Source organism: Dyadobacter diqingensis, from assembly GCF_024220585.1.
GTDB lineage: Bacteria > Bacteroidota > Bacteroidia > Cytophagales > Spirosomataceae > Dyadobacter > Dyadobacter diqingensis.
Window position 1 is genome coordinate 230,685 of sequence record NZ_JAMXKF010000008.1, and the last position, 57,671, is coordinate 288,355.

Sequence of the window (57,671 nt, forward strand, 5' to 3'; positions counted from 1 at the left end):
TATCCGAATGCTTATCCATTCTTTCCATACAACGCCCGATAACATTGTCGGTAACAAGTGTGTCGGCGTTCAATATCAGAAAATAACGCCCCGAAGCTGCCTTCATCCCTTCGTTGTTGGCTCTTCCAAACCCCGAATTGTAGGACATGTCTATCCATTTTATTTCAGGGTAAACTTCGCGGACCAAATTTCCGCCTCCATTTTCAGGATCATTATCTACAATTATAATCTCAAACTTAACACCGGATGTAAATTCATAAATGGATTTTAAGCAATTGATAATGAGCTGCGGTGTTCGGTAATTAATTATAATAATGGATACATCCATGAATTAGCGGCGTATAGTTAATGAGCAAAAATAAAGAATCTCCACGGAAGACAAGCAAATCTTCTATGGAGACAATTGAAAATTACGATATTATTATCGAATGGTCATGAAAAAATCTCCACAGAAGATATACTCAATCTTCCATGGAGATTTGTAAAATATTTATAATCAATAAATTGTATTTTTAATTCAAGCGCTCGAAAATGCCGGCAACGCCTTGTCCGCCACCGACGCAGGCCGTTACCATGCCATACTTCTGATTTCTTCGTTCCATCTCATTGAAAAGCTGAACAGAAAGTCGGGCTCCGGTAGAACCCAGCGCGTGACCTAAGGCAATAGCCCCTCCGTTCGGATTGACAATCTCAGGATTGATACCCAGTTCCTGGATTACCGCCAGGGCCTGCGCAGCAAATGCTTCATTTAATTCAATTTGTTCGATATCGGCCAGATTCAGTCCTGCCTGTTTCAACGCTTTGGGAATTGCAGCCACCGGCCCTATGCCCATAATACGCGGATCAACCCCGGCTGTGGCGTAAGATACCAAGCGTGCTATTGGTTTTAAGCCCAGCTCATTCACCAGCTTTTCAGACATTACCAGAACAAAAGCGGCACCGTCTGATGTCTGGGAAGAGTTTCCGGCCGTTACCGAACCACCGGCAGCAAATACCGGGCGTAGTTTATTCAGGGCTTCAAGCGTTGTATCAGCGCGTGGGCCTTCGTCTTTATCCACAACCGTTTCTTTGATTTTTTTCTTTCCGGTAACCGGGTCGAAATAAGTTTCCTGCACTTTTATAGGCACAATGCCACTGTCAAACCAGCCTTCTTTCTGAGCACGTAATGCTTTTTGATGCGACTGGAATGAAAATTCATCCTGTCGTTCACGGCTGATGTTAAAATCTTTGGAAACCTGCTCGGCAGTAAGTCCCATACTCAGATAATAATCCGGATGGTTCTGCGCAATTTCATAATTCAATGCTGTTTTCCAGCCCATCGTTGGCACCAGTGACATAGATTCTGTACCCCCGGCAATGATGCATTCGGCCATTCCCGCGTTGATTTTAGCGGAAGCCATGGCAATCGCTTCCACGCCTGAGCCACAATAACGATTGATTGTAATACCTGAAACACTTTGCGGAAGCGACAATAAAGCAACATAACGCCCCATCTGCATGCCCTGTTCAGCTTCGGGAACGGCATTTCCAACAATGACATCATCCACACGGACAGGATCCAGCTGCGGTATTTTTTTCAGAATATGTTTGATCACGTCGGCGCCAAGATTATCCGGGCGGGTGAAACGAAAACCGCCACGAGATGCTTTTCCTACCGCAGTACGATAACCGGCAACAATGTATGCATTCATAGAATTATATGGTTTTTAAGTCAATGACTGAGTTTGGAATGTACTTTCAGGTGATCAGGATCAGGTCATAGAAATTAGTATGCCTGCATACTATCGTAAAATTAATAATTATAAGTAAAACAAAAAACCGCCGGAATAGTTTTATCCCGGCGGTCTGGAAATTCAGTTTGCTGATGAAGGTGTTAATGCATGGCTGAGCTTTCTATTTGGTTAGCGGTTTTGACTCCCTTAGGCATCGCAATCCACATAACGATGTAAAAAATGAAGACGGGAAAGTGTACCGGGACGAAAAATCCCATCACTAAAAGTACCCGGATAATCACTACATCAATTTGTAAATAATTGGCTAAACCGGCAGCTACACCACCTATTACTTTATTATTTACGTCGCGGAATAATCTATTGTTGTTCATGGCTATGTTCGTTTTCTTTGTTATTGTTGATTCAAAGGTACTAGGTGATACATAGTAGTTGCTATAAATCTATATGAATGGTTTAAGGCAGTGAAAAGTGGTTCTTTTTGATGAGGAACATACGAGCAGGAATAATGTTTTGTCGGGCTTTTTGATAATTCCTGAAAAAATGTTGAAATCGGGAGAAAATATGTAACCATTTCTCCTGTTATATATTTCAAAATCCTCAATCGGTTAGCGCTATGAAAATATCCCAAATCAAAACAGGTGCCCTGACGCTGTTTGCCGCTTTGTTGGCGACAACCGCATTCTCGCAGAAAACGCATGATATTGACAGCAAAATAAAACAGGTAACGCTTTACCGCAACGGCGCCGAAGTTACACGGGGCATGTCGATATCCCTGGAAGAGGGACTTCACGAACTGGTTTTTAAAAATTTGTCCAGCTCGATTGACAAGGAAAGTGTCAGACTGAGCGGTGTTGGGGATTTGACAGTCTTGTCCATTTTGCCAAGAAGCAACTATAATAAGGAAGGCGAGCGGCAAAAAGTGATCAAAGTTCTGGAAGATCAGCGTGATCTTATCCAGGATAAGCTGACTTATGAGCGCGGGATGCAAAATGTGTATAAGCAGGACGAAGAAATGCTGATCAAAAACCAGCAGATCGGCGGGGCCAACGTGACGCTTAAAACGCTGGACTTAAAAGAAGCGATTGACTTTCAAAGAAAAAGGCTGACAGAGATTTTGGCAGAGAAATTAAAAACGGCCAACAACATCAAAAAACTGGAAGAAGATTTAAAACGTGTGGGTGAGCAGTTGACACCCTTGCAAACGGAAGCTCAAAAAGGCACGACCGAAGTGGCGATACAGATTTCTGTTAAAAAGCTCACGCAAACAGATCTGGACCTGACCTATTATGTTGCCGACGCGGGCTGGTATCCTGTGTATGATGCAAAGGCTACGAATCTTTCTGCGCCGTTGGTGCTTCATTATAAAGCCAGTGTTTTTCAATATTCCGGTGAAGACTGGAAAAAGGTGAAACTTACTTTATCCACAGCGAATCCCCGGGACAGGTCGCTGATCCCGCCGCTTAAAACCTGGTATTGGGGGTTTCCTAATGATTATAGTATGTATCAGACAAAGTCAGGTGATAATCTTCCGGTCATTGGCGGGATTTCTGAGGTGAGCGGCTTTGTTAAGGATGAAGAAAACAACGCATTGGCGGGCGTTTCAGTGACGATTAACGGAACCAATATTGGTGTTGCTACCGATGCAAATGGTTTTTATCAGGTTTCAATACCTCCCAATCTGGCAGGCCATCAACGAATTCTGGATTATAAATTTATTGGATATCAACCCGCAACAAGAGGAATTTTTTCAAACAGAATGGATATCGCTTTACGTCCCGATGCGGCTGCGTTGCAGGAAGTTGCTGTGGCGGGATACGGAGGACAGGCCCCGCGTCAAAAAATGGTTGCTGTAAAAGGTAATAATTCGAGCCCCCAATCAATCAGATTAGAAAGCGGCGAACGCGAAGCCGCTACCAGTGTGACCTATGAAATTCCGGTTGCTTACACCCTGCTGTCGGACGGCAAAACGTATGCGGTTGATATTAAAACGGAAAATGTAACAGATAGTTATTATGAATACATCAGCATACCGAAAGTCAAGCCGGATGTATATCTGAACGCTTACCTGCCGACATGGAATAACCTCAGTTTGCTGAGCGGTGACGTAAATTTGTTTCTGGAAGACAGTTATGTCGGGAAAACCAGACTTGACGTGGAATCTGCGGCAGATACTTTAAGTTTTTCTTTCGGTCCGGACCGCTCGGTTATTGTACAAAGAGAGCAGCTTAAAACGTTTACTAAGAAACAGCTTTTTGGAAATAATGTTACCGAAAACCGTGCTTTCAAAATCACCGTTCGAAATACGAAAAAGGTCCCGGTGAGGATCGTCGTGAAGGATCAGTTCCCGCTGTCGAAGAATAAAGAAGTAGAAGTTTCAGATAAGTCTGCACCGGAAGCGAAGGTTGATGACACAACCGGAGAAGTGATTTGGTCGCTGGTTTTACCAGCCGGCCAGAGTAAGGAACTGAACCTCAAATACACGGTCAAATATCCGCGGACAGGTTATGTAACCAGGGAATAAAGATTAAAATACGCTTAGGATTATTGTATTTGTTGGTAATTACTATCCGCAATAAATTACATTTGTAATTGAAAAATGATCTGAATAGCTGACAATCTGGCATTTTGACGCATTCAGGCGTGATATTTTTTAGGTAAATTGAACGATTCACAATACATATACCATCATGTTTAAAATATTTTCGAAGCTATTCGGCACAAAATCCGAGCGCGATTTGAAGGAATTGACTCCTTACGTCGCTTTGGTCAACGCGGAATACGCGAAACTGGTTTCTTTGTCTAATGATGAACTTAGAGCGCAGTCAGAAGGTCTGAAAGCACATATAGCCGCAGGATTGAAATCTATTGATGATCAGATTGCAACGCTGCGTGAGCAAGCTAACGACGAGCCGAATGTCGACAGCAAAGAGGCGATCTTTAAAAAAATCGATACGCTTGAGCTTGACCGGAATAAAGAACTTGAAGTAATATTATTGGATATTCTTCCAAAAGCTTTTGCGATTGTGAAGGATACCGCGCGTCGTTTCAAAGAAAACGAAAGTCTGGAAGTTAGCGCTTCTTATTTTGACCGTGAAATAGCAACAAAGAAGAAAAATGTTACTATTAACGGCGATAAAGCTGTTTGGAACAGTACCTGGGAAGTAATTGGCCAGCCTATCAAATGGAATATGCAGCACTATGATGTGCAGCTTATCGGTGGATTGGTACTTCACCAGGGGAAAATTTCCGAGATGGCAACAGGGGAAGGAAAAACGCTTGTGGCAACTTTGCCTGCGTTTCTTAACGCCCTGGCAGGTTTAGGCGTTCACATCGTTACGGTGAACGATTATCTTGCAAAACGTGATGCGGAATGGAATGCTCCTCTTTTTGAATTCCACGGCATGAGCGTTGATTGTATCGACCGTCACCAGCCCAATACACAGGCTCGCCGCGACGCTTACAAGGCTAACCTTACTTACGGAACAAATAACGAATTCGGTTTTGACTACCTGCGTGACAATATGTCACGGACGCCGGACGAACTGGTACAACGCAAACACCATTTCGCGATGGTCGATGAGGTTGACTCCGTTTTAATCGATGATGCGCGTACACCATTGATCATCAGCGGTCCGGTACCACGTGGTGACGAGCAGGAATATCTTGAGCTAAAACCACGTGTTTCTAGAATCGTTGAAGCACAGAAAAAACTGGCGATGGATCTTCTTAACGAAGCCAAGAAGAAAATCGCAGCCGGTGATAAAAAAGAAGGTTCTCTGGCACTTTTCCGTGCACACCGCGGGATGCCTAAGTATAAGCCTTTGATCAAATATCTGAGTGAATCGGGTATCAAGCAGCTGATGCAGGAATCAGAGTCGATTTATCTGGCAGAAAACCAGAAACTGATGCCTCAGGCTGATGCGCCGCTTTATTTCACGATTGACGAAAGACATAACAGTATTGAATTAACCGAAAAGGGTATTGACTTCCTGACCGGTGAATCGGAACAGACAAACTTCTTTATCCTTCCGGATATCGCCGTTGATCTGGATGTTATCGAAAAAGATCAGTCGCTGAGCGAGCAGGAACGTGTGATGCAGAAGGAAGCGTTGATCCGTGATTATTCTGTAAAAACGGCGCGTATCCACACCGTTAACCAGCTTTTGAAAGCGTATACACTTTTTGAAAAAGATGTGGAATACGTGCTTATGGACGGAAAAGTTAAGATCGTTGATGAGCAGACTGGTCGTATCATGGATGGCCGTCGTTATTCGGATGGTCTTCACCAGGCGATTGAAGCAAAAGAAAATGTGCGCGTTGAAGATGCTACACAGACTTATGCGACGGTAACCCTTCAGAACTATTTCCGTATGTACCATAAGCTTGCCGGTATGACGGGTACAGCTGAAACGGAAGCAGGTGAATTCTGGGAAATCTACAAACTGGACGTAGTTTCGATTCCTACCAACGTACCAGCGGTGCGTAAGGATCAGGAAGACAAAGTGTACCGTTCGGTTCGTGAAAAATATAATGCGGTTACAGATGAAATCGTGGAGCTGGTGGAAGCAGGCCGCCCGGTACTAGTTGGTACCACTTCGGTGGAGAACTCGGAAATCATCAGCCGTATGCTTACGCTGCGTAAAATACCACATCAGGTTTTGAACGCGAAACAACACCAGAAGGAAGCAGAAGTTGTTGCAGAAGCTGGTAAGCCAGGTACGGTAACCATTGCAACCAACATGGCTGGTCGTGGTACGGATATTAAGCTTACCCCGGAAGCGAAAGCAGCAGGCGGTTTGGCAATTGTTGGTACAGAACGTCATGAAAGCCGTCGTGTTGACAGACAGCTTCGTGGTCGTGCCGGTCGTCAGGGGGACACGGGTTCTTCCCAGTTCTTTGTTTCATTGGAAGATAACCTGATGCGTCTTTTCGGTTCAGACCGTATGGCGAAGGTTATGGATAAAATGGGCTTGGAAGAGGGCGAAGTGATCCAGAGCAGCATGATTACGAAATCAATCGAACGCGCTCAGAAAAAAGTAGAGGAAAATAACTTTGGCATGCGTAAGCGTCTTCTGGAATATGATGACGTGATGAACTATCAGCGTGATGCCATTTATACACGTCGCCGCAACGCATTGTTCGGAGATCGTCTGGCTGTTGATATCGCCAATACGCTTTATGACGTTTGCGAAGAAGTGGTTGGCAACGCAGGAACATATTCAGAACTTGACCTTGCAACAATCACAACTTTGGGAATTGAGCTTCCTTTCAGTGAAAACGATTATGTTTCGCTGAAACCGCAGGAACGTTCTCAGCGTTTGTACGAAGCAGCTGAAAAACATTATCAGGATAAAAATCAGGCAATTTCTGAAAAGGCATTACCTATTTTGCAGTCTATCCATTCAGAACGTGGCGCTACGATCACTGAGATCATGATTCCGTTCAGCGATGGTATCCGCCAGACCGGTATTGTGGTGAACCTTAAAAAGGCATTGGCAAACAATGGTCATGAGATTACCCATGAGATGGAAAAAGCGATTGTTCTTTCGCTGATCGATCAGGAATGGAAAGAGCACCTTCGCGAGATGGACGATCTTAAACAATCCGTTCAGAATGCAGTATTTGAACAAAAAGATCCTTTGTTGATCTATAAATTCGAATCGGTTGAGTTGTTCAAACGATTCCTGAGCAAAGTGAATTTCGACATGATATCCTTCCTGATGAAGGCGGATATCCCTCAGGAAGAAGCGGCTCCGGCACCGGTTGTACAGCAGACGGTAAGACGTCCAACGCCTGCACCTGAGCTTCATACCAACCGTGAGGAGGATTTTAATGCAGATCTTGACGGAGCAGGTGATTATGCGGGTCACATGGAATCATCGACCAAAGCGCAGCCTGTAAAAGTGGATAAAATTGCAGACCGTAACCAGAAGGTATCGGTACAGTATCGCGACGGACGTGTTTTACGCGATGTGAAATACAAAAAAGTTGAACACGAAGTGAAAAACGGCGACTGTGTCGTTATCGAATAATAGGTTCATTCTGTTTTAAGAATGATAAAATTTTGAGTCGAAAATCAGAAGCCTTGCCTTTCTAAATTAGATTGGCAAGGCTTTTTGATAGGCGTAAAATCAAGATTTATACGATATTTGTATTTTCAAAGACTAAAAGCGAACGAAATTCCCCTTTCATGAAACTTCATAAAGAAGGTTACACCATCATGGCGGTTGCCGCCGTTATATTGATTTTAATTAACGCAGGTATCAATTATCTTCTTCCGGACGGATACTGGATCCCGAGGATTACCCTGATTGCCAGCGTTGTTATTTTCTTCCTGATCGTACAGTTTTTCCGTGTCCCTTCCCGGGTTGTGACCAAAAGCCAGAACCAGATTATCGCGCCATGTGATGGAAAAGTGGTGGTGATAGAGGAAGTGGTGGAAACGGAATATTTCAAGGGGCCAAGACGTCAGATCAGTATTTTTATGTCGCCGATCAATGTGCATGTCAACTGGAACCCGGTAAGCGGCGTGATCAAATATTTCAAATATCATCCGGGGTTATACCTTGTGGCCTGGCATCCTAAGTCAAGTACGGAAAATGAACGCACCACGGTTGTGACACGTACTGATTCGGGTGTGGATATTCTTTTCCGCCAGATTGCCGGTGCCGCTGCGCGCCGTATCCGCTGGTACGTAAAAGAGGGAGACAAAGTTGAACAAAGCACTGAAATGGGCTTCATCAAATTTGGCTCCCGCGTTGATATTTATGTTCCGCTGGATGCAGAAATTAAAGTTAATCTTCAGGACAAAACGGTTGGCAGTGTCACGGTACTGGCAGAATTAAAATAACCGCCACGACAAGATCTGTGCAAAGAAATCGGGTACTGCGGCAGGATAAACGATTGCCATAAATACCAGTCCGAAAATAGCACCATAAATGTGGGCGCTGTGGTTGACATAACTTCTGCCACGGCGTCCTTCATAAACTGAGTAGGCCAAAAACAGCGCACCGAAGATAAACGCCTTCAGTTTGATGAAGAAGTACAGATAAATATCCATCAAAGGCGCGTACAGAATAGCGGCAAATAAAACGGCCGAAACACCTCCCGAAGCTCCCAGTGAGTTATAATTTGAATTGGTTCTGTGTTTCAAAAATGTAGGGATATCCGAAACGATGATCCCGACGATGTACAGAAACAAATAATAAGCCGCTCCGTTAGAGCCAAAAAGCATGGCGAAAAGCCGCTCAATTCCTTCCCCGACAAACCACAATGTCAGCATATTGAATATCAAATGCCCGAAATCGGCATGGATGAAACCTGAGGTGATAAACCGGTAATACTCGTTCCGCTTTGTAACCTTATATGGATTCATGATCAGCTTATCCATCGTAAGCGGATTTTGCAGCGCGTAATAACTGATACCGGAGGTTATTAAAATAAGTATGAGCGTTATGGACATAATTTTTGCTTTAATAAATTAAAAGTGAAAGCCGGCCATCGCCGACTTTATTACTGTAACAGAAGTTACTGCTCGCGTTGCACAAGCTGGTGAACGAATTCAAGCAACGGTTTCTTGCGGCTCTCTTCGATCGGTAATCTTTCCAGGCAACTGATCCCTTTGGCAAAATAGTCGTTGATTTTGTGTTCGGTTAATGAACGGATATCCAGCGTATCGTATATTCCTCTCACTGCCGTTACCTTTTCTTCCTTATCAAAGTTTTCGGCCGCTATCCACCGGTTCAGTGCCGATGCAGTGTCCCCTTCCGCTTTTGCCAGGGCTTCTATCAGTAAAAACGTTTTTTTGTTGGCAATGATGTCTCCACCGACCTGTTTTCCAAATTTGGCGGGGTCACCGTATACATCCAGCAAGTCATCCTTCAACTGAAAGCCGATACCCATGCTTTCTCCTGCCTCATACAGGAGCTGTGTGGCCTCCGGCGATGCGCCGCCTATAATTCCGCCAAGTTCCAGTGCGAAACCCAGCAGGACGGAAGTTTTGAGGCGTATCATATCCAGATATTCCTCTTCGGTCACATTCCAGCGTGTTTCAAAATTCATATCCAGCTGCTGGCCTTCGCAAACCTCAGCGGCAGTCTGGTTGAAACGGCTTAAAACAACTTTAAGGTTTTCCTGTTTTGTATCGATCAGAAGATCGTAAGCGCGGATCAGCATCACATCACCTGATAAAATCGCTGTATTGGCGTTCCACTTTTCATGCACCGTAGGCTTGCCGCGACGAAGTGGCGCGCGGTCCATGATGTCGTCGTGCATTAAGGTGAAATTGTGGAAAACTTCTACCGCGATAGCCGGTTTCAGCGCTTTTTTCCAGTCATCTGTATACAACGATGCAGCCAGTAAAGTCAAAACCGGGCGGAAACGTTTGCCACCCAAAGTCATGATATAACGTATCGGTTCGTAAAGTTCAGCGGGAGATTCGCCGTAGGAAGTTTGATCTATTTCAGTTTGCAGGGTCTGCAGCAGATGCTCTGTTGTTGTCATTCGCGGGTATTTACTACGTTTCTCAAACGTATGGGAAATGAATTCTTTTGGTCGTGATTTTCTCTTTTTCAGAGAAGTACGCAAAGTAGCTAAATCCTGCCGAGAAACTCAAAGGTTAGTGGATGAATGGTCGTTTATGTTTTACAGAGGAAAAAGAGATCCTGTATTTAATCAATAAAAAATATCGTATTCCCTGCATCATCGTTTTTATTTAGACTGACGGATTAATTGAAAAAATATTATTGTCATATTTGGCAATAGCTAATATGTTTCGTGTTGCGGGTGCCCGGATTTGTACCGATTTGCATAAAGCGTGAGCGGTTCAAATCCGGCGATTCCGGATTAAAATAACTTTCCAATGCCTTTTCATCTTTATTTCAACGGAGAAATTGCTCCATTAGAATCTACGGTTTTCAAGTCAAACGACCTCGGCGTTTTGCGCGGTTACGGGATGTTTGATTATTTCCGGACTTACAACGGCATTCCTTTTTGCTGGGATGATTACTGGCAGCGTTTTGAGAACTCAGCCAGGTTATTGAAACTTCCGTTACCGGTAAATCAGGAAGAAGCAGCCAAAATCCTGGCTGATCTGCATGCTTTGTCCGGAGAGGCCGAAGTGGCTTTCCGTTTCGTTTTAACGGGTGGTTATGCGCCGGACAGTGTCCATGTTGTAGAACCGAATTTCCTGATCCGCACGGAGGCGCTGCCGCAGGATAACCCCGCAGGGTTGTTAAAGGGTATTAAAGTTTTGCCTTATTCATACGTCCGTGATTTGCCGGAAATTAAAACCACAAATTACGTGCACATGGTTTTGATGGCTGATGAGCTTAAAAAACAGGGTGCAGCTGATCTGCTTTTCCACAAAGACGGAGAGGTGAGTGAACTGACGAGAAGTAATTTTTTTATTTTCCGTGGAGATACACTTATTACTTCTGATAACAATATCCTGAACGGTATCACGCGCAAAGTTGTGCTGGAACTGGCAGCGGAACATTTCAATGTTGAAGTCCGGCCACTTGCTTATGCTGAACTGGAAACAGCGGATGAAGCTTTTACGACAAGTTCGACAAAATGGGTTATGCCGATTGTTCAAATTGGGGATAATCCTGTGGGAGACGGGAAAGCGGGAAAACGTACGCTGTTGTTACAGGATTTGTTTAAAAAGCTGGTGGCTGACTGGGGGAAATAATCCTGGCATACAACTTTTTATTACCGGTCCGACGGCGAAAAGCCGTCGGACCGGTTGCCCGAAATCAATTCCAGCCCTGTGCCGTAATCGGAACGCGGTTGTCTCCTTTCGTATGCAGTAAAACTTCGTCTTTTTTATCGGTCATGTATCCGATTACACTGATTTTCGGATTGTTTTTTACCTTGTCGTAAGCATCCTGAGGGATCGTGAACAGCAATTCATAATCTTCACCACCATTCAAAGCCGCCGTGATGGGTCCGATATTAAGCTCTACGGCTGCCATGTAAGTCTGTTCATCAATCGGCAGCTTATCTTCAAATACCAGTGCGCCAACGCCCGATTGCGAGCAAAGGTGCAAAAGATCAGAAGCGAGTCCGTCCGAAACATCGATCATCGCCGTAGGAATCACCCCAGCACCTGCAAGCTCATAAACCACGTCCATACGTGCTTCCGGCCGTAATTGCCTTTGGATAACATATTCCTTACCGTCAAGCTGCGGCTGCATGTTCGGGTCTGCCAGGAACACCTGTTTTTCTCTGACCAATAACTGCAAACCGATGTATGCTCCACCCAAATCCCCGCTCACGCATAACAGATCGTTGGCTTTTGCTGTATTTCGGTACGTAATCCTGTCCTTTGCCACGCGTCCGAAAACACTTACAGAAATAAATAATCCCGATAAGGATGAAGAAGTATCACCACCGACCAGATCCACATTAAAATCTTTACAGGCCGCTTTCATACCTTCATAAAGCTCTTCCACGGCTTCCACGGAAAAGCGGTTGCTCAGAGCCAAACCGACCGTAACCTGGCGGGGAATACCGTTCATCGCCGCAACGTCTGACACGTTGATGGCAATCGCTTTGTAACCTAAATGTTTTAAGGGGAAAAAGGAAAGGTCGAAATGTACACCTTCCAAAAGAATATCGGTGGATAACAATCCGAACTCAGTTCCCAGATCTATAACGGCGGAGTCGTCCCCTATGCCTTTAATACTTTCCGGTAAATTATTTTTCAGCCCTTCGTTAAGTCTTTTAATAAGACCGAATTCGCCTAAATTGCTGATTTCTGTTCTTGATTCTGCCATGTTGCAAAGTTAGCTAAAATAGACGAAGCCATCTCTCGCAGGAAATGGCTTCGTCTATTTGAATAAATTTTTGACCCTAAAAGTTCATAACGGTTTTTAACCGCAGATTTTTATGGATTGGAAAGGCTGTATTGATTGATTGTATTTCCTGTTTTTGCGCTGGCGTCTATCCGTGTCAATACCACTTTGCTGTCGTCCAGTGAAGTGATGGTGAACTTGATCGTACCGTTTGTTCCGCTTGGCGCGGGTGTCAGACCTGAAAGTACGAGTGTCGTTTCACCTTCCAGTGCCCATTTTCCGACAAAAGTATTTTTATCAAATTCCGTGTAAGTAGCCGAGCCATCGCTTGACAAAGCCAGTTTGAAATTGGAATATCCTGCTTGTACATTGCTGGCACCTCCTCTTGTATAAACTACCGCAACACCGTGTTTTACAGTTTCTGCCGTCCATGTTTTTGCTATGCGCTCTGAAACAGGTTTTGTCTTATCTTTTTTACAACCTGCTGCTACAAGGGTCAGCGCCAGCATCATGCTCCAAAGCAAAGTATACTTTATTTTCATTTTATTTTTCAGGAATGGTTTCTAATTAAACGCCAAGTTCAGATTTTTTAGTCTTATTATCAAAATATTCTGGAATGATCGTCTTAAATTCCGGTCACAATTATCAAACACGTCAGCGCAGGGAATAAAATTAAGTGCATGAAAGAGTATACAAAGTCCCAGCTAGCGTTACGAAACGGACAGGACCGCGAAGAGATATGGTGTGCCTACCAGGGACTTATTTATGATGTCACCGCGTCCAGATTATGGCGAAACGGGCATCATTACGAACACTGGGCCGGCCAGGACCTGACCAAAGAGCTTGGCGATGCGCCGCACACCGAGCGGGTCTTCGAGCGTTTTAAAGTAATTGGTAAATTATCAGAACCTTTTTAACTATCATCGTTTGAAACAAAGTACTTACTTAATTGCGGACAGCGGTTCTACGAAAACAGACTGGATTATTGCCAGACCTGGAAAATCTCCTTTCCGTTTTCATTCCGGCGGACTGAACCCTTTCTACCAAAAGAAAGAGGAGATTGCCGTTATTCTGGAAAAAGAGATTTTGCCTTATGTAACAACGCCTGTCGACGAGGTCTTTTTTTACGGAGCCGGTTGTGCGGATCGGGCTACCAGTCGTCCTATTTATGATGCTTTGGTAGACGCGCTGCCTTCGGCTGAGATTATTGAAGTGGCGTCGGATATGCTGGCTGCTGCCAGAGGATTGTGCGGGCGCCAGCCCGGTATAGCCTGTATTTTAGGAACAGGTGCCAATAATGCATTCTTCGATGGTAATAATATTGTCCATTCCATAGGTTCGCTGGGCTTTTGGCTGGGCGATGAGGGAAGTGGTTCGTATCTGGGAAAAACATTACTGGTCCATTTCTTACAAAATGAGCTGCCGGGAGATCTGCATAAGCAATTTGAAGAAACTTATCCGGGAACAAACAGGCTGGCTGTTCTGGAAAAAGTGTACCGGCAACCTTTTCCAAACCGTTATTTTGCGACGTTCTCACATTTTATTTCAAAAAATATAACCCACCCTTTTATCCATAAACTGGTGGCTGACGCTTTCACGATTTTTACTGAAAAATACATTCTGAAACACCAGGATGCGAATAAGTATCCGGTTCATTTTACGGGTTCGATCGCCTTTTATTATCAGGATATTCTGAAAGTCGTGCTGGCGGAAAAAGGGCTGATCGTGGGCAGGATTTTAAAATCACCGATGGAAACGCTTTTTGAATACCATTTGCAGCAGGAACTGTAAGCTGTGAAAACGCAGCCATAACTTTTATCAGAAACCTGCGTTATTATGGTTAACTTTATTTAGAAATATATTTGATCAATGCCGAGACGTTCCATTCGCTGGCTTACACTTTTTTCTGCGCTACTGATTATAGGCGTAGTAATTACCCAGATCTATTGGGTAAAACAAGCGCTCGATCTGCGTCACCGCCAATTTAATCAGAACGCCCACGTGGCTTTGCAGGACGTGGCGCAGGAGCTTGCTTCGATAAATGGGGTTATGCAGACTTCCAATCCGGTGGAACAATTGTCTCCGGAGTATTTTCTTGTCAATACCAACGCTACCACGCAGCCTGATTTGCTCGAACATTTTATCAAGGACAGTTTTCAGAAACATAACCTGATCACTGATTTTGAAATCGGGATTTATGACTGTACGACAAACAAAATGCGTTACGGGATGTCGCTCAGTACAAAAACCAATGACAAAGCCAAAGCAAAAACGAATAACTGGGTTAAAACGGACAAGTATCCTTACTATTTCGGGGTCAGATTTCCCCGGCAGTCGGCTTACATCGTAGGCAATTTAAATGGCTGGATATGGTCGTCGATGCTGGTACTTCTGGCAGTTGGTTTTTTTGCCTATGCTTTGTTTGTTATTTTAAAACAGAAACATTTGTCGGAAGTACAGCGGAATTTTGTCAATAACATGACGCACGAGCTCCAAACACCGATTTCAACCATCCGTATTGCGGCAGATGTGCTTAACTCGGATATCATTGTTACCCAGCCCGAGCGCCACAAGCGGTATGTACATATTGTGCAGGAAGAAATTCTCCGGTTGCAGAATCAGGTGGAGATGGTACTTTCCATGGCTAAAGCGGAGCAGAATGCTTTGAATTTAAAGAAGGAAAATATTGATGTCCATCAACTGATCGAATCTCTTTTGGTGCCGTTTGAAAGTAAAGTTAATCTGAGGTTTGAAGCGACACAGCCCTGCATTGATGCCGATCCTTTTCATTTGCGAAACATGATCACCAACCTGATTGACAACGCGATAAAATATTCTCCCGATAAACCGGAAGTGCTCGTCAGGACTTTTAACAAGCGGAATTGCCTTGTTATTTGTGTTGAAGACAAGGGTTTGGGGATTGCACCGGAGTACCAGAAGAAGATCTTTAACAAATTTTTTCGTATCCCCTATGGCGATGTGCACAACGTGAAAGGCTCCGGGATCGGGCTCAGTTATGTCAAGCAGATTGTCCGTTCACATCACTGGCACCTCGAACTTGATAGTGCATTGGGCAAAGGAAGTACTTTCAAGATTTCCATTCCACAGAAATAATTAACCAGGCCTTACCTGTAACCAAAACCCCGATAAAAGTTGAAAAAGAAAATTTTGTACGTCGAGGACGACCCAAACCTGGCCTTTGCTACCAAAGACAACCTGGAGGCTTATGACTATGACGTGATTCATGCCGAAGACGGAGCTGAGGCGCTGGATTTTATCAACAAGGAGCATTTCGATATTTGCGTGCTGGATGTAATGCTTCCGAAAATGGATGGATTTACACTGGCTGAAAATATCCGGAAGTCAGACAAACAAGTCCCGATTTTGTTTCTGACTGCGAGAGCATTGCAGGAAGACAAGATTAAAGGCCTTGAATTGGGCGCTGACGATTACGTCACAAAGCCATTCAGTATCCAGGAGCTTATGCTGAGAATTGAGGTGATTTTAAGAAGAAATAATTCAGGGAAACCGGTTCCGGCACAACTGAAATTAAATGAGATAGGAAATTACAATTTCGATTTCCAGAAGCTCACATTATCAATCAACGGCAGCCTGCAAAGCCTTACTTTCCGAGAGGCGGAAGTGTTAAAATATCTTGCCGAGCGTCCCGATCAGGTGATCCGGCGCGACGAATTACTGAAAGCGATCTGGGGTGACGACGATTATTTTATGGGAAGAAGTCTGGACGTTTTTATTTCCAGATTAAGGAAATATCTGTCCGCAGACCCTGTAATCCGCATCGACAATGTACACGGCGTTGGTTTCAGAATGACATACTAACACATTCTTTTTCAAATATCTTTCATTTTTATTTGCACTAAAAGAATAAGTTCCTATATTTGCACCCTCATTTGGAAAAATTGATCGTCATGGCTAAGGTTTGTCAAATTACTGGTAAAAGAACACGCGTTGGAAATAATGTTTCTCACGCTAACAATAAAACAAAACGTAAATTCTTCCCGAATTTACAAAAGAAACGTTTCTTCCTTCCTTCAACAGGAGAATGGGTTACGTTGAAAGTAGCTACTTCCGCTCTTCGTACAATCAACAAGAACGGTATTGAGTCTACTATCCAAAAGGCTTACGATAAAGGAACGCTTACGTTCTAAGAAATTTGCGAATTTATTGGAAAGGGACTTCTCTTATTCGGGGAGTCCTTTTTTTCGTCGATTCTTCAGAATTTCAGCGATGGTTACATTTCGTTTGATCAGGTAAAGAAATTACAAATCCGGTAACTGTTTGCCAGAGTCCGTATGGATAACCTTTCTGAAAAGCAAAACGTATTTCTTCTTTTGGGATCCAATCTCGGGGAGCGGTTGCAAATTCTGCAATCTGCCTGTGCTATGATTGAAGATCGTGTCGGTTTTATTCAGTCGGCTTCTTCAGTCTATGAAACGGCTCCGTGGGGTGTTTTGGATCAGCCTGTTTTCCTGAATCAGGCCTTATCGGTTTCAACAGCATTGATGCCCGAGGAAGTATTGCGGATTATCCTTGAAATTGAACATGAGCTCGGCCGTGTCCGCTACGAAAGATGGGGCGCGCGGGTAATTGATATTGATATGCTGTATTACGGCGATCTGGTGATGGATAGTGCCCGGTTAACAGTACCGCATCCACGCCTGCACGAGCGAAGATTTGTGCTTGCCCCCCTTCATGAAATTGCTCCTGATTTCATGCATCCTCTATTGTCAAAAACGACGAAACAACTTCTCTACGAATGTCCCGATCCGGGAGAGGTTGAAAAAATTTCATAAAAAAATACTACTTCCGTTTTTCCTGGACAAATAACATATTTGCCCATTCACTCTCTATTTTCGTTAGTTTATCATTTTTTTGTTTAAAACTAATCTCATTATCACTTGTTTTGCGGTGGAATTAAATCCCGCCTAAATTTTATCTTCAGTTGTACATGGGGGTAAACGCAGGGACGGTTGTCATGGGAATAGGAAAAGTTCAATTTATATACCGGGTGTAAATTTGCGCTTTCTGCCCTTTTAATTATTTACCAAATTTTAGCATGAAAAATAAAATACACAAAAAATGGTTCGGGCTTTTGCTGGTGTTATTTAGTTTGTCGGCATCGGCGCAAAGCAAACACACGGTGAGCGGTTATGTGAAGGATCATTCTAATGGTGAAGGTTTGATCGGTGTTTCGGTATATGTCCGGGAAGCGGAAACCGGTGTGGTGACGAATCCTTACGGGTTCTTTTCGCTGACACTTCCAGCCGGAAATTATACATTGGTTTATACCTATATGGGTTATCAGCGGGTTGAAAAACCATTGGCACTTAATTCAGATCAGCGGATTGATATCGAGATGTCTGACGAAAGCCAGAACCTTAAAGAGGTAACGATCTCGACCCGGAAGGAAGATGAAAACGTCCGGAGCATCGAAATGTCGGTCAATAAGGTGGAAATGAAAACCATCAAAAAAATGCCGGCACTTTTGGGAGAGGTTGATTTGATCAGGAGTATTCAATTGCTGCCCGGTGTGACCACGGTTGGTGAAGGTGCCTCCGGTTTCAACGTTCGTGGCGGAGATATTTCTCAAAACCTGGTTTTGCTCGATGAAGCACCGGTTTACAACTCCTCTCACTTATTTGGTTTCTTCTCGGTTTTCAACCCCGACGCCGTGAAAGACGTGAAGCTGATTAAAGGCGGTATTCCTGCGCAGTACGGTGGTCGGATTTCTTCAATCCTGGATGTGCGTATGAAAGAAGGAAACGCGAAAAAGCGTGAAATTAACGGTGGTATCGGTTCTATTTTCTCCCGTCTTACCTATGAGCAGCCTTTCGCGAAAGGAAAAGGATCATTTATTGTGGCAGGACGTCGTTCTTATATTGACATTCTTGCAAAACCTTTCCTGAATAAAGACTTAAAAGATTCGAAGTTTAATTTTTATGACCTTACCGCGAAAGTAAACTATCGTCTGGGAAATAAGGATACGTTCTACGCGTCGGGATACTTTGGTAAAGATGTTTTTGGTGGTGGTGATTTTGGTTTTGGATGGGGCAATGCTACGGCAACCGCGCGTTGGAACCACATTTTCTCAAACAAGCTTTTCATGAATTTGACAGGTTATTATAGTAATTACGATTATAACCTTGGTCAGAATGAAAATGATAAAAATGCGAAAGACCGGTTTGTGTGGAATTCGAAGATCATCAGCAAGAGTATCAAGCCTGATTTTACATATTATATCACACCAAATAACCAGCTGACTTTTGGCGGCCAGTATATCAATTATGATTCTCGCCCTGGAAAAGCCACTGCGGTATCGGAAGGTGAAGGACTAAACCTTGACTTACCTACACGTCACGCAGACGAATCGGCCTTGTACATTGCCAACGAACAAAAGTTAACGGATAAGATTTCTTTACAATACGGTATCCGTTACTCTTATTACCGCAGCCTTGGCCCTGGTATTGAGTATGCTTACGGAGACACGACGGCAGGTATCAGAAAGCTGCCGATTTTGCCAGGAAAAGAATACAAAAGTGGTGATGTGATAAAAAGTTACGGAAACTGGGAGCCTCGTTTTGCAGTCAACATCGGGTTGAATTCAACCACTTCTTTGAAGGTGAGTTACAACCGGATGTCGCAATACCTGCATTTGCTTTCTAACACCGCCGCGAGTTCGCCTTTGGACGTCTGGACGCTTAGTTCTTCCAACATAAAGCCGGAGCTTGCTGATCAGGTTGCCCTGGGCTGGTTCCAGAACTTCAAGGATAACATGTATGAGGCTTCTGTGGAGGTTTATTATAAAAAACTGCATAACCAGATTGACTACGTAACAGGTTCCGACCTTCTGCTGAATTCATTCGTTGAAGGGGATTTGTTAACAGGAAAAGGCAGAGCTTACGGAGCTGAGTTTTACCTGAAAAAAAATAAGGGCCGTTTAACAGGCTGGGTAAGTTACACGTTGTCCAGAACGGAAAGACAGGTGATGAGTATCAACAATGACGAGTGGTTCCCGGCTCGTTTCGACAAGCCTCATAACTTTACTTCGGTAGCTATTTTTGAATTGAATAAAAGACTGACATTGTCGTCAAACTTTACAATTGCCTCGGGTACACCGGCTACTTTTCCAACAAACGGATATGGATGGGGTGGATTTTCTCTGGGGAACAATTATAACAATGCCCGGAATAATAACCGTATCCCGGCCTACCACAGACTGGATCTTGCGGCAACACTTAAATCGCGGAAAAAGCTGTTTGGTATCGGTGAGGGAGAATGGGTATTCTCCATTTACAATGTTTATAACCGCCGGAATGCATTCTCGGTGTACACACGTCAGAATGAAGACAAGCCAAGTGTAAGTGATAAAGCTCAGAATTTGCTTAGAACAGAAGCCGTTCGCTACTCTGTCATTGGAAGTCTGATCCCGTCTGTTACCTATAATTTTAAGTTTTAATCAGCCATGAAAAAGCAAAATATAAATTCTCTAACGCGTTTTTTTCAATTATCAGTTGTACTGCTGGCAATCATCGGTTTGTCGGGTTGTGAAGATGTTATCGACCTGAAAACAGAAACCGGCCCATCACAGTTGGTGGTAGACGGATGGATAACAAACCAACCGGGAACGCAAACCATCACATTGACCTGGTCTTCACCTTATTTTGATACCAATCCGATCAAACCTGTTTTGGGCGCAAAAGTGACTGTGACTGATAATCTCGGAAAAGTGTACACCTTTACCGATAGCGAGGGGACCGGGAAATATACCTGGGGAAAACTGGCGACCGATACTTTGGGGCGCATTGGCGGAAAGTATACGCTGAAAGTAGAACACGAGCAGGAAGTTTACACGGCTAAAAACGAGATCAAACGTGTGCCGAAAGTTGATTCAATTGCCTACACAAACGAAACACTTCCGATCAAACCGGACAAAGACAAAGGGCAAAAAACAGGGTTTATTGTTGAGTTTTATGCAAGAGATTTTGTTGGCACCGGCGATACTTACTGGATAAAAGAAGTGATCAATGGAAAAACCAATGTTGATAAAGCTGAGAAAATTTCCATTGCTTATGACGCCGCCTTTGGTGCAGGCGCCCCTTCGGATGGTTTGATATTTATTCAGCCTTTGAGAAGGTCCATTACATACGATTCATTGTATCAGGCAGGCAACCGTGTAGGTGTGGAGTTACACAGTATCACCAATGAAGCCTTCTACTTTTTGCAGCAAGTGGTTGAACAAAGTACGAACGGCGGGATTTTTGCCACACCTATTGCAAATATCAAATCAAATGTAACCAATGCGGACCCTAATGGCAGAAAAGCACTGGGATATTTCGGAGCATCGGCAGTAAGTAAGATGGAAACTGTTATTGATCCTAAGAAAGCAAGACCGGAAGATTGATTCACCGGCGAGACTAGCGAGTTCTGATAATATAAACGGCATTCGTAAACCTTCTTTTTAAAACCGTCAGGCATATTGTCCTGGCGGTTTTTGTTTGTAATATGGCTTTTGGGCATTCGTAGAAGGGATTTTCTATTCTTTTTGTATCTTGGAGTTCCTAAAATTCAGCCCAATGAAAAATTCACTCCTACTTATTGTCTTGTTTATCGGCACACAGGTTTATGCACAAAAACGTCCCAGAGAAATCGGGATCAAAATTGGTGTGATGCCGACCGGTCCGTTTAATGCCATAACCGATGTGAACGGGGTGAAAGTGGGACAGGTAACGTTGGTAGAAGGAAAGGATGTTCGTACCGGTGTTACGGCTATTCTTCCCCGGGACGGGAATCTTTTTCAACAGAAAGTGCCGGCTGCGATTTATATCGGGAATGGTTTCGGAAAGCTGGCGGGTTATTCGCAGGTGGAGGAGTTGGGGACGCTGGAAACCCCTATTGTGCTGACCAATACATTAAGCGTTCCGACAGTTGCCGATGCACTGATTGACTGGACGATTAACCAAAAAGGAAACGAAAATGTACGTTCGGTGAATCCTGTCGTGGGCGAAACCAACGATGGTTATTTGAATGATATCCGTGGGAGACACATAAAAAAGGAACATGTATTGCAGGCATTGGCCAACGCGAAAGCGGGTGCGGTGGAGGAAGGAAATGTAGGCGCAGGAACCGGGACCGTTTGTTTCAATTTTAAAGGAGGGATCGGAACATCATCCAGAAAACTTCCTGAAAAACTGGGTGGTTATACCGTTGGGGTATTAACACAGACAAATTTTGGCGGTGTTTTAAAAGTGAACGGTGTGCCGGTTGGAGAAGATCTGGGAAAATATGCATTTAAAGAATCACTTGATAAATCATCGGATGGATCCTGTATGATGATTATTGCGACGGATGCGCCGTTGGATGCGAGAAACCTGAAACGTCTGGCGAAACGTGCCATTATGGGCATGGCAGAAACCGGCGGAATTGCTTCCAATGGCAGCGGAGATTATGTCATTGCTTTTTCAACAGCTTATCAGATACCTCACGAAACCTCAAATGGAACGTCCAACGTTACCCTGTTGCACAATGACTACGTTTCTCCCCTTTTCATGGCGACGATCGAGGCGACGAATGAAGCCATTATAAATTCATTGTTCATGGCTAAAACTTCGGAGGGGACACAAGGGCATGCTGTGGAAGAATTGCCTAAGGAAAAAGTGCTTGAAATCATGCGAAAATATGGCAGATTGAAGTAAAAGCTTACTTATCCTTCTCATTATTTACAGTTTACCAAAATGATAATTCAGATATTTACAGCGAACTGCTTGCGATTGTAATATTTTGGTTTAAAATTTGCGGTTTAAATGAAAACCCGAATCGTGAAGCCGAAAAAAGTTATTAACCAGACAATCAGCTTACTGCTAGCCGCCATGCTTTTGATGGTAGCGGGAGCGCGGTCATGGTCAAATAATGGTGATACGGTTCAGAAATACGTAAAAAGTGCCAAGACGATCAGCAAGGGTATATCCCGGGATGCTGCGTCAGACACACCTGACGACCATCAGGCAACGGTAAGTGCGCTTTCTTTGGATGCGGTTATCACACCGGCCATCTCTTTTGATTTCTCCCATTATTTTTATTTCGCTCCGCAGCCAGTCTGGCAATTTGTTGAAAGTCAGCATATTGTTGAAGTCGCTTTTCGGGAGTCTCATTTTCTTTTCTCCTGTTTTAGCAGAGTTTTTGCCAGATACATTGTCACCAACGCCCCGTGACAATCCCCAGCTGATCATGCAGATTGAAAGTTAAACGTGTCGCTTATCTGTGCGACCCACTTTTATATTCTCATGTCTGAAAATTTTATACATCCAACTACGCGTCTCAAACTACGTGTAGCGAATCTTATCTTTTTGAAAATTTCACATTTTTTACAAAACAATGACTAACAAGAACGGAATAATCGGGCTAACCATTGCGTTGATCCTTATTAGTGCCTACTACCTTTCTTTTACGTTCGTTTCACGCAGCATCAAAGGAAAAGCGGAGACGTATGCAACAGACGCATCGGGGAAGGTAGATGACAAGAAAAAACAGCACTATATCGACTCGCTGTGGCGCGAGGACGTATATCTGGGACAAACTTTGCAAGAAGTTATGGAGCGTGAACTTAGCCTTGGTCTTGACCTTCAGGGCGGTATGCACGTAGTGCTTGAAGTTTCTCCTGCTGAGATCCTGAAAGGTATGGCTGGCGGAAACGCACGCAGTGCCTCTTTCCAAAAAGCACTTAAAGCGGCTGAGTCTGATAAGAAAGCTGATAACAGCAAGTTTGTTAAGATTTTTGTTGCTGCATTTAAAGAAGCTGCACCGAATACAAGTTTGGCAAGTGTTTTCGCTACCAGTGCAAACCGTACCAAAATCAACAGTACTTCATCTGACGGCGATGTAGTAAAGATGCTTAACACGGAGATCGATGGCGCTATTGACCGTGCGTTCCAGATCACTCAGGCACGTATTGACAAATTTGGTGTAACAAACCCGAACATTCAGCGTTTGCCGGGTACCAACCGCGTTTTGGTTGAACTTCCAGGTGTTGATAACCCGGAACGTGTTCGTCGTTTGCTTTCAGGCGCTGCGAAACTTGAATTTGCTCAGGTTTATTTAACAAATGAATTGGCTCCTGCAATCGATCAGCTGGGTGCTTATCTGGTTAAAGAAGATGCAAGACTTAAGTCGGGCGCAAAAACGGTTAGCAAAGATACTGCTGCAACAGATACTACAAAAAGCTCAGGTTTGAGCGGTCTTGCTGCAAAGCTTGAACAAAAAGGAGATTCTGCTAAATCTGATACATCTGCACTGGCTGCTCAAAGCGCTGCTTTGACAAGCCTTTTCGTTCCAATGCCACAAGGTTTGGGTGTTTATCTTAAAGATACCGCTCGTGCCAACGAAATCATCCAGCGTCCGGAAGTTCGTTCGATGTTCCCTGCTGACCTTGTTTTCATGTGGGACCGTAAAGGAACTGCGGGTCAAAACAACCAGTTGATCCTTCCTTTGTATTTTATCAAAAAACAAAATGGACAGGCTGCTATGGAAGGTGATGTGATTGTAGATGCAACACATGACTACGATGACCGTGGCCGTCCTGAGGTAACCATGCGTATGAACGGTGAAGGTGCACGTAAATGGCGTACGCTGACTGCCAACAGCATCGGTCGTCCGGTAGCGATTATTATCGATAACCTGGTTTACACTGCGCCTACGGTTCAGGGTGAAATTCCAAATGGTAACTCAAGTATCACAGGTAACTTCACTGTTGAAGAAACAAAAGATATGTCAAACGTGCTGAAAGCGGGTAAACTGCCTGCTCCTACGCACATTGTTGAAGAAGCGATTGTTGGTTCTACATTGGGTTCAGAAGCAATTACTGCGGGTGTATTGTCTTCATTGATCGGTTTGGTTGTGATTTTGGTATTCATGGTGGCATATTACAGCGGCGCTGGTTTTGTTGCTGACGTAACACTTCTTTTGAACCTGTTCCTTCTTTTAGGTATTATGGCGTCTCTTGGCGCAGTACTTACACTTTCAGGTATCGCCGGTATTGTATTGACAATTGGTATGGCTGTGGATGCGAACGTACTGATTTATGAGGGTATAAAGATTGAGATTGCCGAAGGAAAACCTTTCAAGCAAGCGGTTACGGATGGTTTCAAACATTCGATGACAGCGATTATTGACTCAAACGTAACGACGCTTTTAACTGGTATTATCCTTTACACTTTTGGTTCAGGTCTGGTACTTGGTTTTGCAACAACGCTTGTTATTGGTTTGATCACTTCTCTGTTCACTGCCATTTTCATTACAAGACTATTCCTTGAATACCAGATCAGAAATGGTAAGGTTTACAAGTTTTATTCTGGTTTGACCAAAAACTGGTTCAAGGATAATTCTTTTGACTTTGTATCGCAGCGTCGTCGTTTCTATATTATTTCTTCTGTGATCATGGCTATTGGAGTTGGTTCATTCATCTTCAAAGGATTTGGTCTTGGTATCGATTTCAAAGGTGGACGTTCTTATGTTATTCGTTTTGAAAAGAGCGTAGAAACGGATGAAGTACGTGAAGTGATGGGCAAAGAGCTTGGAAACTCACCGGAAGTAAAAACTTTCGGAGGATTTGACCAGGTGAAAATTACAACGGATTATCTGATTGAAGATACTGCTCCTGATGCTGATCAGAAAGCAGAATTGAAGATCATGGAAGGGATTTCAAAAGTTAAAGACAACAAAGGTAAAATTGTAAGCTCGAACAAGGTAGGTCCAACGATTGCTTATGATACGATGATCAACGCGTTGTATGCGATCCTTCTTGCACTTGCTGCCAACTTTGTTTACATCTTCTTACGTTTCAAACGCCTCGCATTTAGTTATGGTGCAGTAATGTCACTTGCGCATGACGTGATCATTTTGTTGGCTGTTTATTCGTTGTTCAACGGTTGGTTACCATTCTCTCTTGATATCGACCAGGCGTTTATCGGTGCGATTCTGACAATGATCGGTTATTCGATGAATGACACGGTTGTAATTTATGACAGGATCCGTGATTATCTGAAAGATGATAAAGCAACAAACGAAACACTTCCGACGATTATTAACAATGCCTTGAACAGTACTTTGAGCCGTACAGCGGTAACAGGTATTTCTGTAATCCTGGTATTGATCGTACTGATGGTATTCGGTGGTGAAGTAATCCGCGGATTTACATTCTGTATGTTGCTTGGTGTAATTGTGGGTACTTATTCTTCACTGTTCGTAGCGGCACCGATTGTGGTTGACCTTTTACAGCGTGAAAAAATTAAGCAAGCCTCACTTGCAACGGTTGACACTGCCGCGGTGGTTGCCCCGGCTAAGACAAAAGGAGCAAAAGCATAAGCGTTTAGATAATAAAAGGGGGAAAGTATTTTACTTTCCCCCTTTTATTCTTTAGCTAGGATGGACTTAGCAAATTTTATTTTAGTTTTATAAGATATTGATACAAATAACTACGATAACAAATACTATATGGCAAATCAACTTTGGGTAAAGAAGCCGATTGAAAAATTAATGCTCGAGTCGAGTGGGGAAGGAAACCAGCTAAAAAGGTCCCTGAGCTCGACTAGTTTAATAGCGCTGGGTATCGGTGCGATCATCGGCGCTGGTCTTTTTTCCCTGACAGGAATTGCAGCCGCGGAACATGCCGGCCCTGCAGTAACCATCTCATTTATTTTGGCTGCGGTAGGTTGTGGGTTTGCTGGGTTGTGTTATGCTGAATTTGCCTCAATGATCCCGATCGCGGGTAGTGCCTACACCTATTCCTATGCTACAATGGGTGAATTTGTTGCCTGGATCATCGGATGGGACCTTGTTTTGGAATACGCCTTAGGCGCTGCAACGGTATCCGTAAGCTGGTCGCGTTATTTGCTTGAATTTTTAAGCTCATTCGGAATTCACCTGCCGGCACAACTGGTATGTTCTCCGTTCGAAGTGGTAAAATTAAGCGATGGAACAATTATCGATAATGGTATTATCAACTTGCCTGCAATTCTTATTGTATGCGTATTGTCATTGCTTTTAATAAGAGGAACCCAGGGATCAGCGTTTTTGAACAATATTCTGGTTTGTGTTAAAGTAGCAGTTGTACTTATTTTTATCGCGCTTGGATGGAGCCATATCGATCCACAGAACTACGTTCCTTATATTCCTGCAAACACAGGTAACTACGAAAACTTTGGCTGGTCTGGTATTGCTACCGGTGCGGCAGTTGTATTCTTTGCATTTATTGGTTTTGATGCGGTTTCTACCGCGGCGCAGGAAGCGAAAAACCCACAGAAAGGTATGCCAATCGGTATCCTTGGGTCGCTTGTGGTTTGTACAATTCTTTATGTGCTTTTTGCACACGTAATGACTGGTTTGGTAAAATATACTGAGTTTGCCAACGATGCAAAACCAGCAGCAACAGCATTCGCAAAAACTGGTTACGATACGCTTCAGACAGGTTTGATTATCGCGATTCTTGCGGGTTATACCTCTGTAATGCTTGTGATGCTTTTAGGGCAAAGCCGTGTGTTTTACTCAATGAGTAAAGATGGTCTGCTTCCTAAATTTTTCAGCGCTGTTCACCCGACTTTCCGTACACCATGGAAAACCAATCTTTTCTTCATGGTTTTCGTGAGTTTGTTTTCAGGGCTGGTACCTGTTAGTGATTTGGGACATATGGTAAGTATCGGTACATTGTTCGCATTCTGTCTGGTTTGCGTGGGTGTATGGATGCTTCGTATCAAACGTCCTGACCTTCAGCGTTCATTCCGTACTCCTTTGGTACCTTTTGTACCTATTATGGGAATCGTGGTTTGTTTGTACCTGATGTACTCTCTGCCAATAGAAAGCTGGTATCGTCTGGCGATCTGGCTTGGACTTGGTCTGGCTGTTTATTTCGGCTATGGCAAGAAAAACAGCAAGATATCGAATGAGTAATAGCATTTTTAGCTGTTGGCCGTGAGCATTTAGCTTTTAGGCTGGACAGTCCGAAATAATAAAAAAAGTCCTTACATCCGAATTGGAATTGTAAGGACTTTTTTATGAATAGGAATTAAGTGTCGATTGCGGATAACCGACCAGCTGACGGCCGACAACTTTCTATATTCTTGCTAGTACGCGCTCAGAGACTGTTTGGCCGATGGAAAGTGAAGAAGTTGCCGCAGGTGACGGCGCATTGCAAACATTGATTGCCCCTTTATTTTCAATGATGGAGAAGTCGTCCAGCAAACCACCTTCGTAATCACAGGCTTGTGCCCGAACGCCTGCACCACCCGGAATAAGGTCATCGCTCTGAACTTCCGGAATCAGTTCCTGTAATGCTTTTGTAAAAGCAGCTTTGGAAAAAGAACGGTAGTATTCTCCCAACCCTGTTTTCCAGTATTTCATAGCAACCTTTCTGAAACCTGGCCAAGCCAGGGATTCGAGCATTTCCGGTACGTTGATATCGGTTTTTTTGTAGCCTTCTCTCTTAAATGCAAAAACAGCATTTGGTCCGGCTTCTACTCCCCCTTCGATCATTCTGGTAAAGTGAACGCCTAAAAATGGGAAATTGGGATCAGGTACGGGATAAATAAGATTTTTGACCAAATGATGTTTCTCCGGTCGTATCTTATAATATTCTCCACGGAAAGGAATAATTCTTACTTTAACTTCTTCGGCCTGCGTTAACTGCGCCACTTTATCGGAGTACAAACCGGCACAGTTTACAACCAGACGTGTGTTGTAAGCATTTCCCGACGCTGTTATCACCTCGCTATGAGATGTCTGACTTTTTATATTAACCACCTTCTCACCGAAGCGGATCTCTCCACCCAGTTTTTGAAGATTTTGGGCATATTTTTCACTCACTGTTGTGTAATCGATGATACCCGTGTACGGTACCCAAATCCCCTCCAAGCCAATGACATGCGGTTCTTTTTCACGAATTTCTTCTTTCGTGATCATCCGGTTTTGTGTCAGACCGTTTTGTAAACCGCGGTCATACAGGTTTTTTAACAAAGGAATCTGCTCGGGTTTGGTGGCCACCACGATTTTTCCGCAAAGATCATACGGGACTTCTTCACGCTTACAAAAATCAAGAAGCATCTCATAACCGCGGATGCAATTCGTGGCTTTAAGGCTGCCGGGTTTGTAATAAAGTCCGGAATGGATCACGCCGCTGTTATGCCCGGTCTGATGTTTTGCTACGCCGTTTTCTTTTTCAAGAAGCAGCAGTTTTAAGGAAGGTTTTTGTTCTTTTATGCGAAGAGCGGTGGCTAAGCCAACAATGCCTCCGCCTACAACAATGATATCATACATGTGACACTGGGATTCTTTTTTACAAAGAAACGGGTTGAAACCCAATTATTCTTGAATAAAAGAAATTTCAACCCTTTTTATTTGAACACTTTTAGGCAGGAAAAGAAATTTTACCCATGGTAACGCTGGGCACACCTTCCCGCTCTCCAAAGTCAACAGCATCGCCGGAAACTGTTTCATTGGCCAGAACTGCAAACAACACCGCTTCCTTGGCATCTCCTGATACGCCCAGTTCGTCAATGAGGCCTACCTGACAATTCGGTAACTGCTCACGGATCGAGGCCATCAGAACAGGATTATGCGCACCGCCACCGCTTGCATAAATCCGGTACGTTTCTTCCGGCTTCATAACGCGTTGGATGGCGCTTGCAATGGTATCGGCACTGAATCTGGTTAAGGTAGCAAGAATGTCATTTGAGGAAATACCCTGCAGGTAATGGTCTGCAATTATTTTATTCACAAAATCAATATTGAAAACTTCCGGTCCTGTGGTTTTCGGGAAGGGTGCTGCGAAAAAAGGAAGGGATTTCAATGCGTTTAGCAATGTGCCGTTAACCAGTCCGCTTGCGGCGATGGCTCCGTTTTCGTCATAAGGTTTCCCAAAGAAATGACGGGTAAATGCGTCAATAAGTGTATTGCCCGGACCGGTATCGGTAGTGAAAATGGCAGAAGGATCCAGTGAACCGGGGAGAAATGTGAAGTTGGCAATTCCTCCCATGTTCAGTAAAATCCTGTTTTCGCCTTTTTTTGAAAATAAGAAGTAGTCTCCGTATACCGCCAGCGGAGCGCCTTCACCGCCAGCAGCAATGTGTTTTTGGCGAAAATCGCTGATGGTTATGATATTGGTCGTGACCGCAACATGGTCGCCGTCTCCGATTTGCAAGGTCGAATTAGGAAAATCCGGTAGATTATGCTGCTTTTTGGGCGCATGAAAAACGGTTTGTCCATGGCTGGCGATCAGGTCGATTTCTTCGGCTGGAATATTCCATTGCTTCAGACAATCCAGAATCATTTTGCCATGCTCAATCCCTATCAGCGGATTTAAGACACACAAATGCTGGAAGTCGATTTGTCTTTTCGCAAAAATTTCACGGATGTTATCGCGGAAATCTTCCGTGAAAGCAATGGTCGCGAACTGTTCCACCTTCAAAACAGTTTCCGGGCCGTTTCCCTGAACATTACAAAGGGCAACATCGAGTCCGTCCAGCGACGTGCCGGACATTAGTCCTATGATGCGCCTGGAAGGCTTGTTGGCGATCTCAGCCAGGCGGATTACGTGCTTTTTCAAGAGTTTGGAATATTGGGAATGGTATAAAAGAAAATAAGCTGCAAAATATCATTTTTGCAGCTTATTTTCTTTCTTTTATTGAGGCGTAGAAGAAGAAGGCGTTGTGGATTGCTGTGGCTTGGGACCACGGTTTTTGTTGTTCCTGTTTTTCTTCTTTTTCTTCTTTTTCTGTTCTTCACTGTATTTTTTGTCCAGATTGGCCAAATCACTATTTAGCGACTGAACGCCCTTCTCCACTTTCTTTTCAGGCTCAGGAGTCAGGATTTCAAGCGATTCAGGAATAACATCCTTTTTATTCAGCTCGATAATTTCAAGAACCTTATCGATCGCAACCGGATACCAGTTTGTATCTTTTTCGAAACCGAACCACATGATTTTTCGGAAGATATCTGTCTTCTGAAGTGTCGCAACTCCTTTTTTAGTTTTAAGAGGTGCATCAATCGTTGGAATGTCCCGAAGCGCATCAATATAAGTTTCCAGCTCGTAGTTCAGGCAGCATTTCAATCGTCCGCACTGGCCCGAAAGCTTGGCAGGATTCAGTGAAAGGTTCTGATAACGAGCCGCTGAGGTAGAAATATTTTTAAAGTCGGTAAGCCAGGTTGAACAGCATAGCTCACGCCCGCAGGAGCCCAATCCGCCTAAGCGACTGGCTTCCTGACGAAGACTTATCTGCCTCATTTCAATCCGTACCTTAAATTCAGACGCCAGGGATTTTATCAATTCCCGGAAATCAACACGTTCCTCAGAGGAATAGTAAAAGGTAGTTTTGGTATTATCCGACTGAAATTCAACGTCCGATAATTTCATATTCAGTTTCATCTCACGGATAATTTCCCGTGTACGATAAAGCGTTGGCATTTCGCGTGCCATAGCCTGTGTATGTTTATCCAAATCCTTTTCGTTGGCAATCCGGTAAACAACATGAATGTCATCACTGATTGCAACTCCTTTACGCTTCATCTGGAGGCGAACAAGCTCACCTTGCAGGGACACCGCCCCAATATGCTGGCCTGATGCCATTTCACAAACGACATAGTCGCCGGTGACGAAATCCAGTTGATTTATATTACGGAAATATTCCTTGCGTCCGCCTTTAAATTTTACTTCTACAACGTCGAACTTCTGGTTAACAGGCACATCCATGTGGCTGAGCCAGTCGTAAACGTTCATTTTATTACATCCACCTGTACCACAGGTTCCATTGCTTCCACATCCTGAGACGGCCGATCCTTCTTTAGTACCGCACCCGCCGGATGCACATGATCCACATCCCATAGTTAATCGTCTTCATCAAGAGTTATAACGAATTAAATCCATACCGATGTCGTGTCTGAAATATTTTCCCTCAAACTGAATTGCCTGTGCAGCGCGCTGCGACTTATGTACGGCATTTTCGAGTGAGTTGGCAACGCCTGTCAATACCATCACCCGGCCTCCATTCGTCACGACTTCGGTATTCGCATTAAATGTAGTTCCTGCATGAAACAGCAACACATCTTCAACCTTTTCTTTTCCGGAAATTACTTTCCCTTTTTCATAGTCTCCCGGATATCCGCCTGCCACCAAAACGGTAGTCACAGCGACCTGCGGAGAAATAGTCATTTCGATATCCTGCAAGGTACCTTTGGCGGTTGCAGCCAGCAGTATCAGGAAGTCGGACTGGATCCGTGGCAAAACCACTTCTGTTTCGGGGTCACCCATACGTACATTGTACTCAATGACATAAGGTTCGCCTTTGATATTCATCAAACCGATAAATATGAATCCAACATACTTAATTCCTTCACTTTTCAACCCGTGAAGTGTCGGTTTAACCACTTTTTCTTCAACTTTTCTTAAAAAATTGGCATCAGCGAATGCAACGGGCGAAACAGCACCCATTCCACCGGTATTAAGTCCGGTATCATTTTCGCCAATTCTCTTGTAATCCTTCGCTTCAGGCAAGATTTTATAGTTCTCTCCATCACAAAGCACAAACACCGACAATTCTATTCCTTTTAAGAATTGTTCAATAACAACTTTATTTCCTGCCGATCCAAATTTTCCGTCAATAAGCATCTCTGTGAATGCTTCCTGCGCTTCCTTATGTTTTTCGGCGATGATCACACCTTTACCTGCTGCAAGTCCGTCTGCTTTTAAAACAATTGGCAAAGGATGGTTTTCAAGATATTCAAGACCTGCTTCCAGTGTCTCTGCTGTAAAGGTTTTTGAAGCAGCTGTCGGAATGCCATATTTCTGCATAAACTGCTTCGAGAAATCTTTGCTTCCTTCAAGTTGCGCGCCGGCTTTATTAGGGCCGATCAGCTTTACTTTACTAAGGTCAGGGCGGCTTTCGAAATAATCGACTACTCCTTTTACCAAAGGTTCTTCCGGTCCAACGATAACAAGTTCAATGTTATGTTCAAGAACGGCTTCGGCAACAGCATCAAAATCATTATAAGAAATCGGAATGTTTGTTGCCACATCAGCTGTACCGGCATTTCCCGGTGCTACAAACAAACTGTCACAAAGAGGGCTTTGGGCAATTTTCCAGGCAAAAGCATGTTCTCGGCCTCCTGAGCCCAATATAAGTATATTCATAACTTGGATAATAATAATTTTGGTAAACCATACAGTTAACAGGCAAAATCCTTGCCTGAGCTGTTACTAGTTTGCCAATTCCGATAAAAACTTGATACGCATTAGTCTTAATTCCTCCTCACTTACATCGTCATTGGAAAATTCGTCTAATGCTGCTGCGATGTTATCTGTTTCAGCACTCATGAAATAGTCATAAATATCCTGCTGTCTCTCCCGGTCGATGACCTGGTTGATATAATAGTCAAGATTTAACTTGGTTCCCGAGTAACAGATATGCTCGACTTCTTCAATGATATCGCCAAGGGCCATATCTTTTACGTCGGCAATTTCATCAAGACTTACCTTTCTATCAACCTGCTGAATGATAAAAATTTTAATCTTCGATTTATTGACCGTCGACTTAATCACAACATCCTTCGCCGTTTCGATCTCATTTTCATCCACATAGCGGGTAATGAGATCAATAAACTGACGTCCGAATTTTTGTACTTTACCCATTCCAACACCGTTGATCTGGGCCATTTCCTGTTGTGTGGTAGGATAAGTTGTCGCCATTTCTTCCAGTGAAGGATCCTGGAAAATTACGTACGGCGGCAAATCCTTTTCTTTGGCAACTTTTTTACGAAGCGCCTTTAGCATTCCCAGCAGGGCTTCATCATAAGCGTGGGCACTGCCGCTGCCGTTTGCAGAGTCCTGGCCGTCATCTTCCACTTTTACCTCTTCTTCATCGAAGTTATGGTCTTTGTGAAGTGTGACAGGATATGGGTCGCTGATAAATTTAAGACCCTTCTCTCCGATCTTGATGATACCGTAGTTTTCGATATCTTTTTCAAGATAATTTAAAATCACCAATTGACGGATTGTCGAAAGCCAGTAATCACGGGATTCGTTCATTTCCAGACCTTTGCCAAAAACGTCCAGTTTGTCGTGCTCATAGCTACGTACATACTGGTTGTCTGTTGCCGTGATAAGGTCCGTGATATGCTCTCCGTCAAAACGTTGTTCAGTAAGTTGCACCGCGCGGAGCACGAGTACCACTTCATCCTGTACTTTGGTTTTTTCTGTTGGTTTAACGCAGTTGTCACAGAAGCCGCAGTCTTTTTCCAGGTATTCCCCGAAATAACTCAGCAGCTGTCTTCTACGGCAGACACCAAGCGTTGAGTACGCAACCATTTCATTCAGCAAATGGCGGGCGTTATCCCTTTCAGTCACTGTTTTGTCCTTATTGAATTTTTCCAGCTTCTGAATATCGTCATAGCTGTAAAACATCAGACAGTTACCTTCCAGTCCGTCACGTCCGGCACGGCCTGTTTCCTGGTAGTAGCCTTCCAGTGACTTTGGCACATCATAGTGAATTACAAAACGTACGTCCGGTTTATCGATACCCATTCCAAAGGCAATCGTGGCTACGATAACGTCCACTTCTTCATTCAAAAATGCATCCTGATTGGCCATACGCGTATTGCTGTCCAGTCCGGCGTGGTAAGGAAGTGCTTTTACATCGTTGACAGAAAGTAGTTCAGCGATTTCCTCGACTGTTTTGCGGCTAAGACAGTATACGATACCTGACTTACCCTTGTTGTTACGAACATAGCGGATAAGCTGTTTCTTGGTATCTTTTTTGGCACGTATTTCGTAGTAAAGGTTCTTGCGGTTGAAAGACGACTTGAATGTTTCGGCTTCCTCCATTTGCAGGTTTTTACGGATATCCTGCTGAACTTTGGGAGTAGCAGTTGCCGTAAGTGCAATGATCGGGAGGTTTCCGATATTTTCTATAATACCGTAAATGCGGCGGTATTCAGGGCGGAAATCGTGGCCCCATTCAGAAATACAGTGTGCTTCATCAATAGCGACAAAAGAAATTTTAACTCTTTTCAGAAATTCCAGATTCTCATCTTTTGTCAGCGATTCCGGTGCGATATAAAGTAACTTCAGGCTACCATCGAGAGCGTCGTTTTTAACACGTGTCATCTCTGCTTTGGTAAGCGTTGAATTAAGGAATTGTGCGTTAATCCCAAATGCGGTCAACTGATCGACCTGATTTTTCATGAGGGCAATAAGTGGCGATATAACGATCGTCATACCGTCGGTCACAAGTGCCGGTAACTGGTAGCAAAGTGATTTTCCTGCTCCCGTTGGCATAATTACGAACGTATTTTTGCCTAAAAGGATATTTTGAATTATTACCTCTTGCTCTCCCCGAAACTGACTGTAACCAAATATTTCTTTGAGTCTTTCTTTTAATGTGTCTAAAACGACATTATCAACCTGCTTTACCATACTTTGTCAACAAAATGGATATCCCAAAGTTCTCTATCTTTGCCTTTGATCTTAATAATTGGAATTAGTTCTCAATAAAACTGTAATTCAGATTTGAAATTAATAAAAAATATTCAGTCCATCGCAAAAGATGTGATACTGCAGGAAGCTATTGCTTTACAGAATCTTGTTGAAAGGATTGATGACGAATTTGAAAAGTGCGTATATGCAATTTTAAATTCAGGTGGCAGGGTTGTGGTTTCAGGGATCGGTAAGAGTGCAATAGTGGGTCAGAAGATTGTGGCAACGCTGAATTCTACGGGAACACCCGCGTTGTTTATGCATGCGGCAGATGCAATTCATGGTGATCTGGGCATGATTCAGGACAATGACGTGGTTTTGGTGCTTTCAAAAAGTGGTGATACCCCGGAAATAAAAGTACTTGTTCCGCTTTTAAAACGTACCGGTGTTCCTATCATCGCGATGGTGAGCAACCGGGACTCTTACCTGGCGCAGCATTCGCAATTTATTTTAAACGCATACGCGCCAAACGAAGCTGATTCTCATAATTTAGCTCCGACAACCAGCACTACCGTAGCCATGACCCTGGGTGATGCGCTGGCGATCTGTTTGTTGGAAGCTCGCGGTTTTACAAGGCAGGATTTTGCCCGTTACCACCCGGGCGGCGCCCTGGGCAAAAGACTTTATCTCAAGGTTTGTGACATCTACCCGAATAACACGTTGCCGATTGTGGATGTACATGCGTCTTTGAAGCAGGTTATTATGGAAATTACCTCAAAGAGACTGGGTGTAACGGCTGTGAACGATGCAGATGGGCAAATGGCCGGTATCATTACCGATGGCGATTTACGCCGCATGCTTAACCAGCATTCCGGAGAAGAGTTGCTCCATTTGCGGGCTTGCGATATCATGACACCGTCGCCTATTTGCGTCGACCCGGAAGATTTTGCCGTGACAGCACTTGAAATTATGCAGTCGAAAAGTATAACACACGTGGTGGTTGTAGAAGGAAAAATCGTAAGAGGTTTCGTTCACCTGCACGACCTATTGCGGGAAGGATTGGTATAAAAAAAAGGTTTGGAAACGAAATGACTTTCTGTTTCCAAACCTTTTCATTTTTCTTCGGCGGGATTCTTACACCAGCCAAAACTCAGGATTTCTTTGTCTAGCGTAATCTGTTTGATTGTTGTACCGTACGTTCATCCTTGCGGATAAAGCGGTTAGCAACCACGTTAGCCAACATGGCAGCGACAAGTCCGTAGAAACCAATGGTATAATTACCAGGCGTTTGCGGATCAAATAACTTGGCTGTTTTGTAAAATGTAAGGTAAATAACCAGACCAAGCGTTGTACTCATCAGGATCGAGTTTACTGCACACAAAGCGGATTGTAAAACACGATTACGGAATTTGATGATCGCAAATGCAGCTACTGCTGCGATCAAAATCGCCAGAACCAATAGATAAAGCACAGAGTCAACCTGCGATTGTACGGCGTTAATCTGGTGCGTTAGTTTTAATGCGGTAAGTGAGGCCTTCTGCTCTCCGGCAACAGATATTTTATCCCAAATAGGAAATGACACAAAAATGCCCATCCCGATTACTGTAATGGCCAGGAAAATAGATTGAATGCGTTGCAACATGTTTTTGTAATAATTATTGTTTTACGGAATCTGGTCTTACAAAATTAGTAAAGACAAAGATTATGAAAAATTTTACGAATAGAATCGTTACTCAACAACATCCCCATACAAATCAAATTCTTCTGCGGCGTTGATTTTGACGTTGGCAAAATCGCCCAGACGAACGTATTGACTTGCCGGGATCAGCACTTCGTTATCCACTTCCGGTGAATCAAATTCAGTACGGCCAATGAAATGTCCGCCTTCTTTGCGGTCAAAAAGTACTTTGTATGTACTGCCGATTTTTTGCTGGTTCAATTCATGTGAAATTCCCTGCTGAAGTTCCATGATCACATCGGCACGTTCCTGCTTGATCTCAGCCGGAATATCATCAGGCATCGAGAAGGAATGTGTATTATCCTCATGTGAATATTGGAAGGCACCCAGACGGTCGAAACGCATTTTTTCAACAAACTCGTACGTTTCATCAAAAAGTGCTTCTGTTTCTCCCGGATGGCCTACGATCAAGGTCGTGCGCAAAGCGATTCCGGGCACTTTATCACGGATGGTGTTAATCAGGTCTTCCGTTTTTTCACGGGTAATACCTCTGCGCATCGATTTCAGAATTTCCGTAGAACCTGATTGCAATGGCATGTCGAGATATTTACAGATGTTGCTGCGTTCACGCATCACATCCAGAACGTCCATCGGGAAGCCAGCCGGATATGCATATTGCAGCCTGATCCACTCAATACCCTCCACATCGGAAAGCTGAGCCATCAGATCGGATAAATTTCTTTTTTTGTAAATATCAAGACCGTAATAAGTAAGATCCTGAGCGATCAGAATAAGCTCTTTCGTGCCGCGTTTGGCGAGAGATTTTGCTTCTTTTACCAGTTCGTCGATCGGACGGGAGACATGTCCTCCACGCATAATGGGAATAGCACAAAAACTGCAAGGCCTGTCGCAGCCTTCTGCAATTTTCAAATAGGCATAGTGAGAAGGTGTTGTTAACAAACGTTCACCAACCAGCTCATGTTTGTAATCGGCCTTCAAAGTTTTGAGCAAACGTGGAAGTTCGTTGGTGCCAAACCATGCATCCACGGTTGGTATTTCCACAGAAAGCTCGTCTTTGTAACGGTGCGATAAACATCCGGTCACGTACACTTTATCCACAATACCGGCTGCTTTTGCATCCGCATAACGCAGGATTGTATTGATGGATTCTTCCTTGGCATTGTCAATAAAGCCACAGGTGTTGATCACCACAATCTGGGAATTATCCTTTTTTGATTCATGAGCAACATCGAATCCGTTACCCTTCAACTGGGTATATAAAACTTCTGAGTCTACCAGGTTTTTTGAGCAACCCAGTGTAACGATATTTACTTTATTGGTACGTATTCCTTTGGTTTTCATAGGATGTAGCTATCGGCAGTCCGCTTTTAGCTATTAGTTTTTATTGGATAGTTATTCAAAAATCAACCGGAGATTACAAATAAATCCTGTGAAGTAGTTGATAATGAACGGTCAAACGGGGTGCAAAGTTCGTGAAAATTTAAATGATAATGCTACTTTATTAGCGGAAATCCTTTGATTGTCATCTTAAACGGAATTTTTTTGAAATATTCCTGTATCGCCCAGATACCCGGCATGCGATCGGTTAAAATAAAAGATTCTCCATTTGCAAGGGAATAGATGTAATGGCCAAACTGCATTTTCGCGCCGTTTGTGATCATTTCTATATGCCTGATATCACCCTCGCCAAGGGTGTAAGTTTTCTCGGGAAAATCAATCTCAACAATTTTTTCCTCGGGGTGATAAGTGACTCTTATATCTTTGGTGTGATGCCAGTAAATTAAGTCCAGATAGAGGTACCATGCTGCGAAACCGAGCATAAGCAAGGAAATTAAAATCAATGAAGCCGGATTTTTCCAGTCGTACAAATAAACCGAAGGAGAGAAAGTATCCGGGACTTTACTAAGCATGTATAACCCTGACAGTCCGATAAAATATAAAAAGAGATTGTCAAACTTGGTAAAATATGGAAAAGCCTTTATCTGGTAAGACCGGGAAAGTTTTAAAGGCGAGTACTTTCCAACGGTATTCTCGGAATATCTTAGCAATCGCCAGATCACCAGGCCAAATATTCCGAAAAGAAAAGCGATAAGCAGTAATGAATCCGTCTTGTTCATAACAACAGTGTCATTTGATGAACGATCGTCCAAAATAACTTTTTGCTGTTTATGAAAAAAGCCGCAAATGAATGAAGCGGCTTTAAACGGTATGAGTGGTTAAAATCAAATCTTTTTGAAGAGAGAATCGACAAATTCACCGCGGTCAAAAACCTGTAAGTCTTCCATTTTCTCCCCTACGCCAATGTATTTGATCGGAATTTTAAATTCGTCGGAGATACCGATCACGACACCGCCTTTGGCTGTGCCATCCAGTTTGGTAATGGCAAGCGCAGTGATTTCTGCCACCTTTGTAAATTCACGGGCCTGAATAACCGCGTTTTGCCCGGTACTTCCGTCCAGCACGAGAAGGACCTCGTGTGGCGCATCCGGAATAATTTTTTGCATTACCCGTTTAATCTTCGAAAGTTCGTTCATCAGATTGACTTTCGTGTGCAGCCTGCCCGCCGTATCAATAATAATAACATCAGCATTGATTTCCATTCCGCGTTTCAGGGCATCGTAGGCAACCGCAGAAGGATCTGTGTTCATGCCGTGGTCAATCACAGGCACATCAACACGTTTTCCCCAAAGTTTCAACTGTTCAACCGCCGCCGCTCTGAACGTATCCGCCGCTCCTAAAACCACTTTGTGGCCTCTGGTGTGAAACTGATGCGCCAGTTTTCCAATCGTTGTTGTTTTCCCGACGCCGTTCACACCCACCACCATGATAACATAGGGCTTTGGCAAATGTTCGGTTTCAAAACTATCGGTAACATCAACAGATTTATTTTCAGTCAAAAGTGCCGCGATTTCTTCACGCAGAATAACGTCAAGCTCACTGGCATTTGCATATTTGTCACGCGCAACACGCGCTTCAATACGCTGAATAATTTTAACGGTTGTTTCAACACCTACATCCGAGCTTACAAGAATATCTTCCAGTTCGTCCAGTACGTCCTCGTCAATAGTAGTTTTCCCTACAATAGCACGGGATAGTTTGCCGAAGAAACTGTCTTTGGTTTTTTCAAGACCTTTGTCCAAAGTCTCCTTTTTTTCTTTTGAAAAAAACCCAAATAAACTCATAGTCAGATGTATAGGTTAAAATCGAAAATTGTTAGTATGCGCGAAGAGTTATATTTCAGCCGCATGAATATTTTTACAACCCAAAAATAAAACAAAAAAGTCCCTCGTGGGACTTTTCGGGCAATCTATATTAAAAGCTTCGGAAACATAAGGGGCTTATACCTTAGTTTTTCAAAGCATTTTGTACACCTTCTACGGGTACCATTTCTTCTTTGAAGGTCCAGGCTCCTGTTTTTGGAGACTTAACGGCTTTAATCACTTTGGCAAATGATTTACCGCCTTCTTTTTTCAGGGTAGCAACTACTTTCTTTGCCATGTCTGTATATAGTTAATATGTTATTGTATATGTTAACTGCTATTGTAATTACGACATATCATTAACCTAACGGTTAATTAACATTGAAAGTAATTACTTAATCTCTTTATGAAGAGTATAACGTCTCAGGAAAGAATTGAATTTTTTCAATTCCATACGGCTAGGCGTATTTTTCCGATTTTTTGTCGTTACGTAACGTGACATTCCTGGTACACCCGATTCTTTCTGTTCGGTGCATTCCAATATAACCTGTACTCTATTACCTTTCTTAGCCATTACTTTACATCGTTTTACAAATAGGACTGCAAAAGTAAGAAGATTTCATATTATTTAAAAAACATATTTCAAATAAAATTTAGATAAATAATAAATTTAAAGAATTTACGCTTAAATTATATGATGTAATGTACTGAAAATCAATAAAATAAATCCAATATTAAATTTTACTAATTTTACGATTTCCAATATACAGTAGGAAAATCTAACACAAACTTGCTTTCTTCGTGTAGTGATTAGACGTGAAAATCGATAATCGGGCGGAATTACTTAAAATTTGTTTAAAAAAATGGCACTTAAAAAATGTACTTCTCTGGCAATTATTGCCATAGCTGCATCAATTTGGATCGGCTGTTCCTCCAAAGAGGATAAAGCCAAGTATGACAACTTCTATGGTTCCGGAAGTAAGGCGCGTGAAGAAGCTGCGCTTACGGTACTTCAGGCTGAAAAAAGAAATACCCCTGCCCCTGTGCAAACTTCTACGGAAGCCAAACCTGCTGGCGACTCAACCAAAGCTGCTCCTGCGACAGATACTACGGCTGTTGCACCTGCTGCAAAACCTGCTCGTAAGGCAGTACCGGCAGAAGTATCGGCTTTGCTTAATAAACATGCATGTCTTGCCTGCCACAATCCTTATGAAAAGGTGATTGGGCCTGCTTATGCAGAAGTGTCAAAAAAGAAATATTCGGTAGATCAGATCGTGGAATTGGTGCACGCACCGAAGCCTGAGCACTGGCCTGGTTACCCTCCTATGGCTCCAATGGCGCACGTTCCTAAGGCAGACATCGCTGTCATTGCTACCTGGATTAACTCGCTGTAAGTTTTAAATCAAGGAGTTTATCATATAAAAAACGGGTCGTTCATATGGTGGACGACCCGTTTTTGTATCTTTGCTGAAGAATTTGTAACCAATATGACTGAAAGCATAATCAATCCATCGGACGTGACCGAAGAACTTATTGCCTCTTATGAAACTGTAATTGGCCTTGAAGTGCATTGCCAATTATTAACCGAGTCGAAATTATTTGCTCAGGATTTCAATCGTTTTGGTGCTGAACCAAATACCAATATAGGGCCGTTGACGCTGGCTTTGCCGGGTACGTTGCCCAAACTGAATAAAAAAGCTGTGGAATATGCGGTCCGTATGGGATTGGCCTGTGGCTGTTCTATCAGTAGACGCACTATTTTTGACAGGAAAAATTATTTCTATCCGGATCTTCCAAAGGGTTATCAGATTTCGCAGGATAAAAAACCGATTTGTGAAAACGGTGGTGTGACCATCTCTGTAAAATGCGCGGACGGTAAAACGTATGAAAAATTAATTCGTTTCCATCATATCCATTTGGAGGAGGATGCCGGGAAATCGGTTCATGACGGAAGTGATACGGATACACAGCTGGACTATAACCGCGCGGGCACGCCCCTGGTGGAAATGGTGTCGGAACCCGATCTGAGATCGGCGGAGGAAACAGGCGCATTCGTGACAGAAATCCGTCGATTGGTGCGTTATCTGCACATCAGCGATGGAAATATGGAAGAGGGTTCGCTTCGTTGTGATGTGAACGTTTCGCTAAGGAAAAAAGGTGAAACAAAACTCGGTACAAAGGTTGAAATCAAAAATATGAACTCCATCCGAAATATGATGCGGGCTATATCTTTTGAAACCCGCCGGCAAATTTCGATGCTGGAATCTGGTGAAGCCATTCAGCAGGAAACGAGAATGTTCGACGTTGAAAGCGGGCAAACCTATGGCATGCGTGTAAAGGAAACGATGAACGATTATCGTTATTTCCCGGATCCTGACCTGAGCCCGGTTGTTATTTCGGAAGAATGGTTGGAGCAGATCACGGCGGCTATGCCTGCCCTGCCGCAGGCACTGCGTGAAAAGTTTACCAAAGTATATGGCATTCCTGTTTATGACGCGTTGGTTCTGACAGACACGAGAGAAATGGCGCAGTATTTTGAAGATGTTTGCGCTAAAACTTCTGCCTACAAAGCGGCTTCAAACTGGCTGATGGGTTCTGTAAAGTCTTATGTCAATGACCACGACGGCAATATCGAAGCATTCCCGGTTTCCGCTCAGACATTGGCTGAACTGATCGAACTTACCGAAACAAATGTGATCAGCAACTCGGTTGCTACGCAAAAAATATTCCCGATATTATTAAACGAGCCGGAACGTTCTCCAAAAGAGATCGCTACCACAAATAACTGGATTCAGAATAGCAATACAAACGAACTGGAAACGTTGGTAGATCAGGTTATTGCCTCAATGCCGGATAAAGTGGCGGCTTACCGTAAAGGGAAAAAGGGCTTGCTGGGGCTTTTTGTAGGAGAAATTATGAAAAAATCCAACGGAGCTGCCGATCCTAAAATGGTAAATCAATTGTTGGCAGAAAAACTTTAAACCATTTTTTAGTTAGGAGATATTTGCGAAGCAAACTATGAAAAAATGCATTAAAACTGGCTTTTTTGTTTTAGGATTGGCTGTAACGGGTTTGTCTGTAATGGCGCAGGAGCAAATTTCTCCTAAATCATTTACGATCAATGGTAAAATAAAAAATGGTTCTGCGGGAGAAAAGGTTATCCTTTCTCAGTCGTTGATGACTGGCACTTCCTTGAAACTTGATTCTGCCAAACTGGCTGCCGACGGAACATTTTCTATCAAAGCAACCGAGAATGATGGTGGAAGTTTTTACATGCTGAATGTGGCGGATCGTCAGAAAATTGTCTTGCTTTCTGAAGGTGGAGAAACGTTTAACATCGTTGCCGACGGATTTGAGAAGGATAGCAAGGGCAATCCCGGAAAAACGCAAATCAGCGGTTCGAAAAATATGGAGTATTATGCGAAACTGCTTGAATTGAACCAGACCATGGGTGCAAAGGTAGCCGTTTGGAATGAGGCTTATGCAACTGCTGAGGCTAAAAAAGATACCAAGAAAATTCAGGAAATACAGGTTGCTTATAAAAAGGCTGAAACGGAGCATTTGGATAAAATAAAGGCAATGATCCCGGAAATGGGAACTTCGCTGGTCGCTATTTTTACAGCCAACAACTTTCTGAATCCGGAGGTTGATCTGGCATTATTGCAGGATGTTGCCCAGAAATTTGAAAATGTAAAACCGACGCCCAAGCTGGCAGAGGCATTTATTGGTCAGATTAAGCGTATTAAAGGTATCTCCATCGGAGACGTAGCGCCTGATTTTACGTTGAATGACCCGGAAGGCAAGCCTGTCACGCTTTCGTCTTTAAGAGGTAAATTCGTTCTTATCGATTTTTGGGCGTCCTGGTGTGGTCCTTGTCGTCAGGAAAACCCAAATGTGGTGCGCATGTATGACAAGTTTAAAGACAAAGGATTTTCTATTTATGGCGTTTCGCTGGATAAAGAAGCCAATGCCTGGAAAGCTGCTATCAAAAAGGATAATCTGACCTGGCTGCATGGCTCGGACCTGAAATTCTGGAACTCGGTTGTAGCGCAGACTTATGGAGTAAGTGCAATTCCGGCAACCTATCTTCTGGATAAAGACGGAAAAGTGATTGCTAAAAACCTGCGTGGCCCGGCACTTGAAGCCAAATTGACAGAACTTTTAGGAATGAAGTAAATAAGGTCTTTATAAAATTGGTAAAGTGCCCGGAGATTTCTTCCGGGCATTTTTGCTTTTATTCCTCGTAATAAAATCCCAGCGGATCGGGAAACCTGAATTGATAAGTATAAAACGATGAAAGTTTTGATGCCGAAATGGTTTTAAAAGCCGGTGCCGTTTGCGGGATAGTAAACGTTGGCGATTCCCAGCCAAACTGTCTGCACGATTTTTCATACACTTCACGCCTGGTCGGGTGTTGCGGCGCAACAATATTAAATGTCTCGTTCACAATCCCCTCCTCAATCATTTTGGCAATAATACCGGCCGCATCGTCACGATGAATGTAGTTGACAGGGATTGATCCCGTGGTCAGCTCTTTTTGCCCCTTTACATATTTTCCGGGAATACGGTTGTAGCCCAACAATCCACCATGACGCAGAATTGAAACCGTTTTTTCACCGTGCAACCCGATCAGTAAATTCTCTGCTTCAACCATCGCTGGCGAAGCCGATTGTTCAGGTATGCTGACATCCTCTTCGATCACAATTCTGTTCAAATCCGGATAAATGCTGGTTGAACTGACGTAGATAATCTCTTTGATGGGTGAAGTTTTTACAATGTCAACAACGGATTGAATTTGTCTGGGATGAAAATCGGCCTCGTTTTTAGAAAGTCTGGGTGGAATGGCAATAACCAGAACGTCTGTGTCAAAAAAAGAGGTTATCTGAGTACTTTCTCCAGATAGCTCAGGATCCAGATTGAAAAGAAATCCTTCAATTCCTGCCGCCTTAAACAATTCCAGTTTATCTGCTGAGGTTGTGCTTCCCTTAACCGCTGATGAAATATCATCGCTGATCAAACGTTGAGCTAGGGGGAATCCGAGCCAGCCACAGCCCAGAATGCTTATTCGTTTTTTTTCTATTTTTGTATCTTTATCAATCATGATTATTCGTTTCCGCCGAATGTTTTATATACGCACTTTAATTGTTGCCGGTCTTTTTGCTCTTGGATTATCTTCCTGTAAAACGGATTCAAAAAAAGAAGCCGAGTCTTCGGATACTGACTTGATTCAGGTAAATGTTTCCTCTGAAAATCTGGACGACACACTTTTTGCGTGTAAATCTGTTCAGGAAGTACAAAGTTTTTTGGATAAACATTCCTATCTGTCCGACTGGTATTTCACCGATGCGCCGGTCGAAAAACCGCAACTGGCCGGTCATCTTTTCCAGATTCTGCAAAATAAGGATTTTCGTTCGTTCAAGGTGCAGCTCGACTCTATCATCGGGGATAGGAACACTTCCATTATCAATCCTCTGAAAAAATCTTTTCAGCAAATCGCTAAATATTACCCGGATTTTAAAGCGCCGAAGGTGAAATTTATGGTGACGGGTTTTTCTGGAAATGATCTGTATATTTCTGATTCGCTGATCGTTATCGGTCTTGATTACTTCGGAGGTCCCAAAGCACGTTACCGCCCGGATGTCTATGATTATCAGCTGCGACGTTATCAAAAGGAATACATCGTGCCGTCCATTATCTTTTTCATGTCAAATAAATTTAACCATGTCAACGCATCGGACAGAACATTGCTGGCCGATATGGTGGGGTACGGAAAAGGGTATGAATTTGTGAAACAGGTTATGCCGGATACGCCCGACAGTCTTATCCTGGGTTATTCGGAAGAAAGTCTGGTACGGACGTATAATAGCCAGCAGGATATCTGGTCTTTTTTTGTATCCAACAAACTTCTTTATGAGAACATGGATCTGAAGAAGCAAAAGTTTATTGGTGAGCGTCCTTTTACTACGGAAATCGGGAATGAAGTACCCGGCGGAATCGGTCGCTGGCTGGGCTGGCGTATTGTGAGTCGTTACATGGCCGAAAATCCGAATGTAACCCTGCCCGAGCTGATGAAAAATGACAATGCGGGAAATCTGTTGCAAGCTTCCGGTTATAAAGGTGAAAAGGATGATGAGGAGTAAGTTTTTTGCTTACTTTTGTCAATACCGTATTAAATCCTGTTGAAAGTAATCGGCCTTGCTAATGCCGCAACTTTTGACTTTCAATTTTCAACTGAATTAATGCCTGTAACCCTAATAATCTTCCTCCTGTTAGTGCCCGGCTTTGTTGTGATCGGGGTATATCTTGAACGTAAGGTTTCCGCTTTTATTCAGGACCGCTTGGGACCTATGGAAGTGGGAAAATGGGGTTTATTACAGTTATTTGCCGATTTACTTAAATTACTTCAAAAGGAGGATATTGTACCCAAGGCAGCCGATAGAAAACTGTTTTTGATCGCTCCAATTGTTATTTTTGTCTCTGTATTTACCGGTTTTGCCGTTGTTCCGCTGGCACCCGATCTGGGCGGGTCGGGAGCGGCTGTTGGTGTTTTCTTTTTGCTGACGATCGTGTCTGTGGACGTAATCGGGTTATTGATGGCCGGTTGGGGATCGAATAATAAGTTCGCGTTGTATGGTGCGATGCGTGCCGTGGCGCAGATTATTTCCTACGAAGTTCCGTTGGGGTTATCGATACTTTGTGTTGTGATGCTGTCTCAAACGCTTGATTTGCAGGTCATAAGTTTTCAGCAGGGGATTTATTCTGCCGACACCGTTTACCTTTTTGGAATGAAACGATTCGGTATCGATGTTACAACCGTCGGTGGATTTTTATCGTGGAATATTATCCGAAACCCTTTTTTGCTGATTGCTTACGTTATTTTCTTTATCGCCTCACTAGCGGAATGTAACCGTGCTCCGTTTGACTTACCAGAGGGCGAATCAGAACTGGTAGCTGGGTTTCATACCGAATATTCAGGTATGCGATGGGCACTGTTTATGCTGTCGGAATACGGGATGATGCTGCTGGTTTCGCTGCTGGGAGCCATTCTTTTTCTGGGAAGCTGGAATACTCCTTTCCCGAATATTGGCCCGTTACGCCTGGCCGACTGGACAAGCGGTGAGCCGGGAACTTTCCTGGGATATCTTTCCGGAGCGTTCTGGCTGATCGGAAAAGCCGTTCTTGGTATTTTGGTACAAATGTGGGCACGTTGGACACTGCCACGTCTGCGTGTGGACCAGCTGATGTATTTGGGCTGGAAAGTGCTGACACCGGTTGGACTTGTTCTCTTTTTTATCTCCGGTGTCTGGCGATTATTAGGGATTTAATTCCGGTTAGTCTACAATTTCAGCGCCATCCAGAATATAATTCATTTTATAAATATCGTCGGCGTTAAGCTGTAAAGTCCCTTGAAAAGTCAGACGTTCGTCTGTTTTGAACTTACGGCCATTTTTTTTAAAATTTAAGGTCATAACGGTTTCAGGACCAGCTCCCCCGCAGAAAAAACAGGCACTGAAAGGAAAAGCGGACAGTACATACAAATTGGCGTCCAGATCAACCGGAAGAATATACCCCGTAATGGTTACAGGCTGGTTTTTTAGCTTCTGAACGCTCGGCCCAAAGGTTGGATGCAGCATGTAAATGGATTCTTCCGCATACCACTTCTTCTTGAAAGTAACATCACGCAAAGTTTCCCAGGTCAGTTTTACAGGTGCTGCCGCAGGTGTAAAAGCAAACAAAGAGGTAAGGAGCAAGAAAGCCGCTATGAAACGTACTGATTTCATAATGTTTTAATTATTAGTGCAAAAAAGGATTCAGGTTGGTTAACAAAAATACGATTAATATCATTCCTCCGCCAATGTCCGCGAGATATTCAGCCGGTAAATACCCAGTGACGGTAAAGCGGCCGCAAGTAATCCCAGGATCAACGCACCTGCAAGAAGATATATTTCCTCAGGCAACACATTAAACTCACGGATGGAATAATGAAAATCCTGTTCGGCAGCTCTTCCGAAAAGCCATAATCCCGCCCGGCTTAAAATAATGCCTGCCAGATAACCCGTAACGGCCAGCAGCAAACCTTCCATCAAAAGCATCAAAAACAATTTGGTTCGGGTGGCGCCCATGGATAGCATCAGTGCCATTTCGTACTTCCGTTCTTTAAGCGAACTGTAGAGCGAAATAAATACGCTGACGCCCGCAATGACAATGATGACGAGTGCGAGGACCCGTAAGGTGTCGATCCCTACACCCAGAAGAGAGAATAATCTGTTAATCTCGATGCTGGGCAAAGCAGCCTGCATCGAGGTATTTTCATTGATCTGGCGGGGAATCGTGATTAGTCCCATTGGATTCCTGAACTGTATCAACGCGCTGGTAACCTGTTTTTCATCTTCGTGATGAGGTTCGGCCATATCTTCTTCGTGTGCAGGATCATTTTCCTTTACGCCTGCTGCGGGTGCTTCCGCATGCTCGTGAATTTCCCAGACACTTTCCAGATTTGTTAAGACCAGCTGATCCACCACAGAACCCGTAGGTTCGAAGATCCCAACGACTTTGTATTTTTTATCGTTGTGGGCATCGCCATCGGAGTCTAGTCCGTGGGAACTGGCAAAGGTATCACCGATTTTTAGCGCCGAATTTTTGGCAGCTTTACTTCCAAGTACAACTTCCATGGGTTGACTGAACATGCTTCCCTCGGCTATTTTTGCCTGAAAATGGTCAACATATTTCGTAGTGGTGCCGACAATCCGGAATCCGTGATAGTTATCACCCATCGACAGCGGGATAACGTTTTTGATAAAGGGATTCCGTTTTAGCGAATTGACCTCAGACAGGGGAACATTGCCGGTTGGAGCATCAATCTGATAAATACTGGACAGAATCAGCTGCAAAGGGCTCCCTTTTGCGCCGACAACCATATCAATTCCCTTGATATTTCTTCGAAATTGCTCGTCCAGCTGTTTGTTCAAAAGCAAGAGTAAAGAGATCATTCCAATGCCGAGGGTAAGCAGCATTGCACTGAGAAAACTGTTTAATTTTTTTTCTTTCAGGTTGGCTAAGCTGATCTTAAGAAGGTTCATTATGTCGATGCTTATAAGTTGAAGTTTACACGCACGTAAACTTGTAGGTTGTACTAGGGTAGATTTTACAGAAATACCTGATTGGGAAACTCATCTTTCAGGCGCTGGTCGTGGGTGACCACCACAAGGCTGGCGCCAATTGAAAAAGACTGTTTTTTTAGTAAGTCAATAACTTTCTGGCAATTGTTATCATCCAGGTTGGAGGTTGGTTCATCGGCTAAAATGACGTTTGGGTTATTCATCAACGCTCTCGCGATACTGACCCGCTGCTGTTCTCCCTGGCTTAATTGTGTGGTTTTCTTGTGTAAATGCTCAGCAAAGCCAAGTTGTTCGGCCAGATAACCAGCTTTTTCTTTATCCTGTTTATTTCCGGCCAGATAACTGGATAGTAAAATGTTATCCAGAACCGACAAAGCGCTTACAAAATGAGCGCGCTGGTAAATGATACCCAAATTTTTTGCCCTGATATTCGTTCTTTCTGTTGAGGACAAGCCGGATAATTCTTTGCCGGCAATATGAATATTCCCGGAATCCGGTTGCAGTAAAAGTGCCAGCAAATGTAAAAAAGTCGTTTTCCCACGGCCAGATTGTCCCAGGATCAGAAGGGCTTCTTTGTCATTACAACTTATATCGGGGAAGCTGAACTGTTTTTGAGAAGAATAAGAGAAATGCAGGTTTTTACTGGTAATCATCTGAGAAAGATCTTAATTTCAATTATACAATAATACTGAATTTTGCCGGTTTCTCAGAAGTAAGACCCGTAATATCGTCCCCGACGAAGTTACTTTTAACACAGATTAAAGTACTAATTGTAAAACGGACGAAATATGATGATTTAAATTATGTGCACAACACAAATAAAATTATGAGAAATACGTTGAAAAGGAGATATATCCTGAAGAAAACCGACAACTATTCTATTTTTGCAAAAAATTGATCCAAAATGATTAAAAATTTTCTAATGAGACCGATAAGCAAAAAGCTGGTATTTTTTGTAGTGCTGGGTTTGTTGGTAATAAATCACACAACTGAGGCACAGGTAAAGAGAGGTATGTTTGTTCCTTATTCTTCTGTTGGATTTGGAGTTGGAACATCTAGCTATTACGGAGATATGGCTTCTTACACTACACCTTTAAGATCTACTTTTGGCATGATGCGATGGAGTGTAACGGGCAATTATACCAGGCATTTTACACCTCGTTTAGCGGCCCGTGCCTCATTTACATATGCAAGAATTGTTGGGGACGATTATAAAATGAATGAAAAGGATCCAACAAACATTAGATTTCCAAGAAATTTGAGTTTCCGGAATGATCTTAAAGAGTTCGCGGTTGTGGGAATTTTTAAATTAACTCCCGACAATCGAAGCTATGACCGTCGTACTCAGTTCGGGACCTATTTATTTGCAGGTATTGCCGCGGTTGCTCATAACCCAAAAGCATTAGATACTTTGGGGGGGAAGTGGGTAAAGTTACAGCCTTTGGGTACTGAGGGACAAGGCCGCCCTGGTTTTTCGAAACCTTATTCATTGATTCAAATGGCTATTCCAATTGGGATTGGTGTACGTTATAAAATAAATGACCGGTTTGATATAGGTGCAGAATTAGGTTTTCGGTTTTCGTTTACTGATTATCTGGATGATGTTGCTGGAAATTATGCCGATAAATCAGTTTTTGCAGACAATGAAACAGCCTTGAAATTAGCAAACAGATCAGGAGAGCGGATCTCTGTTAAGAAGGGGAAGGATCGGACACCTGGACTTACCAAGTTTGTTCAAAATGCTTATCCGGGTGTTACGGACCAGGATCCCTATGATATATTGATAGCGCAGAATTATGGTAATTATGGGCAGCGAGGCAACAATCCGAAAGCCAACGATAATTACATGACCGGAACAATTCACATCACATACATTCTTCCTACGCAGGTGAAATGTCCGCCGTTAAAATAATTAAATTTTCTTTTTTGAATTAAAAGTTAAAAATGGTTCCGGGTGAAGTTTTCTCTTAAATTATTAGTACTGGTAATCACTATTTTAACTGTTCAGCATGGAACTGTACAGGCACAAAAAATAGAAGTGGGGGGCGGACTAGGGGTATTTAATTACAAAGGAGATATCTCCCCTTCATTCAAATTCCGGTTTTTCAAACCGGGAGGAAGCCTGTTCTTTAGATATAATCCCAATCAGGCGTTATCTCTTCGGGCAGAACTTGCGGCGGGTTTGATTGGTGCTGCTGATCAATATAGCAAAGACCCTTTTCAAAAGGCTCGTAATATGTCTTTCCGTACTCGGATCACGGAGGCAAGTGCTGTGGCGGAATACAATTTCCTCGATTACCAAGAAAAAAGATTTGCCGTAAACTGGACCCCCTATGTTTTCGGTGGACTGGGTATTTCGAAATTCAAGCCGGATGTCGTAACCGATAGCTATAAGACAAATTCACTCGTGATCCCCTACGGCGTCGGAATTAAATATCAGATACGCAGGCCCTGGAATATCGGTCTGGAATATGGTACGCGTAAAACGTTTAGCGATTATTACGACAATTTGGGAGGAGATCCGAAATCTACCGTTAAGCTTGAACAAGGGGATCCTTCTAAAAAAGATACCTACTATTATATTCGTTTGTCGATAAGTTATACCTTTTATCGCATCGTCTGCCCTTAAACTCCTATGAAGAAAACTCTCCTGACCCTTTCAATCGTTATAGCCGTTGTTCTCGCAGGTTTTATTATTCTGCGCAAGTATACTAAATCATTTAGCCCGTCATCTGTCGCATCGTATCATGAAAAAGGAATTGATATTGATGTAAATTACAGCCAGCCAGGAAAAAAAGGAAGATACATTTTCGGGAGGGAGCAAGACAAAGCGTTGGTTCCCTATGGCAAGGTATGGCGTACGGGGGCGAATGAGGCGACGGTCATTAAAATTGGAGAGGGAATAAGTTTTGCAGGAAGACCGGTTAAACCTGGCTCCTATTCTTTGTGGACAATACCTGGACAATCTGCCTGGACCGTTATCTTAAATAGTGAGACAGGGCAATGGGGTACTAGCTACAACGACGGGCAGGACTTGCTGAAAAGCGATGTCGCCATCCGTATTAATCCCAGGGTTGAAGAGTTGTTTAAGATATACTTTCAGGATCAGCCAAACGGCACCAATATGATATTAAGCTGGGATCAGACAGAAGCGATTATTCCAATCCAACATCAGTAAAATCCCTCTTTTTATTCTTCTTGTATGTTTGTTGAAGCTATTGAAAGGGTAGATCAGTTTACCCGTCCTATTCATTTTATTGCACGTTATTACGGAGGTACCGACATCATTCCTGGTACGGGTACCCTTTTTTTTGTCAACGAAAACGGTTTTGCTGTGACGTGTCGCCATGTGGCTCAGCAAATTCTCCACGCCAATCAGATTTACGAAAATTATCTCAAATTTAAAGGAGAATTACGTCGTTTTGAACGGGATCCCGGGTATGAAACACAGCGGCAATTTCTGGAAGCAAAATATAAGATCACGGCGGAAACGCCAATCCGTATCCTTTCCAATTTTATCAACTGCGTCGATGGCTATAAAAGCTTAACCATTCATTTGCATCCGACCCAGGATTTGGCCATCGTTCGTTTTCGGGATTATGGAGCAAAATTATACCAAGGTTTTGCGCATTTCCTGAAAGACAGCAGGCAGGTTAAACAGGGAAGATATCTTTGCCGGCTCGGATATCCATTCCCGGAGTTCACAAATTACAAGCTGAACAAAGCCACCAACGATATCGAGTGGATCAAGGAAGGTCGCATTCATACACCCAGCTTCCCTATTGACGGCATTATAACCCGTCACATCGGTGAGAATGATGGAACTGTTAGTATTGAAATGAGTACACCCGGACTACGCGGTCAGAGCGGGGGGCCGCTTTTTGATCGCAACGGCCTCATATATGGTATGCAAAGTGCCACGCGGCATCTTCATCTGGGTTTTGATCAGGTTAACCGGGAGGTTATCACCGAAGGTCGTCGTAAACGGGTTTCCAACTATCCTTTTCTTAACGTGGGTCAGTGTGTTCATGTAGACGTGATCAAAAACTTTCTTCGTGAAAAGAAAATCGATTTCTACGAAGCCGATCAAATCGGGTAGTTTTTAGCAGGGATCTTCTTTTTTGATAAAAGACATCGAACCGGCTCATGACTGTTTTAAATAAAAAGTATTTCGAGGAAGAACTAGCTGAATCCTATGATTTAACTCAGGATGCTATCGCCTTTTACAATGAATTTGGCTATGTCAAGTTAAAGGATGTTTTAAGCGCGGAGATTTTGAGCTATTATGGATCGCTTATCACAGATCTTGTTTTCAAGTTGAATAAACTCACCAAGCCGATGGAAGAGCGTACGACTTATGAGCGCGCGTTTTTGCAAATCATGAATTTATGGCGTGAAAACGATGAGGTAAAAGAATTTGTTTTTTCAAAGCGTCTGGCCAAAATCGCGGCGGATTTAATGCAGGTTCAGGGCGTGCGGTTGTATCACGACCAGGCACTTTATAAGGAATCTTCAGGAGGAATAACACCATGGCATGCGGATCAGTTTTACTGGCCATTATCGTCGCCGAAGACTGTTACGGTTTGGATCCCGCTTCAAAAGACATCCATGGAAATGGGGCCGCTGGCTTTTGCAGAAAAAAGTCACACAGTTGAAATCGGGCGTGATTTAGAGATCAGTGACGAAAGTGAGGCATTGATGACGGCTCAGCTGAAACAGTTTGCTGTGAATGAAACTCCTTTTGATTTGGGTGAAGTGAGTTTTCACGCGGGCTGGTTATTTCATCGGGCGGGTGCAAATGTGTCGGGTAGCGCCAGAAAGGTCATGACAATGATTTACATGGATAAAGACCAGCAGATTACGGAACCGCGTAATAGCTACCAGCAGGCAGACTGGGAAACCTGGCTTTCGTCAAAAACGGTTGGGTCCAATCCGGATGGTGCATTGAACCCGTTGCTTTTTAGCTATTGAAAGCTCAGGAAAATGCTAGAAAACAAGTTTTAACTCTTCGAGTCGTCTGATGTCATAGGTTGGCGTTTCGTCAAATTTCAACCCGGCCGGATTTACATAAACGGTATCCAGGCCAAACTGTTTTGCTCCAAGGATATCCGCAATCCAGTTATCTCCAATCATGATGCTTTCTTCCGGCGCTGCGTTGGAAATTTCTAATGCATAGGCGAAAATCTTGGGATCCGGTTTTTTGGCATTGGCATTTTCAAACGTGACAACATTGCCAAAGTAACTACTGATCCCGGAACTGGCAATTTTCCTCGCCTGGATATCATTGAAGCCGTTTGTGACAATGTGAAGGTTGTAACCTTTTGAAGAAACATAATCCAATAAGTCCAAAGCACCTTCGAGAAGATGTCTTTTTCCAGGAAGTGTTTGTAAATAAATTTCACCGATTTCTTCATGATTGTCCGGACACGCAACACCCAATTCTTCAAAAACCATCTTAAACCGGTTGGCACGTATATAGGAATGGTGAAGCTTTCCACGGTCAAAGGCATCCCAGAGTTCTGTGTTTATCCGCAAGAACGATTGGATAAAAAGCTCCAAAGAAGGCACGCCATGGCTTGTTAAATCGGATTTGTAGAAAATATCTTCCAGAGATTCCGAGCTGTTTCGCTCAAAATCCCAGAGTGTGTGATCAAGGTCAAAAAAAAGATGCTTATATTTCATGATATACAATGCTTACTGGTTCCGGCTTAAACGGAAAAACACCAATTTATATTTTTTATTTTGATTGCGTTGAAAATGATCTGAAATGTGAGGTGAATTCGTATATTATTCGATAAGTTCAATTATTTGCATCAATAAGTATAGTGTTCGGCCTGTTGTAGAAAAAATCCACACTCTTGTTAATTTAGTTGTTAACATCTGTTAATTAGAAATAAATTAAAAAAAAAGCGGAGCAAACATTTGCAAATCATTTACCAAATCTATTTCTTTGATTAATATAATTCAAAATACAGATAAAACACATTATTTTCACACTTATCCAGAAAGGAGAAACAATATAGACGAACTGCTCTACGTTAACTAAATCGAATAGTAAAATGGAGAAAGTCCAAGTTAGCGACAGTGAGTTGGTAACATTGTATATTCGTGGTAATGAGAAGGCTTTTGAAAAGCTTGTTCAGCGCCATAAGTCACGAATTTATACGACCATTTATCTGATTGTCAAGGACCAATATGTAGCCGAAGATTTATTGCAGGATACATTCATTAAGGCAGTCGATACAATTAAGTCGGGCAGATATAATGACGAAGGTAAGTTTTTACCATGGATTATACGGATCGCACACAACCTAGCCATTGATTATTTCAGACGCGATAAACGCTACCCCAATGTAGTGTTCGAAGATGGAAGCAGTGTATTTAATACATTGGATTTCTCGGAGGATTCCGTTGAATCAATTCAAATTCGTCAAGAAACGCACGAGCAGCTGAGGGAAATGATCCAACGGCTACCGGATGTGCAGAAGCAGGTTTTGATCATGCGCCACTATGAGGACATGAGCTTTCAGGAGATTGCGGACGCCACAGGTGTGAGTATTAATACGGCATTGGGTCGGATGCGTTACGCGTTGATTAATTTGCGCAAGCAATTCAGCCAACGTACCCCGCAATATGACAAAAACTTTTACCTACGATGATGTTATTAGGTATTTATATGCCGAAACAACACAAAATGAAAATGAATCAATCGCAGAAGCGCTAGCGCTTGATGACGATCTAATGAATTTTTATCTGGATTCCCTCGAAATGAAGGAACAGATGAACAAGATTGTGCGAACTCCGTCCGATCGTTCTATCCAGAAAATCATTCATTTTTCACGGCAATATTCATTGAAACAATCTACAAATGCGGTTTCCTGCTAGGAAAGCAATGTAGGTTGTTTCTTTGTTTAAAGGCATGTCAGAATTTTTTTCTGACATGCCTTAGGTGCGTCTTCTGTAAATAGAAGATGGTTGCATGTTATTGCCATATCTCCCCGACAATTTTTTGAATCATTTTTGCAAAATATTGCCACACACTCCTTTACAGTGATATAATTCCAAGTGTACAATAAGTTTATGAACAGGAAAGAGCGTTTTAGGTTATTTTTAGAATACTTCACTACCAATTTTCCCGAACCTGAAACGGAGCTTCATTACAGCAATCCCTACGAACTGCTGGTTGCTGTTATTCTCTCGGCACAGTGCACCGACAAGCGGATCAATATGGTTACGCCAGCCTTGTTTGAGCGCTATCCTGATCCGGAAGCACTGGCTGCCTCGAACGCGGAGGAGGTATTTACGTACATAAGATCTATTTCTTATCCCAATAACAAGAGCAAACATCTGGTTGGTATGGCCAGGTTGCTGATTGACAAATTCGGGTCCGAAATTCCGGCCTCCATTGCCGAGCTTCAGGAGCTACCGGGTGTCGGGCGTAAGACTGCTAATGTTATTGCGTCGGTTATTTTTAATCAGCCTGCTATGGCCGTAGATACCCACGTATTCCGCGTCTCGCGTCGTTTGGGGCTCGTGCCTTCTACGGCAACGACACCGCTGGCTGTGGAAAAAGGGCTAATGCGTCATATCCCGACTGCGCTGGTGCCGAAAGCGCATCACTGGCTTATTTTGCATGGGCGATATATCTGCCTTGCCCGTACTCCCAAATGCAATGTTTGCCCGCTTACTTCTTTCTGTTTGTATTTTGAAAAAATGAAAAAGTAAATTTTTTTAAGAAGTATTCCAACCTTTTTGACCTGACGAAAGTCAGTGTAATAGTGGAGTGAAAAAATCTATGAATAACCGTCTATAAAACAATTAAAAGGTAAACGAACAATGAAGAGTAACTTTTTGAAACTGGGCATGCTGATTGCCGTGGTCGTGGGTATGGCAGCGTGTAATAAGTCGATCGAGAATAATGATGAAGAGAAGTTGGTCGAGAACGAGCGACAAATTGAAAAATACATAGCTGACAGCGCTTTGACTGCAACACGTGATTCATCGGGGTTATACTATGTTGTGAGAAAGGCTAATCCAACTGCAAAAACGCCAAAAATTGGCGATAAGGTTAATATTAAGTTTAATGGATACCTTTTGAATGGCACCAAGGTTGTGAGCTCAGAAAATGATAAAAGTCTGCCATTTTTGTATCCATTTGGGACGGGTCTGGGTTATGTATTAGCAGGTATGGAGCTTTCTATTAACAGAATGCGTGTAGGAGAGGTTAACACAATTTTTATGACTTTTCCGTTTGCTTTCGGTAGTTATGCTCAGGGAAATATTCCTGCACATTCAGCTCTAAAGATGAATATTGAATTGGTAAGCTCTCGTACAGAAGTAGAGCAAATAGATGATTTTCTTACCAAGAAACAATTTACAGTGTCAGAGAGGACATCTGATAATTTAGTAATTGTCAGAACCAATACGGTTACTGGTGATACATTGGGAGTTGGGAAATCGGTAAATGTAAAATATACACTAAAACTTCTGGATGATACAAAGGTTCAGGAAAGCACGTATTCGATAACTACGGGTACGAATGGAGCCATTGCTGGTTTTGACCGTGCTGTACGTAAAATGAGAAAAGGAGAGAAAATCATTACTGTTTTTCCTTCAAGTCTGGGCTACGGTAAACAACTGATTAACGGTACTGTGA

Annotated in this window: 54 protein-coding genes (2 of these 54 cut by a window edge); 31 read left to right on the forward strand and 23 right to left on the reverse strand. The window is 43.2% G+C overall.

Annotated features, from left to right (window positions below; genetic code table 11):
- From M1L62_RS20910 to M1L62_RS20920, 3 genes are all read right to left on the reverse strand, one after another.
- On the reverse strand, positions 1 to 328 hold the 5' portion of the coding sequence (locus tag M1L62_RS20910) for a glycosyltransferase family 2 protein (RefSeq protein ID WP_254561574.1). Its footprint begins 677 nt before the window's first position; 328 of the gene's 1,005 nt are visible here — the first part of the coding sequence; its start codon is at positions 326 to 328; the stop codon falls past the left edge of the window.
- Between the two features lie 184 nt (positions 329 to 512).
- A complete protein-coding gene (locus M1L62_RS20915) occupies positions 513 to 1,691 on the reverse strand; it encodes an acetyl-CoA C-acyltransferase (protein ID WP_254561575.1) in 1,179 nt (392 codons plus the stop codon).
- 182 nt (positions 1,692 to 1,873) lie between these two features.
- Positions 1,874 to 2,104, reverse strand: coding sequence for a PspC domain-containing protein (locus M1L62_RS20920; protein WP_254561576.1), 231 nt, complete (start codon positions 2,102 to 2,104; stop codon positions 1,874 to 1,876).
- Between the two features lie 242 nt (positions 2,105 to 2,346).
- Here M1L62_RS20920 and M1L62_RS20925 point away from each other — a divergent pair, with 242 nt between their 5' ends.
- From M1L62_RS20925 to M1L62_RS20935, 3 genes are all read left to right on the forward strand, one after another.
- A complete protein-coding gene (locus tag M1L62_RS20925) occupies positions 2,347 to 4,254 on the forward strand; it encodes a mucoidy inhibitor MuiA family protein (RefSeq protein WP_254561577.1) in 1,908 nt (635 codons plus the stop codon).
- Between the two features lie 166 nt (positions 4,255 to 4,420).
- Positions 4,421 to 7,765: a preprotein translocase subunit SecA gene (secA, locus tag M1L62_RS20930; protein ID WP_254561578.1), complete on the forward strand. Its 3,345-nt coding sequence runs from the start codon at positions 4,421 to 4,423 to the stop codon at positions 7,763 to 7,765.
- 158 nt (positions 7,766 to 7,923) lie between these two features.
- Positions 7,924 to 8,583 carry a phosphatidylserine decarboxylase family protein gene (locus M1L62_RS20935; protein WP_254561579.1) on the forward strand — a complete coding sequence of 220 codons (660 nt, stop codon included), beginning with the start codon at positions 7,924 to 7,926 and terminating at the stop codon, positions 8,581 to 8,583.
- Here the strand turns inward: M1L62_RS20935 and M1L62_RS20940 are convergent.
- Together M1L62_RS20940 and M1L62_RS20945 are read right to left on the reverse strand one after the other, a co-directional pair.
- Complete coding sequence (locus tag M1L62_RS20940; RefSeq protein ID WP_254561580.1) at positions 8,575 to 9,195, reverse strand: rhomboid family intramembrane serine protease; 621 nt, start codon at positions 9,193 to 9,195, stop codon at positions 8,575 to 8,577. The two genes, M1L62_RS20935 and M1L62_RS20940, sit on opposite strands and share 9 nt — an antisense overlap.
- A gap of 65 nt (positions 9,196 to 9,260) precedes the next feature.
- Positions 9,261 to 10,235 (reverse strand): polyprenyl synthetase family protein, encoded by a 975-nt coding sequence (locus M1L62_RS20945; protein ID WP_254561581.1) that lies wholly within the window; start codon positions 10,233 to 10,235, stop codon positions 9,261 to 9,263.
- Between the two features lie 358 nt (positions 10,236 to 10,593).
- On the opposite strand from M1L62_RS20945, the gene M1L62_RS20950 reads away from it, so the two are divergent.
- Positions 10,594 to 11,424 carry an aminotransferase class IV gene (locus M1L62_RS20950; RefSeq protein ID WP_254561582.1) on the forward strand — a complete coding sequence of 277 codons (831 nt, stop codon included), beginning with the start codon at positions 10,594 to 10,596 and terminating at the stop codon, positions 11,422 to 11,424.
- A 64-nt stretch (positions 11,425 to 11,488) separates the two neighbouring features.
- On the opposite strand, the gene thiL is transcribed toward M1L62_RS20950, so the two are convergent.
- Together thiL and M1L62_RS20960 are read right to left on the reverse strand one after the other, a co-directional pair.
- Entirely contained in the window at positions 11,489 to 12,511 is a 1,023-nt protein-coding gene (gene thiL / locus M1L62_RS20955; protein WP_254561583.1) for a thiamine-phosphate kinase, read from the reverse strand.
- A 110-nt stretch (positions 12,512 to 12,621) separates the two neighbouring features.
- Positions 12,622 to 13,071 (reverse strand): hypothetical protein, encoded by a 450-nt coding sequence (locus tag M1L62_RS20960; protein ID WP_254561584.1) that lies wholly within the window; start codon positions 13,069 to 13,071, stop codon positions 12,622 to 12,624.
- A gap of 138 nt (positions 13,072 to 13,209) precedes the next feature.
- Between M1L62_RS20960 and M1L62_RS20965 the strand changes: the two genes are divergently transcribed.
- The 12 genes from M1L62_RS20965 (at position 13,210) to M1L62_RS21020 (ending at position 27,487) form a co-directional block, all read left to right on the forward strand.
- Positions 13,210 to 13,446 carry a cytochrome b5 domain-containing protein gene (locus M1L62_RS20965; protein WP_254561585.1) on the forward strand — a complete coding sequence of 79 codons (237 nt, stop codon included), beginning with the start codon at positions 13,210 to 13,212 and terminating at the stop codon, positions 13,444 to 13,446.
- Between the two features lie 10 nt (positions 13,447 to 13,456).
- Positions 13,457 to 14,320 (forward strand): N-acetylglucosamine kinase, encoded by an 864-nt coding sequence (locus tag M1L62_RS20970; RefSeq protein WP_254561586.1) that lies wholly within the window; start codon positions 13,457 to 13,459, stop codon positions 14,318 to 14,320.
- A gap of 78 nt (positions 14,321 to 14,398) precedes the next feature.
- Positions 14,399 to 15,643: a sensor histidine kinase gene (locus M1L62_RS20975; RefSeq protein WP_254561587.1), complete on the forward strand. Its 1,245-nt coding sequence runs from the start codon at positions 14,399 to 14,401 to the stop codon at positions 15,641 to 15,643.
- A gap of 39 nt (positions 15,644 to 15,682) precedes the next feature.
- Entirely contained in the window at positions 15,683 to 16,369 is a 687-nt protein-coding gene (locus M1L62_RS20980; RefSeq protein ID WP_254561588.1) for a response regulator transcription factor, read from the forward strand.
- 89 nt (positions 16,370 to 16,458) lie between these two features.
- The gene (rpmB, locus tag M1L62_RS20985; protein WP_254561589.1) at positions 16,459 to 16,698 is read left to right on the forward strand and encodes a 50S ribosomal protein L28; all 240 of its coding nucleotides are present in this window, start codon (positions 16,459 to 16,461) and stop codon (positions 16,696 to 16,698) included.
- 144 nt (positions 16,699 to 16,842) lie between these two features.
- On the forward strand, positions 16,843 to 17,343 hold the full coding sequence (gene folK, locus M1L62_RS20990; protein WP_254561590.1) for a 2-amino-4-hydroxy-6-hydroxymethyldihydropteridine diphosphokinase: 501 nt from the start codon (positions 16,843 to 16,845) through the stop codon (positions 17,341 to 17,343).
- 263 nt (positions 17,344 to 17,606) lie between these two features.
- Positions 17,607 to 20,006 carry a TonB-dependent receptor gene (locus tag M1L62_RS20995; protein WP_254561591.1) on the forward strand — a complete coding sequence of 800 codons (2,400 nt, stop codon included), beginning with the start codon at positions 17,607 to 17,609 and terminating at the stop codon, positions 20,004 to 20,006.
- 6 nt (positions 20,007 to 20,012) lie between these two features.
- Positions 20,013 to 20,951, forward strand: coding sequence for a DUF4249 domain-containing protein (locus M1L62_RS21000; RefSeq protein ID WP_254561592.1), 939 nt, complete (start codon positions 20,013 to 20,015; stop codon positions 20,949 to 20,951).
- A 172-nt stretch (positions 20,952 to 21,123) separates the two neighbouring features.
- A complete protein-coding gene (locus tag M1L62_RS21005) occupies positions 21,124 to 22,242 on the forward strand; it encodes a DmpA family aminopeptidase (protein ID WP_254561593.1) in 1,119 nt (372 codons plus the stop codon).
- 108 nt (positions 22,243 to 22,350) lie between these two features.
- A complete protein-coding gene (locus M1L62_RS21010) occupies positions 22,351 to 22,758 on the forward strand; it encodes a hypothetical protein (protein WP_254561594.1) in 408 nt (135 codons plus the stop codon).
- Between the two features lie 163 nt (positions 22,759 to 22,921).
- On the forward strand, positions 22,922 to 25,906 hold the full coding sequence (secDF, locus tag M1L62_RS21015; RefSeq protein WP_254561595.1) for a protein translocase subunit SecDF: 2,985 nt from the start codon (positions 22,922 to 22,924) through the stop codon (positions 25,904 to 25,906).
- A gap of 129 nt (positions 25,907 to 26,035) precedes the next feature.
- Positions 26,036 to 27,487, forward strand: coding sequence for an amino acid permease (locus M1L62_RS21020; RefSeq protein ID WP_254561596.1), 1,452 nt, complete (start codon positions 26,036 to 26,038; stop codon positions 27,485 to 27,487).
- 162 nt (positions 27,488 to 27,649) lie between these two features.
- On the opposite strand, the gene lhgD is transcribed toward M1L62_RS21020, so the two are convergent.
- From lhgD to recQ, 5 genes are all read right to left on the reverse strand, one after another.
- Positions 27,650 to 28,849: an L-2-hydroxyglutarate dehydrogenase gene (gene lhgD / locus M1L62_RS21025; protein ID WP_254561597.1), complete on the reverse strand. Its 1,200-nt coding sequence runs from the start codon at positions 28,847 to 28,849 to the stop codon at positions 27,650 to 27,652.
- A 91-nt stretch (positions 28,850 to 28,940) separates the two neighbouring features.
- Positions 28,941 to 30,137: an anhydro-N-acetylmuramic acid kinase gene (locus M1L62_RS21030; RefSeq protein WP_254561598.1), complete on the reverse strand. Its 1,197-nt coding sequence runs from the start codon at positions 30,135 to 30,137 to the stop codon at positions 28,941 to 28,943.
- 75 nt (positions 30,138 to 30,212) lie between these two features.
- Positions 30,213 to 31,412: a PSP1 domain-containing protein gene (locus M1L62_RS21035; RefSeq protein WP_254561599.1), complete on the reverse strand. Its 1,200-nt coding sequence runs from the start codon at positions 31,410 to 31,412 to the stop codon at positions 30,213 to 30,215.
- Positions 31,413 to 31,427: 15 nt separating this feature from the next.
- Positions 31,428 to 32,717: a phosphoribosylamine--glycine ligase gene (gene purD, locus M1L62_RS21040; RefSeq protein WP_254561600.1), complete on the reverse strand. Its 1,290-nt coding sequence runs from the start codon at positions 32,715 to 32,717 to the stop codon at positions 31,428 to 31,430.
- A 66-nt stretch (positions 32,718 to 32,783) separates the two neighbouring features.
- Complete coding sequence (recQ, locus tag M1L62_RS21045; protein ID WP_254561601.1) at positions 32,784 to 34,997, reverse strand: DNA helicase RecQ; 2,214 nt, start codon at positions 34,995 to 34,997, stop codon at positions 32,784 to 32,786.
- A gap of 93 nt (positions 34,998 to 35,090) precedes the next feature.
- On the opposite strand from recQ, the gene M1L62_RS21050 reads away from it, so the two are divergent.
- Complete coding sequence (locus M1L62_RS21050; RefSeq protein ID WP_254561602.1) at positions 35,091 to 36,065, forward strand: KpsF/GutQ family sugar-phosphate isomerase; 975 nt, start codon at positions 35,091 to 35,093, stop codon at positions 36,063 to 36,065.
- 97 nt (positions 36,066 to 36,162) lie between these two features.
- Here M1L62_RS21050 and M1L62_RS21055 read toward each other — a convergent pair whose 3' ends face one another.
- The 6 genes from M1L62_RS21055 to rpmG all read right to left on the reverse strand — a co-directional run bounded on the left by M1L62_RS21055 (position 36,163) and on the right by rpmG (position 40,470).
- On the reverse strand, positions 36,163 to 36,639 hold the full coding sequence (locus M1L62_RS21055) for a DUF4293 domain-containing protein (RefSeq protein ID WP_254561603.1): 477 nt from the start codon (positions 36,637 to 36,639) through the stop codon (positions 36,163 to 36,165).
- Between the two features lie 87 nt (positions 36,640 to 36,726).
- The gene (rimO, locus tag M1L62_RS21060) at positions 36,727 to 38,037 is read right to left on the reverse strand and encodes a 30S ribosomal protein S12 methylthiotransferase RimO (RefSeq protein ID WP_254561604.1); all 1,311 of its coding nucleotides are present in this window, start codon (positions 38,035 to 38,037) and stop codon (positions 36,727 to 36,729) included.
- A 152-nt stretch (positions 38,038 to 38,189) separates the two neighbouring features.
- Positions 38,190 to 38,813, reverse strand: coding sequence for a PH domain-containing protein (locus M1L62_RS21065; protein WP_254561605.1), 624 nt, complete (start codon positions 38,811 to 38,813; stop codon positions 38,190 to 38,192).
- Between the two features lie 105 nt (positions 38,814 to 38,918).
- On the reverse strand, positions 38,919 to 39,878 hold the full coding sequence (gene ftsY, locus M1L62_RS21070) for a signal recognition particle-docking protein FtsY (RefSeq protein WP_254561606.1): 960 nt from the start codon (positions 39,876 to 39,878) through the stop codon (positions 38,919 to 38,921).
- 163 nt (positions 39,879 to 40,041) lie between these two features.
- Positions 40,042 to 40,194, reverse strand: a complete 153-nt coding sequence (locus M1L62_RS21075; protein ID WP_254561607.1) for a DUF4295 domain-containing protein — start codon at positions 40,192 to 40,194, stop codon at positions 40,042 to 40,044.
- Positions 40,195 to 40,287: 93 nt separating this feature from the next.
- On the reverse strand, positions 40,288 to 40,470 hold the full coding sequence (rpmG, locus tag M1L62_RS21080; RefSeq protein ID WP_131960515.1) for a 50S ribosomal protein L33: 183 nt from the start codon (positions 40,468 to 40,470) through the stop codon (positions 40,288 to 40,290).
- Between the two features lie 289 nt (positions 40,471 to 40,759).
- Between rpmG and M1L62_RS21085 the strand changes: the two genes are divergently transcribed.
- The 3 genes from M1L62_RS21085 (at position 40,760) to M1L62_RS21095 (ending at position 44,072) form a co-directional block, all read left to right on the forward strand.
- On the forward strand, positions 40,760 to 41,290 hold the full coding sequence (locus M1L62_RS21085; RefSeq protein WP_254561608.1) for a c-type cytochrome: 531 nt from the start codon (positions 40,760 to 40,762) through the stop codon (positions 41,288 to 41,290).
- Between the two features lie 93 nt (positions 41,291 to 41,383).
- A complete protein-coding gene (gene gatB, locus M1L62_RS21090) occupies positions 41,384 to 42,877 on the forward strand; it encodes an Asp-tRNA(Asn)/Glu-tRNA(Gln) amidotransferase subunit GatB (protein WP_254561609.1) in 1,494 nt (497 codons plus the stop codon).
- A 37-nt stretch (positions 42,878 to 42,914) separates the two neighbouring features.
- On the forward strand, positions 42,915 to 44,072 hold the full coding sequence (locus M1L62_RS21095; protein ID WP_254561610.1) for a TlpA disulfide reductase family protein: 1,158 nt from the start codon (positions 42,915 to 42,917) through the stop codon (positions 44,070 to 44,072).
- Between the two features lie 58 nt (positions 44,073 to 44,130).
- On the opposite strand, the gene M1L62_RS21100 is transcribed toward M1L62_RS21095, so the two are convergent.
- Entirely contained in the window at positions 44,131 to 44,997 is an 867-nt protein-coding gene (locus M1L62_RS21100) for a Rossmann-fold NAD(P)-binding domain-containing protein (RefSeq protein WP_254561611.1), read from the reverse strand.
- A 19-nt stretch (positions 44,998 to 45,016) separates the two neighbouring features.
- On the opposite strand from M1L62_RS21100, the gene M1L62_RS21105 reads away from it, so the two are divergent.
- Positions 45,017 to 46,036, forward strand: coding sequence for a gliding motility protein GldB-related protein (locus M1L62_RS21105; protein ID WP_254561612.1), 1,020 nt, complete (start codon positions 45,017 to 45,019; stop codon positions 46,034 to 46,036).
- Between the two features lie 99 nt (positions 46,037 to 46,135).
- Complete coding sequence (locus M1L62_RS21110; RefSeq protein WP_254561613.1) at positions 46,136 to 47,221, forward strand: complex I subunit 1/NuoH family protein; 1,086 nt, start codon at positions 46,136 to 46,138, stop codon at positions 47,219 to 47,221.
- Between the two features lie 6 nt (positions 47,222 to 47,227).
- On the opposite strand, the gene M1L62_RS21115 is transcribed toward M1L62_RS21110, so the two are convergent.
- From M1L62_RS21115 to M1L62_RS21125, 3 genes are all read right to left on the reverse strand, one after another.
- Positions 47,228 to 47,677, reverse strand: a complete 450-nt coding sequence (locus tag M1L62_RS21115; protein WP_254561614.1) for a YEATS domain-containing protein — start codon at positions 47,675 to 47,677, stop codon at positions 47,228 to 47,230.
- Positions 47,678 to 47,737: 60 nt separating this feature from the next.
- Positions 47,738 to 48,976, reverse strand: a complete 1,239-nt coding sequence (locus M1L62_RS21120) for an ABC transporter permease (protein ID WP_254561615.1) — start codon at positions 48,974 to 48,976, stop codon at positions 47,738 to 47,740.
- A 65-nt stretch (positions 48,977 to 49,041) separates the two neighbouring features.
- Positions 49,042 to 49,668, reverse strand: coding sequence for an ABC transporter ATP-binding protein (locus M1L62_RS21125; RefSeq protein ID WP_254561616.1), 627 nt, complete (start codon positions 49,666 to 49,668; stop codon positions 49,042 to 49,044).
- A gap of 269 nt (positions 49,669 to 49,937) precedes the next feature.
- Between M1L62_RS21125 and M1L62_RS21130 the strand changes: the two genes are divergently transcribed.
- The 5 genes from M1L62_RS21130 to M1L62_RS21150 are packed head-to-tail and all read left to right on the forward strand — an operon-like array spanning position 49,938 to position 53,986.
- Positions 49,938 to 50,927, forward strand: a complete 990-nt coding sequence (locus M1L62_RS21130; RefSeq protein WP_254561617.1) for a DUF6089 family protein — start codon at positions 49,938 to 49,940, stop codon at positions 50,925 to 50,927.
- Between the two features lie 42 nt (positions 50,928 to 50,969).
- On the forward strand, positions 50,970 to 51,644 hold the full coding sequence (porG, locus tag M1L62_RS21135; RefSeq protein ID WP_254561618.1) for a type IX secretion system protein PorG: 675 nt from the start codon (positions 50,970 to 50,972) through the stop codon (positions 51,642 to 51,644).
- A 6-nt stretch (positions 51,645 to 51,650) separates the two neighbouring features.
- Positions 51,651 to 52,193 (forward strand): DUF2911 domain-containing protein, encoded by a 543-nt coding sequence (locus M1L62_RS21140; RefSeq protein WP_254561619.1) that lies wholly within the window; start codon positions 51,651 to 51,653, stop codon positions 52,191 to 52,193.
- Positions 52,194 to 52,217: 24 nt separating this feature from the next.
- The gene (locus M1L62_RS21145) at positions 52,218 to 53,114 is read left to right on the forward strand and encodes a S1 family peptidase (protein WP_254561620.1); all 897 of its coding nucleotides are present in this window, start codon (positions 52,218 to 52,220) and stop codon (positions 53,112 to 53,114) included.
- A 47-nt stretch (positions 53,115 to 53,161) separates the two neighbouring features.
- Positions 53,162 to 53,986 (forward strand): phytanoyl-CoA dioxygenase family protein, encoded by an 825-nt coding sequence (locus M1L62_RS21150; protein WP_254561621.1) that lies wholly within the window; start codon positions 53,162 to 53,164, stop codon positions 53,984 to 53,986.
- Positions 53,987 to 54,001: 15 nt separating this feature from the next.
- Here M1L62_RS21150 and M1L62_RS21155 read toward each other — a convergent pair whose 3' ends face one another.
- Positions 54,002 to 54,697 (reverse strand): YjjG family noncanonical pyrimidine nucleotidase, encoded by a 696-nt coding sequence (locus M1L62_RS21155; protein WP_254561622.1) that lies wholly within the window; start codon positions 54,695 to 54,697, stop codon positions 54,002 to 54,004.
- A 377-nt stretch (positions 54,698 to 55,074) separates the two neighbouring features.
- Between M1L62_RS21155 and M1L62_RS21160 the strand changes: the two genes are divergently transcribed.
- From M1L62_RS21160 to M1L62_RS21175, 4 genes are all read left to right on the forward strand, one after another.
- Positions 55,075 to 55,674, forward strand: coding sequence for an RNA polymerase sigma factor (locus tag M1L62_RS21160; protein ID WP_090340234.1), 600 nt, complete (start codon positions 55,075 to 55,077; stop codon positions 55,672 to 55,674).
- Positions 55,649 to 55,900 (forward strand): hypothetical protein, encoded by a 252-nt coding sequence (locus tag M1L62_RS21165; RefSeq protein WP_254561623.1) that lies wholly within the window; start codon positions 55,649 to 55,651, stop codon positions 55,898 to 55,900. The genes M1L62_RS21160 and M1L62_RS21165 overlap by 26 nt, the downstream gene beginning before the upstream one ends.
- A 195-nt stretch (positions 55,901 to 56,095) precedes the next feature.
- On the forward strand, positions 56,096 to 56,740 hold the full coding sequence (nth, locus tag M1L62_RS21170; RefSeq protein ID WP_254561624.1) for an endonuclease III: 645 nt from the start codon (positions 56,096 to 56,098) through the stop codon (positions 56,738 to 56,740).
- Positions 56,741 to 56,851: 111 nt separating this feature from the next.
- Positions 56,852 to 57,671, forward strand: partial view of an FKBP-type peptidyl-prolyl cis-trans isomerase gene (locus M1L62_RS21175; RefSeq protein ID WP_254561625.1) — the 5' portion only. 47 nt of this gene lie beyond the right edge of the window; the window shows 820 of its 867 coding nt (coding positions 1–820); it begins with the start codon at positions 56,852 to 56,854; its stop codon lies off the right edge, out of view.

Excerpts from the sequence above, each read along its gene's own strand:
- M1L62_RS20915 (WP_254561575.1), bottom strand. The coding sequence starts at position 1,691 with ATGAATGCATACATTGTTGCCGGTTATCGTACTGCGGTAGGAAAAGCA.
- M1L62_RS20920 (WP_254561576.1), bottom strand. The coding sequence starts at position 2,104 with ATGAACAACAATAGATTATTCCGCGACGTAAATAATAAAGTAATAGGT.
- M1L62_RS20925 (WP_254561577.1), top strand. The coding sequence starts at position 2,347 with ATGAAAATATCCCAAATCAAAACAGGTGCCCTGACGCTGTTTGCCGCT.
- secA (WP_254561578.1), top strand. The coding sequence starts at position 4,421 with ATGTTTAAAATATTTTCGAAGCTATTCGGCACAAAATCCGAGCGCGAT.
- M1L62_RS20935 (WP_254561579.1), top strand. The coding sequence starts at position 7,924 with ATGAAACTTCATAAAGAAGGTTACACCATCATGGCGGTTGCCGCCGTT.
- M1L62_RS20940 (WP_254561580.1), bottom strand. The coding sequence starts at position 9,195 with ATGTCCATAACGCTCATACTTATTTTAATAACCTCCGGTATCAGTTAT.
- M1L62_RS20945 (WP_254561581.1), bottom strand. The coding sequence starts at position 10,235 with ATGACAACAACAGAGCATCTGCTGCAGACCCTGCAAACTGAAATAGAT.
- M1L62_RS20950 (WP_254561582.1), top strand. The coding sequence starts at position 10,594 with ATGCCTTTTCATCTTTATTTCAACGGAGAAATTGCTCCATTAGAATCT.
- thiL (WP_254561583.1), bottom strand. The coding sequence starts at position 12,511 with ATGGCAGAATCAAGAACAGAAATCAGCAATTTAGGCGAATTCGGTCTT.
- M1L62_RS20960 (WP_254561584.1), bottom strand. The coding sequence starts at position 13,071 with ATGAAAATAAAGTATACTTTGCTTTGGAGCATGATGCTGGCGCTGACC.
- M1L62_RS20965 (WP_254561585.1), top strand. The coding sequence starts at position 13,210 with ATGAAAGAGTATACAAAGTCCCAGCTAGCGTTACGAAACGGACAGGAC.
- M1L62_RS20975 (WP_254561587.1), top strand. The coding sequence starts at position 14,399 with ATGCCGAGACGTTCCATTCGCTGGCTTACACTTTTTTCTGCGCTACTG.
- rpmB (WP_254561589.1), top strand. The coding sequence starts at position 16,459 with ATGGCTAAGGTTTGTCAAATTACTGGTAAAAGAACACGCGTTGGAAAT.
- folK (WP_254561590.1), top strand. The coding sequence starts at position 16,843 with ATGGATAACCTTTCTGAAAAGCAAAACGTATTTCTTCTTTTGGGATCC.
- M1L62_RS20995 (WP_254561591.1), top strand. The coding sequence starts at position 17,607 with ATGAAAAATAAAATACACAAAAAATGGTTCGGGCTTTTGCTGGTGTTA.
- M1L62_RS21000 (WP_254561592.1), top strand. The coding sequence starts at position 20,013 with ATGAAAAAGCAAAATATAAATTCTCTAACGCGTTTTTTTCAATTATCA.
- M1L62_RS21005 (WP_254561593.1), top strand. The coding sequence starts at position 21,124 with ATGAAAAATTCACTCCTACTTATTGTCTTGTTTATCGGCACACAGGTT.
- M1L62_RS21010 (WP_254561594.1), top strand. The coding sequence starts at position 22,351 with ATGAAAACCCGAATCGTGAAGCCGAAAAAAGTTATTAACCAGACAATC.
- secDF (WP_254561595.1), top strand. The coding sequence starts at position 22,922 with ATGACTAACAAGAACGGAATAATCGGGCTAACCATTGCGTTGATCCTT.
- M1L62_RS21020 (WP_254561596.1), top strand. The coding sequence starts at position 26,036 with ATGGCAAATCAACTTTGGGTAAAGAAGCCGATTGAAAAATTAATGCTC.
- lhgD (WP_254561597.1), bottom strand. The coding sequence starts at position 28,849 with ATGTATGATATCATTGTTGTAGGCGGAGGCATTGTTGGCTTAGCCACC.
- M1L62_RS21035 (WP_254561599.1), bottom strand. The coding sequence starts at position 31,412 with ATGGGATGTGGATCATGTGCATCCGGCGGGTGCGGTACTAAAGAAGGA.
- purD (WP_254561600.1), bottom strand. The coding sequence starts at position 32,717 with ATGAATATACTTATATTGGGCTCAGGAGGCCGAGAACATGCTTTTGCC.
- recQ (WP_254561601.1), bottom strand. The coding sequence starts at position 34,997 with ATGGTAAAGCAGGTTGATAATGTCGTTTTAGACACATTAAAAGAAAGA.
- M1L62_RS21055 (WP_254561603.1), bottom strand. The coding sequence starts at position 36,639 with ATGTTGCAACGCATTCAATCTATTTTCCTGGCCATTACAGTAATCGGG.
- rimO (WP_254561604.1), bottom strand. The coding sequence starts at position 38,037 with ATGAAAACCAAAGGAATACGTACCAATAAAGTAAATATCGTTACACTG.
- M1L62_RS21065 (WP_254561605.1), bottom strand. The coding sequence starts at position 38,813 with ATGAACAAGACGGATTCATTACTGCTTATCGCTTTTCTTTTCGGAATA.
- ftsY (WP_254561606.1), bottom strand. The coding sequence starts at position 39,878 with ATGAGTTTATTTGGGTTTTTTTCAAAAGAAAAAAAGGAGACTTTGGAC.
- M1L62_RS21075 (WP_254561607.1), bottom strand. The coding sequence starts at position 40,194 with ATGGCAAAGAAAGTAGTTGCTACCCTGAAAAAAGAAGGCGGTAAATCA.
- rpmG (WP_131960515.1), bottom strand. The coding sequence starts at position 40,470 with ATGGCTAAGAAAGGTAATAGAGTACAGGTTATATTGGAATGCACCGAA.
- M1L62_RS21085 (WP_254561608.1), top strand. The coding sequence starts at position 40,760 with ATGGCACTTAAAAAATGTACTTCTCTGGCAATTATTGCCATAGCTGCA.
- gatB (WP_254561609.1), top strand. The coding sequence starts at position 41,384 with ATGACTGAAAGCATAATCAATCCATCGGACGTGACCGAAGAACTTATT.
- M1L62_RS21095 (WP_254561610.1), top strand. The coding sequence starts at position 42,915 with ATGAAAAAATGCATTAAAACTGGCTTTTTTGTTTTAGGATTGGCTGTA.
- M1L62_RS21100 (WP_254561611.1), bottom strand. The coding sequence starts at position 44,997 with ATGATTGATAAAGATACAAAAATAGAAAAAAAACGAATAAGCATTCTG.
- M1L62_RS21105 (WP_254561612.1), top strand. The coding sequence starts at position 45,017 with ATGTTTTATATACGCACTTTAATTGTTGCCGGTCTTTTTGCTCTTGGA.
- M1L62_RS21110 (WP_254561613.1), top strand. The coding sequence starts at position 46,136 with ATGCCTGTAACCCTAATAATCTTCCTCCTGTTAGTGCCCGGCTTTGTT.
- M1L62_RS21115 (WP_254561614.1), bottom strand. The coding sequence starts at position 47,677 with ATGAAATCAGTACGTTTCATAGCGGCTTTCTTGCTCCTTACCTCTTTG.
- M1L62_RS21120 (WP_254561615.1), bottom strand. The coding sequence starts at position 48,976 with ATGAACCTTCTTAAGATCAGCTTAGCCAACCTGAAAGAAAAAAAATTA.
- M1L62_RS21125 (WP_254561616.1), bottom strand. The coding sequence starts at position 49,668 with ATGATTACCAGTAAAAACCTGCATTTCTCTTATTCTTCTCAAAAACAG.
- M1L62_RS21130 (WP_254561617.1), top strand. The coding sequence starts at position 49,938 with ATGAGACCGATAAGCAAAAAGCTGGTATTTTTTGTAGTGCTGGGTTTG.
- M1L62_RS21140 (WP_254561619.1), top strand. The coding sequence starts at position 51,651 with ATGAAGAAAACTCTCCTGACCCTTTCAATCGTTATAGCCGTTGTTCTC.
- M1L62_RS21145 (WP_254561620.1), top strand. The coding sequence starts at position 52,218 with ATGTTTGTTGAAGCTATTGAAAGGGTAGATCAGTTTACCCGTCCTATT.
- M1L62_RS21150 (WP_254561621.1), top strand. The coding sequence starts at position 53,162 with ATGACTGTTTTAAATAAAAAGTATTTCGAGGAAGAACTAGCTGAATCC.
- M1L62_RS21155 (WP_254561622.1), bottom strand. The coding sequence starts at position 54,697 with ATGAAATATAAGCATCTTTTTTTTGACCTTGATCACACACTCTGGGAT.
- M1L62_RS21160 (WP_090340234.1), top strand. The coding sequence starts at position 55,075 with ATGGAGAAAGTCCAAGTTAGCGACAGTGAGTTGGTAACATTGTATATT.
- M1L62_RS21165 (WP_254561623.1), top strand. The coding sequence starts at position 55,649 with ATGACAAAAACTTTTACCTACGATGATGTTATTAGGTATTTATATGCC.
- nth (WP_254561624.1), top strand. The coding sequence starts at position 56,096 with ATGAACAGGAAAGAGCGTTTTAGGTTATTTTTAGAATACTTCACTACC.